This window comes from Leeuwenhoekiella sp. H156 (assembly GCF_052218455.1).
In the GTDB taxonomy this organism is placed as follows: Bacteria; Bacteroidota; Bacteroidia; order Flavobacteriales; family Flavobacteriaceae; genus Leeuwenhoekiella; species Leeuwenhoekiella parthenopeia.
This window is the reverse complement of record NZ_CP197499.1, coordinates 3,268,187-3,325,857: the sequence shown is the minus strand read 5'-3', so window position 1 is coordinate 3,325,857 and position 57,671 is coordinate 3,268,187. Positions and strand designations below refer to the sequence as shown.

The 57,671-nt window shown below is 42.5% G+C and carries 26 protein-coding genes (2 of these 26 running past the window's edge); 7 read left to right on the top strand and 19 right to left on the bottom strand.

Translation table 11 applies throughout. From position 1 onward, the window contains the following. Positions 1-1,656: the 5' portion of a GAF domain-containing protein gene (locus tag ACSSS3_RS14050; RefSeq protein ID WP_442845166.1), read on the bottom strand. 723 nt of this gene lie to the left of the window's left edge; only the first 1,656 of its 2,379 coding nucleotides appear in the window; it begins with the start codon at positions 1,654-1,656; its stop codon lies beyond the left edge, outside the window. A gap of 220 nt (positions 1,657-1,876) precedes the next feature. Between ACSSS3_RS14050 and ACSSS3_RS14045 the strand changes: the two genes are divergently transcribed. Next, positions 1,877-3,019, top strand: a complete 1,143-nt coding sequence (locus ACSSS3_RS14045; RefSeq protein WP_442845165.1) for a redoxin domain-containing protein — start codon at positions 1,877-1,879, stop codon at positions 3,017-3,019. Positions 3,020-3,235: 216 nt separating this feature from the next. Here the strand turns inward: ACSSS3_RS14045 and ACSSS3_RS14040 are convergent, their stop codons facing one another. The 3 genes from ACSSS3_RS14040 to ACSSS3_RS14030 are packed head-to-tail and all read right to left on the bottom strand — an operon-like array spanning position 3,236 to position 10,747. After that, complete coding sequence (locus tag ACSSS3_RS14040) at positions 3,236-6,520, bottom strand: VCBS repeat-containing protein (protein WP_442845164.1); 3,285 nt, start codon at positions 6,518-6,520, stop codon at positions 3,236-3,238. Between the two features lie 29 nt (positions 6,521-6,549). Further along, positions 6,550-8,502 (bottom strand): sialate O-acetylesterase, encoded by a 1,953-nt coding sequence (locus ACSSS3_RS14035; protein WP_442845163.1) that lies wholly within the window; start codon positions 8,500-8,502, stop codon positions 6,550-6,552. A gap of 7 nt (positions 8,503-8,509) precedes the next feature. After that, positions 8,510-10,747, bottom strand: a complete 2,238-nt coding sequence (locus ACSSS3_RS14030; protein ID WP_442845162.1) for a glycoside hydrolase family 3 C-terminal domain-containing protein — start codon at positions 10,745-10,747, stop codon at positions 8,510-8,512. A 649-nt stretch (positions 10,748-11,396) separates the two neighbouring features. Here ACSSS3_RS14030 and ACSSS3_RS14025 point away from each other — a divergent pair. Together ACSSS3_RS14025 and ACSSS3_RS14020 are read left to right on the top strand one after the other, a co-directional pair. Beyond that, positions 11,397-14,519 carry a SusC/RagA family TonB-linked outer membrane protein gene (locus tag ACSSS3_RS14025; RefSeq protein ID WP_442845161.1) on the top strand — a complete coding sequence of 1,041 codons (3,123 nt, stop codon included), beginning with the start codon at positions 11,397-11,399 and terminating at the stop codon, positions 14,517-14,519. Positions 14,520-14,530: 11 nt separating this feature from the next. Beyond that, positions 14,531-16,459 carry a RagB/SusD family nutrient uptake outer membrane protein gene (locus ACSSS3_RS14020; protein ID WP_442845160.1) on the top strand — a complete coding sequence of 643 codons (1,929 nt, stop codon included), beginning with the start codon at positions 14,531-14,533 and terminating at the stop codon, positions 16,457-16,459. 480 nt (positions 16,460-16,939) lie between these two features. Here ACSSS3_RS14020 and ACSSS3_RS14015 read toward each other — a convergent pair whose 3' ends face one another. The 9 genes from ACSSS3_RS14015 to ACSSS3_RS13975 form a co-directional block, all read right to left on the bottom strand. Continuing rightward, on the bottom strand, positions 16,940-18,673 hold the full coding sequence (locus ACSSS3_RS14015; protein ID WP_442845159.1) for a glycoside hydrolase family 43 protein: 1,734 nt from the start codon (positions 18,671-18,673) through the stop codon (positions 16,940-16,942). 47 nt (positions 18,674-18,720) lie between these two features. Next, positions 18,721-20,808: a hypothetical protein gene (locus tag ACSSS3_RS14010; protein WP_442845158.1), complete on the bottom strand. Its 2,088-nt coding sequence runs from the start codon at positions 20,806-20,808 to the stop codon at positions 18,721-18,723. Positions 20,809-20,871: 63 nt separating this feature from the next. Continuing rightward, entirely contained in the window at positions 20,872-23,547 is a 2,676-nt protein-coding gene (locus ACSSS3_RS14005) for an alpha/beta hydrolase-fold protein (protein WP_442845157.1), read from the bottom strand. An 18-nt stretch (positions 23,548-23,565) separates the two neighbouring features. Next, a complete protein-coding gene (locus tag ACSSS3_RS14000) occupies positions 23,566-24,702 on the bottom strand; it encodes an alpha/beta hydrolase-fold protein (protein ID WP_442845156.1) in 1,137 nt (378 codons plus the stop codon). 3 nt (positions 24,703-24,705) lie between these two features. Then, positions 24,706-25,809 (bottom strand): alpha/beta hydrolase-fold protein, encoded by a 1,104-nt coding sequence (locus ACSSS3_RS13995; RefSeq protein WP_442845155.1) that lies wholly within the window; start codon positions 25,807-25,809, stop codon positions 24,706-24,708. Continuing rightward, a complete protein-coding gene (gene xyl3A, locus ACSSS3_RS13990) occupies positions 25,806-28,442 on the bottom strand; it encodes a xylan 1,4-beta-xylosidase (RefSeq protein WP_442845154.1) in 2,637 nt (878 codons plus the stop codon). The genes ACSSS3_RS13995 and xyl3A overlap by 4 nt, the downstream gene beginning before the upstream one ends. A gap of 9 nt (positions 28,443-28,451) precedes the next feature. Next, complete coding sequence (locus ACSSS3_RS13985; protein WP_442845153.1) at positions 28,452-30,893, bottom strand: glycoside hydrolase family 95 protein; 2,442 nt, start codon at positions 30,891-30,893, stop codon at positions 28,452-28,454. 14 nt (positions 30,894-30,907) lie between these two features. Next, complete coding sequence (locus tag ACSSS3_RS13980; RefSeq protein WP_442845152.1) at positions 30,908-32,269, bottom strand: glycoside hydrolase family 43 protein; 1,362 nt, start codon at positions 32,267-32,269, stop codon at positions 30,908-30,910. A gap of 4 nt (positions 32,270-32,273) precedes the next feature. Continuing rightward, positions 32,274-34,208, bottom strand: a complete 1,935-nt coding sequence (locus ACSSS3_RS13975) for a glycoside hydrolase family 97 catalytic domain-containing protein (protein ID WP_442845151.1) — start codon at positions 34,206-34,208, stop codon at positions 32,274-32,276. 395 nt (positions 34,209-34,603) lie between these two features. Here ACSSS3_RS13975 and ACSSS3_RS13970 point away from each other — a divergent pair, with 395 nt between their 5' ends. After that, entirely contained in the window at positions 34,604-38,737 is a 4,134-nt protein-coding gene (locus ACSSS3_RS13970) for a two-component regulator propeller domain-containing protein (protein WP_442845150.1), read from the top strand. Positions 38,738-38,739: 2 nt separating this feature from the next. Here ACSSS3_RS13970 and ACSSS3_RS13965 read toward each other — a convergent pair whose 3' ends face one another. From ACSSS3_RS13965 to ACSSS3_RS13945, 5 genes are all read right to left on the bottom strand, one after another. Further along, the gene (locus ACSSS3_RS13965) at positions 38,740-39,822 is read right to left on the bottom strand and encodes an endo-1,4-beta-xylanase (protein WP_442845149.1); all 1,083 of its coding nucleotides are present in this window, start codon (positions 39,820-39,822) and stop codon (positions 38,740-38,742) included. A gap of 16 nt (positions 39,823-39,838) precedes the next feature. After that, the gene (locus ACSSS3_RS13960; RefSeq protein ID WP_442845148.1) at positions 39,839-41,332 is read right to left on the bottom strand and encodes a vanadium-dependent haloperoxidase; all 1,494 of its coding nucleotides are present in this window, start codon (positions 41,330-41,332) and stop codon (positions 39,839-39,841) included. An 82-nt stretch (positions 41,333-41,414) separates the two neighbouring features. Next, on the bottom strand, positions 41,415-44,744 hold the full coding sequence (locus ACSSS3_RS13955) for a VCBS repeat-containing protein (RefSeq protein WP_442845147.1): 3,330 nt from the start codon (positions 44,742-44,744) through the stop codon (positions 41,415-41,417). Positions 44,745-44,835: 91 nt separating this feature from the next. Continuing rightward, on the bottom strand, positions 44,836-46,320 hold the full coding sequence (locus tag ACSSS3_RS13950; protein WP_442845146.1) for a RagB/SusD family nutrient uptake outer membrane protein: 1,485 nt from the start codon (positions 46,318-46,320) through the stop codon (positions 44,836-44,838). A gap of 11 nt (positions 46,321-46,331) precedes the next feature. Continuing rightward, positions 46,332-49,319 (bottom strand): SusC/RagA family TonB-linked outer membrane protein, encoded by a 2,988-nt coding sequence (locus tag ACSSS3_RS13945; RefSeq protein ID WP_442845145.1) that lies wholly within the window; start codon positions 49,317-49,319, stop codon positions 46,332-46,334. A gap of 299 nt (positions 49,320-49,618) precedes the next feature. Between ACSSS3_RS13945 and ACSSS3_RS13940 the strand changes: the two genes are divergently transcribed. The 3 genes from ACSSS3_RS13940 (at position 49,619) to ACSSS3_RS13930 (ending at position 55,447) form a co-directional block, all read left to right on the top strand. Beyond that, the gene (locus ACSSS3_RS13940; protein WP_442845144.1) at positions 49,619-51,724 is read left to right on the top strand and encodes a thioredoxin domain-containing protein; all 2,106 of its coding nucleotides are present in this window, start codon (positions 49,619-49,621) and stop codon (positions 51,722-51,724) included. Positions 51,725-51,899: 175 nt separating this feature from the next. Continuing rightward, positions 51,900-53,021, top strand: a complete 1,122-nt coding sequence (locus ACSSS3_RS13935; RefSeq protein ID WP_442845143.1) for a DUF4249 domain-containing protein — start codon at positions 51,900-51,902, stop codon at positions 53,019-53,021. Between the two features lie 11 nt (positions 53,022-53,032). Further along, on the top strand, positions 53,033-55,447 hold the full coding sequence (locus tag ACSSS3_RS13930; protein ID WP_442845142.1) for a TonB-dependent receptor: 2,415 nt from the start codon (positions 53,033-53,035) through the stop codon (positions 55,445-55,447). Positions 55,448-55,571: 124 nt separating this feature from the next. Here the strand turns inward: ACSSS3_RS13930 and ACSSS3_RS13925 are convergent, their stop codons facing one another. Beyond that, a protein-coding gene (locus ACSSS3_RS13925; RefSeq protein WP_442845141.1) for an MG2 domain-containing protein crosses the window boundary here: on the bottom strand, positions 55,572-57,671 show its 3' portion. 606 nt of this gene lie beyond the right edge of the window; only the last 2,100 of its 2,706 coding nucleotides appear in the window; its start codon lies beyond the right edge, outside the window; its stop codon occupies positions 55,572-55,574.

Here is a 57,671-nt window from a genome sequence, read left to right as displayed (position 1 = left end):
CGTTTTGTAGTTATCGATAGCTTTTTTCAGCTCAGGAATTTTAGTGTTCAGGTGGTTGAGTAAGGGGTTTACTTCTTCTTTAAGCAAGGCGAAAACCTCACTCTCGCTACTGGCATTAAGCTGATCATTGATTTGATTTGTAAATTCTTCAATACGGAATTTTACCTGCTCATAAATAGGCATTGGTTGGGCCTTAAGAGCTAACTCGAGAATGGTATCTACCATTTTAAGCTGAATGAGAATATCCTTTTGAATGGCGCTATTACGCTCATCTGAAGAACCTACGATGTCAATTTGACCGTAAAGCGGATACACATCTTCAAAGGCAATATCCTTAAAGGCAGCAAACTTGCCGGCATCCTGATTTTTAATAAAGCGTTTGGCTTCCTCCTCAAAAATCCACAAAACGCTGGGATGTATGCTGGTACATTCGCTTTGGATGACCGCTTTTATTCGGTTTTCAAGATCATTCCGTTTGCGCTCTACCGTAGAAACGATAAAAGGCATCACATCATCAAGCTTGGTTGCGTTAAGACTGTGCAGTTTATTACGCGTTTCAGAAACCAGTTCGAGTACTGCAAGGAGCTCATTTCCTTTTGCAATGGGCGCCAGAATACAGCTTTTTACTCCCTGAGTAAGTAAATTTTCAGCCAGAATATTGTGTCCGCTTTTACGCGCATACTCCTCAACATCTGGTATTATAAAATAGTTTTTATCTTTTACCAGTGAGTTATAGGCATTGTCGCACATGCTCTTACGACAATCGTTTCGCGCATCTTTATTTAAGATAAAACTGGTAAGCATTTTCTCGTCAGACATCTGGGCGAAATGATCATTTCCCCCATCAAACTCGGTAAAACCTACCCGTAAATCGGGAATGTTGAAAATAGCGCTAAAAATTTCCTTAAACTGCTGCGAGGTATTTTCGTTCAGGGTTTTCTTGGAAAGTAAAGTGCTTTTTAAATCTGAAATCGAATCGTCAACCGTGACATCGGTAAGATTTAAAATGGTAATTCCTTTTAAAATCCAGCTCTGAGGCGGAAAATACTCTTTCCAAAGTTTATAATCGTAACCGTTTGCAATGAGTTTATCTGCGATATCAGACGTGATTTCAATCGCCTCATCGGTAGGCTCACAATAGGTAAAATCTGCGTTGATCGTGGCCCGGTAACTGCGAATGATTCCGTTTTTATCTGGAATCTCGTAATACAGCGGTCGGCTGATGTCAACCTCATACCCGTAATATGTGTTTAAGATAATCACACAACCTAAAATATAGTAGAACTCGGTATCCAGGTCCCGTATTTTGAGTTTAAAGTCGGGCCCAGCCTCTTCGAGTATCGTAGCAAATCTGCGCGTTGGGTTAAATATTCGGTTTTGAAAGGGAATTGTAGCCGCTTTAATCTCATTTTTAGTGAGCGCTGCAGGGAAAAGATTATCGAGTAAAGTGCTTAACGGCTCTTCGTATTTATGGATGTTTTCAAAATCCTTGATACCTTCAGCCAGCTCAGGATATCCTTCCGCGTAGTCTAGAATAGACTTCATATACTCGCGCGTAATCGGGTTTTGAGATTGCTTCATACGTTTCCTTAGCATCTCAAAAACCTTGGTGAGACTAAGCTCAACCTGTAAGGGAAAATCCTTTAACTCTTCCATCAAACTAAATTTAAATAGAATTTAGTCAAAATTGACTACAAATAATAACAGAGGCTTAGTCTTTAACATAGGTTTAAACTTACGTTTACCCGAAATATATTAAACAAAGATGCGGTATGTCACATGCGTCAATCAGCCTGCAAGAGGTCTTTGAATAATACCTTTGTCTGTTCCTAAAAGCTATAAATCCCGTATATTGCAGCATTATATCTTAAATTTTATGAAACGAATACTTTTAGCAGGTCTTACTCTGGCGCTCGCGATCTCCTGTGCCGAAGAAGCAGACTTTAGAATTTCGGGAACTACACCTGATATTGATAATGATACCAAGGTTTACCTTCAAAAAATAGACGAAAATAACCGTCTCGTAGGCGTAGATACTACGGTTATTAAAGAAGGAGAATTTAGTTTTGATCCTACTGAAGTTAAAAATCCGGAAATGATGGTTTTGGGCTTTGAGGCTGCCCAGGGAACCGTGATTCTTATTGCTGAAAATCAAAACATAAGCGTACGTGCCTATAAAGACAGTCTCTACACTTCAAAAGTGAACGGTGGTAAGGAGAATGACTTTTTCAAGTTGTATTACAATGATGTTGTTGAATCGAACAAGAAGAAAAATAAACTTCAGGAACAGGCAATGAACTTTCAGCGTAACGGTGATACCGCAGGGATAACCGCACTGCGAGCTGAGTTTGAACAAATAAACACAGATGATACCGAGCGACGCATTGAGTTAATTGAAGAAAACACTGATAAATATGTTAGCATCATCGTATTATCTGATCTGGTAGGTACGCGAGCTATTGATGCCAATCGCGCTGAGGCTTTATTTGATAAGCTTGACCAAAACCTTCAGGAAATGGAGAAAGGTGTTAAACTAAAAGAAATGATCGCTCAGGCCAAAGAACGTGAAGCTGCTGCCTCGCTTGCCGAAGTGGGCAATAAAGCCCCAGAGTTTACTGCTCCTACCCCAAATGGCGAACAGTTATCACTGCAAGAAGCCCTGGGATCAAAATACACCATCATAGACTTCTGGGCCAGCTGGTGTAAGCCCTGCCGGGAAGAAAATCCCAATGTGGTTAATGTTTACAATCAATACCACGATAAGGGACTAAACATCATCAGCGTTTCCCTGGATCGCGAGTCTGCACGTGATAAATGGCTGGCCGCTATCGAAAACGACAAGATGACCTGGTATCACGTATCAAACCTAATGGAATGGCAGGATCCCATCGCTCGTAAATATGGTATTACCGCAATACCGGCAACTTACCTTTTAGATTCGGAAGGTGTTATTATCGAAAAAAATCTGCGCGGAGAAGCTTTAGTTTCTAAAATGCAGGAACTTTTAGGAGAAGGTTAAATTTCCTTCTTAAACCCATTAAAAAAGCCCTTTGAAATTTACTTTCAAAGGGCTTTTTTAATTTTCGGATAAAGACTGTTTCTAAAACGTTACTTCAATTGCAGTTCCTGAATAGCCTATTGCCTGTAAAAGGCTGTTATTTTTGAAGAAAACTTTTGGGTGTTTGCTGATTCTCTCAATTTGTCCCATTACTAAAAAATCAATAAATCCAAAAACCTACGTCTTCATTCTGAAGACTGTAAGCGGTCTGTCGTTGTTCGCAATAACCAAATACGTGTCATTTCCTACAACCACCTGCTTCATCTGTTTCGCGTTAAGATCGTTGTAAAAACTGATGTCTTTAAACGGTTTCATCGCGCCATTTGAATCGCCGAGCAAGACATAACCCACGTTAGAGTCGTATTTTACAGTTTCTACTTCCGCTTCATGAATTGCACCTATACCAATTACGTCCAAATGGCCATCCTTATTTACATCAGCAAACGCAAATGACATTGTTGGGCCCAACTGAGCAAGAACAGGCAGGTGTTTGATTTTAAAGTTTCCGTTACCCAGATTTTCAAGGTAAACCGATTCAAATTCATTGGCTTGTTTGTGGTAGGAATTAGCAATCTGCTCGCTGCCGTAAATATCGGTAAGTGTAGATGTTGCGAACTCCTTATAGGTTTTGATTTTCTCACTTACAAACGAATTTTGCATCGTAGAGCACTCTTTACCGCGTACAGGCACTAAACTGCCTTTATACACCTTACTCAAAATCATATCGTAATTGCCGTCGCTGTCGAAGTTGTTTCCGTAAATATGTAAGGGTTTTTCTACGGAAGGATGAAATTTATTGTTTGCGCCCAGATTTCCTACGAAATAATCCAGGTCTCCATCCTGGTCAAAATCAATTTCTGCAAGGGTATTCCACCAGCCGGAGGTTTCTTTTAGCGCTTCAATTTCTGAAGGCTGAAAGCTTCCGTTTTCATTTTTGAAAACTGTAACAGGCATCCACTCCCCTGCTACCAGCAAATCGCGATCGCCGTCGCCGTCGTAGTCTGACAGGATCAGATCATTAATCAAGCCTGCTTCTGCAAAGGCAGGTGCGACTTTTTCAGTTACATCGCTAAATTTTCCACCCTCATTTTTTAAAACATAGGAACGTGGCGACAAGGGATATTTACCGGGAACTATTCTACCTCCCACAATTAAATCCAGATCACCGTCCTGATCGTAATCTAGGGAAACCACGGCTTTAGAACCAGTTAACATTTTTGGCAAAGCCGAAGAAGCGCTAAAACTCCCCTTACCGTCATTCAAATAGAGGCGGTCTTGCAGTTTGCTGTCATTTTCCTGCAACTCATAGCCGCTGCTGGCAACGTATAAATCTAAATCACCATCTCCGTCAGCGTCAAAAAAGTGCGCTCCGTTATCTTCAAAGGCTTTATCAGCCGCAAATGCAGGCTGAGTTGTTTGTGTAAACGTCCCACCGGCCTGTTGAAGATACAATTGTGCTTCCTGGCCGGGGCCTCCACCCAGAAATACGTCTGCGAGACCGTCATTATTTACATCTGCAGTTTCAAATGCGGGGCCTTGCTGCGATTGCTTTTGAGGCAGTAATACCTGTCTTGAAAAATCATTAAAATCATTTTCTTCGTGCGCATAGGTCAGACCAAGTTCCCGCGGATCTACGCGTTCAAAATGTTCAGGACGCTCGTAAGGTGTTTCAACAGCATTACCAGCTTCAGCCTCATTTAAAGTCAGGAATTGGTTAGCCTGAACATCTTCTAAAATTGTAACCTTTCCGGTATTCCAAACCACTTCTATTTTGGAGATTTCCTGCTCTTTACCTACCCCAAAATTTAAAACCGGGGAAACCGAAGATTGATATCCACGCGATAAATACAGCTCCTGATATTGTTGCGTACTGTCTGTAAATACTTTTACCTTTGAGCCTATTGCAAGCGGGTTTTTAGCATCGCCTTTCAACTTAAGGCTGATGAAGTTTGCGGTGGAATTGTTGCGGTAAATACCGGCCTCATCCTCCAGATTGTTTACAACAAGATCCAGATCACCATCGTTATCCAGATCCCCGTAAGCCACTCCATTTGAATTCACGGCCTGGGTAAAGCCCCAGTCTTCAATCACTTTTTTGAAAGACAAATCTCCATTATTCTTAAAGGCATAATTCTGAAGCTTATCTGAAGGCATTTCTTTGAGAATACTGTCGATAGGCATTTGTTCCAAAGAACCTTCGTTGGCATCGAGAAACCTTCCAAAGTCCTGATTGGCGATTTCGCGTTTGATCCCGTTTGTAATAAAAATATCCTTGTAGCCATCACCGTCAAAATCGGCTATAAGTGGCGCCCAACTCCAATCTGTCTTCGATACTCCCGAAACCTGTGCGATATCTGTAAAATAACCGTTACCGTTGTTTAGGTTAAGCACATTAGACATATACGGAAAATGAAAACCGGCTTCAACAATCCACCAGAATCCTTCGGTGTTCATACTGGCCATATTTTGTTTTCCGCGCTGATGATCTTCCGCAGACATATCTAAAACCAGTAAATCGGGTAAAAAGTCGTTGTTGATATCCGCAAAATCAGATCCCATACTACTGTAGGAGATGTGTTTCATTTTGGTATTGATATCGTTAGCAAACGTGCCATTCTTATTGTTGATATAAAGCTTATCGGCCGTGATGAAGTCGTTGGCCACAAAAATATCGGGCCAGCCGTCGTTGTTAAAGTCTCCGATGGAAGCACTAAGACTGAATTCCTTATTAATCAAACCACTACCCGGAGTAACATCGGTAAAACGCGACCCGTCATTACGATACAGGTGATCTGAAGTTTGCGGGTAAAACTGGTCGTCATTGACAATTGCATTAAGGTCGACCGAATTTAAAAAGTCATCCCGGTGATTGATCAAATACATATCGAGATCGCCATCCCGGTCGTAGTCTAAAAAATATGCCTGAATGGAAAAACCGTCGTCTGCAATTCCCCATTTGGCAGCTTCTTCGGTAAATGTGCCGTCCTTTTGGTTGACAAACAGCTTGTTTTTACGTTCGAGGTTATTGCCCATAGAAGCCGATTTGCAAACGTAAATATCCAGATAACCGTCGTTATTAATATCTATCATTGTGACGCCGGTCGTCCAACCTTCGGCATCTGCCACACCTGCTGCATCGGTAATATCTTCAAATTTGAAATCCCCTTTATTCAGGTATAGCTTGTTAGCATTTTGATTTGAAGTGAAATAGACATCCTCGAGTCCGTCGTTATTAACGTCGCCTATAGCCACGCCACCCCCATTATACATATCGTAATAATTAAGGATGTTGAAGGCTGCGGTTTCGGTCACAGTGTTTTTAAAGTGAATCCCGGTATCCTCATTTGATATTTGGGTAAAAAGGGTTTTGGCGGAACTCGTCTTCTTCTCAAAGCCCGAATCATTACAGGAAAATGTCAAAACAGACAAACCAATTACGCTAAAAAAGGATGTGAAACGCATACTATTAAATGCTCAATAAATTCAATTAATTATAATTCTGTTCTAAAAGGCGATGCCGGAAGCCCTTCTTTATTGTATAAATTGGGATTGTCCGGGTTATCTGCCCAGGCATAGCGCAAATACTTTGGCTCTGCCACCTCATCACTCCAGACAATCACACGATCCCCTTCAATTTTGGCGTTTGCCCAAACAAATTTACCGTCTTCACCTGCAAGCGCAAATTCGCTCAGGGGTTCGCCATCATTGCTCACCAGGCCATTGCCTGTATGCTTGAATTTCAAAATTACTTTTCCGGCTTCAACGGTGTGACTTTCGTAAACAGGTCCCGAATACACCAGATCTTCACCGTAGGCCAACTTCAATCCTGCAAGCGCCATACGCTCTCCCACGTCTTTTTTATTATCGGGGTGAATATCATTCCACTCCCCCAAATCAATATTTACGGTCATCGCTGTATTGGGATTATTCAGCGCTTTTAGCTGGGCTTCACGCAACTCGGCCCAATTGCTTTCGGAAGGCAGATAAGACACATCCATAAAATTAGGTAATTGCGCATAAATAAATGGTGCTTCAGGTTGGCCTAAAACACTGCGCAAACCTGAAATCAAAGCTGCCATATAGCCTTCGTAAGCCTTTGGATTGCCGGTATTACTTTCGCCCTGATACCACAAGATACCTTTAACCGGAAGTTGCTTATAAGGTGCGATCATCCCATTGTATAATGCGGTTGGTTCGTTTTGCGGATTGATACGTCGCACAGATTCTCCAAACAAATTATCCCGGGAACGTACAACCGGTTTAAAAACTTCACCCACTTTATACTGCCAATAGCCTTTTAAATCTACCGTATCCTGCTCGGTAAAAATATAATAGGGTTTGTCTGGTACAAAGCCTCCCTTACCGTTGTAATTGGTGACTTTAATTGTAAAATTATTTTTTCCGGCTTTGAGTAAGGTATCAGGTACCTCATATCGGCGTTGCGGATATTGATAGGTTTTATTCCCCACCACAACACCATTGATGTACACCTCATCGGCATCAACGATGCGGCCCATAAAAAGTCGGGCTTTTTTGCCTATCATAGATTCGGGAATCTCAACTTCCCTGCGGTACCAGACTGTGCCATTAAGGTCTCGTACACCCTGGTCTTCCCAATACCCGGGAATATTGATACGGCGCCAGTTTTTAGGCGTAAAATCATTACTATACCACGGCGTACCCATAAGTCCTTTGTCGGTTTCCTCTTCTGCAAATTCTTCCGGTTGAGGACGGTTTTGACGTTGCGCATTTACAAAAGCCGTGTCTTTGTTCTCTTCGATGATTTTTAAGATTTCCGGGTAATCGGTATAGCCTTCCTGCGGAATCCAGGCCTCAATGGGCGTACCACCCACACTGGCATTGATTAAGCCAATGGGAATCTGGTATTTTTCGTAGATTTTTTTGGCAAAGAAATACGCAACAGCCGAAAATGGGCGAATTTCCTCCCCCACTGCTTTTTGCCACTCACCCCCCTCAAGATCTTCCTGAGGTCCTGAGATAGCAGGAGTTGTAGGCACTTTAAAATGTCGGATTGCAGGATTATCTGCATTCGCTATTTCTTCCGCGTAGCGCACATCGTGAATATCCAGCTGATGTACCATGTTAGACTGACCGGTGCACAACCAAACATCACCAATCAAAATATCATCGATTTCAACACTATTCTTACCAGAAATCACCATTTTGAAGGGTCCGCCGGCTTTCATTTTAGGGAGTTCAATACTCCATCTTCCGTCTTTAGCGGTGGTGGTTTTATAGGTTTTTCTTTTAAAGGAAAGCATAATTTGTTCGCCGGGATCTGCCCAGCCCCAAACCGGCACTTTAGCATCCCGTTGCAGCACCATCCCGTCACTTATTAAAACAGGTAATTTAACTTCGGCCTGTACAGAAAAATTCAGGCTGAACATGAAAAGGATGAGTGCGTTTATTCTTTTGAAAATCATGTTGCTTTTAGTTTACTGCAAATTCTATTTCGACCATTTTAGGAGCTCCTAATGCCAAGCTGCGTTTCATAGGGCTTGCACCTCCCACATAAAGCCTAAATGAACCGGGCTCAATAGTTTTAGAACCATCTTCAAGCACAAGCTGAAAGTTTTCGGGCTTGATCTCAAATGTGATTTTTTCGGAGGCTCCGGGTTCTAATGTAACGCGCTTAGTATTTATAAATTGAAAATTAGGCACGCGCACCGAAGCTTCCAAATCAGAAATATACACCTGTACGACTTCGTCTGACTTCACCTTACCGGTGTTAGTCACGGTCACTTCAAGACTCAGACTTTCCTCCTTTGTGACCTCTGTTTTATTTAAAGCGGCGTTACTGTAGTCGAACTGCGTATAATTCAGTCCAAAACCAAACGGATACATAGGCTCCTCGTTCATATACTTATACGTACGCCCTTCCATGGAATAATCTTCGTATGCGGGTAACTGATCTAGCGATTTGGGAAAGGTAATAGGTAATCTTCCGGACGGAGAAACATCGCCAAAAAGCACGTCTGCTATCGCTGTGCCGCCTTCTTCACCGGGATACCATACAAAAAGTACCGCATCAGCCAGCTCCTGCACCCGCGCCAGGTCAACCGGACTGCCTCCTGTGACAATTGCTATTAGCGGTTTACGGTCCTCAGGATTTCTATCGGCCATTTCCCGTAAATCTTCTAAATACTGAATTTGATTGGGTGGTAAACCATAGTCTAAACGATCTCCCGCAGTATCTGAATCTATAGAATCACCCTCCTCGCCCTGAAGCGTGCTGGATAGACCCAAAACGACCAGCGTCACGTCGGTGTTTGCCGCATTACCTGTTGCATAGTTAATAGGGTTTCTGGAGTCTTTGTTCAACATAGCACCCTGACGGTATTGCAACTGACTGGTAGGACTAATCGCTGCGCTGATACCTTCAAGAATGGTTACCATATTCGAGTTAACACCATAATAATTACCCAGAAGAACTTCTGTACTTGTGGCGTTCGGGCCGGTTAGGAAATATTTTGGCAGGTCTTTTTTAAGTGGAAGAATTCCATTATTCTTTAAAAGCACAATACTTTTTTGAGCAGTTTCGCGTGCTAAAGCGCGATGTTTCTCACTATTAACCACATCAAGAGAAAGCGCATCGTATTTATTGCTTCCTTTAGGATCGAATAAGCCCAGCTTGAAACGGGTTTTGAGTAAGAGTGCTAATTGCTCGTCTATTTCGGCTTCTGTAATTAAACCCTGCTCTACTGCTTCCGGTAATGCGCTGTAGGTGTCTCCACAATTCAGGCTTACTCCGCTTTTTACTGCCATTGCAGCAGCACCGGCCTTGGAAGGCGCAGTACCGTGACCACCCTGGCCTTTGGCAACATACAAATCAACAAGAGCTGCACAATCGCTAAGAATATGTCCGTCAAAATTCCATTTTTGTTTTAAAACCTCATCAAGCAAATAGTTGTTAGTACAGCAAGGTTCACCATTAGTACTATTATAAGCGCACATGACGGCTTCGACATTCTCATTGACTAAAGCTTCAAATGCCGGTAGATAGGTCTCATACATATCTTTTAAAGTCGCGGTGGCATTAAACTCGTGTCGTAACTGCTCAGGACCACTATGAACAGCAAAATGCTTGGCGCAGGCTGCTGTTTTTAGATGATCGGGGTCATCACCTTGCAGACCTTTCACAAAAGCGACTCCTATCAATGACATCAGATACGGATCTTCGCCGTAAGTCTCCTGACCTCTACCCCAACGCGGATCCCTAAAAATATTGATATTAGGCGTCCAGAAGGTGAGGCCGTTATAGCGGTTAAAATTTCCCTTTTCGCTGGTGGCATTGTATAAAGCCCGGGCTTCATCAGAAATGGCTTTGGAAATTCGATACGCAAGATCTGCATCAAAGGTTGCACCTATGCCTATCGCCTGCGGAAATACAGTAGCGGCAGAAGCACGCCCAACACCGTGAAGGGCTTCATTCCAGTAATCGTAAGGCGGAATATTCAATCGATCGATTGCCGGAGTACTGTTCATCATCTGAGCTGCTTTTTCTTCAAGCGATAATCGCGAAATCAAATCTGCTACACGCTCATCTACAGATAAAGAAGTGTCATAAAACGGAAATCCCGGATTTTGAGACTGATTTTTTTCAATCGTTTGCGTTGATTTACTTTGATCGGTATTACAGGATACTAAAAAGAAGCAGCTAAACATCATACCAGCCCAAAATTTTGAAACTATTTTCATATAAAATGGAATTTAAAGACACCCCAACAGCTGAGGAAAACGAAATTTAAGGATCACGAATGATTTTACGCAATCGGTTGCAAACTAAAAATAATTTAGCACTCTACCATCATTTTTAAAGACTTAATGGTATTTAGGCAGAAAATACTGAATAAATAAGCTTAAACGCCCTGGAATGAAATCAGTTCATTCCTGAAACATACAAATGAGGGCTTGAAAAAAATAAAAAAGTAACGCTCTAAAAGAAAGACATTTTGAAATAAATGACGTTTTCCAAATTTTTCAATTGAGCAATTTAAAAATAAACAGAGAATACAATCAAGCACTTAAGCTCTGAATATAAGCCCACTACTGCATATTTTTAATCTAAAAAATATCTTAACAAAAAATTACGCAATCGGTTGTTTGGTATAGGAGATTTATATACATTTGAAAACAATACATATAGTACTTAAGACAATAAGAGTCATTTGTACGTTTTAAATCACTAATCGTTGAGCTTTTTACGACGTAGCGAAATCGATTGAGTTTAAAAGTAAAGACTTACTCAAGTTCTATGTGTAGGCATCACCAATTCAAAATAACTCGAATGACTAATTAATTCAAACAACTAAGTTTTATGAAAAGCGTTTTACTTTTTCAGAAGAAAATTCTCAGGTACCTTGGGCTATTCTTCTTAAGTGTATTTTTCTGTTCAGGAATTTATGCACAATCAACAATTACGGGTACAGTAAGCGATGGTAATGGGCCGATACCGGGCGCAAACGTTATCGTCAAAGGAACCAATAACGGAGCTGTAACCGATTTTGATGGCAATTACACACTAAATAATGTACCGGGAGATGCTATTCTGGTATTTAGTTTTGTGGGCTATGAGGCTCAGGAAGTACCCGTTAACAACAGAAGCCAGGTAAACGCTGTACTTGAAAACGACCTACAATCATTAAGTGAAGTGGTTGTAATCGGGTACGGTACTCAAAATCGAGAGTCAGTAACCGGTTCTGTTGTTTCACTTGATGGTGATGAACTTGAAGAGGTACAGGTGGCCAACTTTCAACAGGCCTTACAAGGTCGTGCACCAGGGGTACAAATTACAACAACAAGCACCAGACCGGGATCTAATAATACCTCAATTCGTATCCGTGGTGTACGTTCATTAACAGGAAGCAATGACCCCTTAATTGTACTTAATGGGATCCCATTCTCAGGTGGCCTTAACGATATTAGCATTAACGACATCGAAAGCCTGGATATTCTAAAAGATGCTTCTGCTACAGCTATCTACGGTTCAAGGGGGGCTAACGGGGTTATTTTAATCACAACTAAAACCGGTCAGAAAGGTCAAAAAGCTACTTTTAGTTACAACACCTACTACGCTGCCAAAGAAGTTTTTGCTAAATATCCAATGATGAATGGTCCTCAGTTTCTTGCCCTTAGAGAAGCAACCGCTACCAGTCAAACCAGTGGTGTACCTATCTATCAGAATTTAGGTGCTGACGAAGACCCCAATGTAAATACAGACTGGCAGGACTTAATTTACGGAACAGGTTTGCAAACCAATCACGACTTTAGTGTTTCTGGAGGAACAGAAAATGGAAGCTATAGTTTTGGAGGGGGCTACTTTAAAGAAACTTCTGTATTACCGGTAGAGGATTTTCAAAGATATTCGCTTCGTGCACAGATAGATCAGCAAATAGGAGCTTTCCGATTTGGGATTAACTCCATTATGAACTGGAACGTTACAAATGCAGCCGGTACTGGTCTATATGGAAATTTAAGTGCCACACCCATACTAAACCCATATAATGAGGATGGCTCTTTGAAACGCGTTGTAAGTATGCCTGCAGATGACTTTTGGGTTACAACCCGTAGTACACTTGAGGCTATAGGGGATGGTCGCGTGAATTTGCAAAAAGACTTTGGTACTTATAATAACCTTTACGGCGAAGTAAGCATTCCGGGAATTGATGGCTTAAAATACCGATTAAATGTAGGTTTAAATTTACGCGTTACCCGCGACGGTTTCTTTAATGGACAGGGAGTTGCAAATATTGACCCTCAGGCACCAAACAACGGAGGAAACAGTAGTAGTCTTCTTCAAGATTATGTTGTTGAAAATTTGCTGACGTATGACAAAACTTTTGCTGATAAGCATAAAATCAACTTTGTTGGTCTGTATTCATTTCAAAATACAAAATTTGAAGACTCCTTTCTAAATGTTAGAAATATCCCCAATGAGCAGTTCTTATTCTATAACCTTGATGCTGCTTTATTAGAAGACATTACCGGTTATGGAAGTAATTATGGTGAAAACGGCTTAAAATCTTATATGGCAAGAGCTATTTATCAATACGATAATCGTTACCTATTGACAGCTACAGTTCGTGCTGACGGTTCTTCCAGATTGGCACCCGGTAATAAGTGGGTTACGTATCCTGCAATCTCTTTAGGCTGGAATATTGCGAATGAAAAATTTATGGAAGACGTGCAATGGGTTAACTCTTTAAAACTCCGTGCAGGTTATGGAGAAACTTCAAACCAGGCTGTAGCTAATTATGCAACCCTTGGAAATCTAGGGGTTCGTAATTACAATTTTGGAGACACCTTTGCTACCGGATATTTTGTTAATGAGATTCCAAACGCTGCTTTAGGTTGGGAATTCTCGGAAACCTATAACTACGGTATCGATTTTGGTTTGTTCAACAACCGCCTTTCTGGTACTGTTGAATATTATTTAACCAAAACAAATGACATTTTGTACCGTCTCCCATTTCCTGCAACTTCTGGTGTTAGTTCTTACGTAGCAAATATTGGTGCTACCGAAAACAAAGGTCTTGAAGTGGCTTTAAACGCAACTATTCTAGACAATCCTGATGGTTTTACGTGGGATTTTGGGGTTAACCTGTATACGAATAGAAATGAAATTGTTTCATTGGCTAGCGGTCAGGATAGAAATGAAGGTCAGCTCTGGTTTGTAGGTTCTCCAATAAACGTAATTTTTGACTACAAAAATATTGGTCTTTGGAACGAAGACGATCCGGATTTTCAATATCTTCAAACCTATGAGCCAGGGGGTAACGTGGGTATGATTAAGGTTGAATATACCGGTGAATTTAATGAGGATGGCTCTCCTGTACGTCAAATAAACGCTGAAGATCGCCAAATAATAGATCCAACTCCAGATTTCCAGGGAGGTTTTAATACGCGATTAGCTTATAAAAACTTTGATTTTAATATGGTTGGTGTTTTCCAGAGTGGAGGTACCCTTGTTAGTACCTTATATTCTTCCGGAGGCTATCTAAACCTTTTAACGGGTAGAAGAAATAATATTGATGTAGACTACTGGACACCAACAAATACCGATGCAAAATATCCTGCTCCCGGAGGTATTCAGGCAGGTGACGGACCAAAATACGGAACAACAATGGGATATTTTGATGGTTCCTATTTAAAAGTTCGCGCTATGACCTTAGGATATAACTTTGAATCTAATTTAGTCGAAAAAGTAGGTTTACAAAGTCTACGCTTATATGCTACAGTACAAAATCCATTTGTTCTGTTTTCTCCCTATCACAGAGAATCTGGGATGGATCCCGAGACTAACTCAGGATCTGATAATAATGGAAATGCACAAAACTCAGCAACCGGAACTGCTGGTTATATCTCAAGAGGTATTGCTACTATAGGAACAAACGTTCCTTCTACTCGCAATTTTCTTTTAGGATTAAATTTAAAATTTTAAAAAAAGTGATTATGAAAAGATTACAATTTAAAATAGCCTTTATTGCCTTATTGGCTTTGGGCATCAGTGTAACATCCTGCTCAGATGATATTCTGGAAGAAAATCCAAGGAGTGTTTTCACTCCCGAATTTTTCAAGACACAGGCAGGAGTTGAAGGTGGTATTACAGCTCTCTACACACATTTGCGTTTCTTGTACGGTGCTTGGAATTATTATAACTCAACTGAAACGGGTACGGATGAATATACCTGGGCACAAAGTGCAGACGGTAACTTTAGAGATATGGACCTGTCTGGTGTAGGTTCTATTATATCTACTTCTGCACCCCCTGCAGGACCTTGGGCTAGCTGTTATGGAGCCATCAATACTGCAAGTGGTATTATTCAAAACGCTGAAGCTGTAGGGATTGCCGAATCTCTGATTGCAGAAGCCCGGTTTTTTAGAGGGTTTGATTATTTCCTTCTGGTACAAACCTATGGAGGTGTGCCTTTAGATTTAGGTTCAGGAGATTTAGAATTTAATCAATCAACCTTTCGAGGATCTGTTCGCAATACGGTACCAGAAGTTTATACTCGGGCAATTTTTCCTGATCTGCTACGTGCAGTTGCCGACTTGCCTGAGCAGCCTCGTTTGACAGGAACAGTAACTAAAAACACGGCTCGCTTATATTTAGCTAAAGCATATTTAACCTATGCGTGGTGGTTGCAAAACCCCAATAACATTCCAACTTACCCGGAAACTCCGCGTACAGACCCTGATGGTCGGGATGCTGCATACTATTTTCAACAAGCTTATAATGTAGCTACAACAGCTATAGATAATCCAGGGCCATACTCCTTACTTGAGTATTTTTATGATGTACACTGGGCACCAAATGATCGCCATGCTGAGATGATGCTTTATGCTGATCACACTGAAGAAAGTGAAATATACAATGGGGCCAGTTTAGGTTTTGGTATTTCAGGGGCTCAGGATAACGCCTCAGTTTGGATGGCTACCTGGAACTATACTGCTATACGAAGCAGTAACGGCGTAGCCACAGTTCAGCGTGAAGCGGCTCAAAGTTATGGTCGACCCTGGACACGTATGGCACCTCCGGTTGAAGTTTTCAAGAACACATTTGCTGACAAAGCTAATGACTCCAGATATGACGGTACTTTTGTAACCAGCTATCGCAATAACCGAGACAAACTTTCTCCGCCGGATTTGACCGAACATCCAAATGCAAATAATATTCCGGTAGGCCCTGGTGGTGCTGTTCTTAGCTTTTTAGATCAGGATGATCCAGCTGTAGACTACTCTGGAAATAAAGCCGCTATTGGCGCAGGTTCGCTTCCCGGAAGATCGGATTTTGTAATCAATCCAGGCGGAGTAAGTCGTGTTGTCTATCCGGGATTATGGAAATTGGGAACCTACAGAACCGATAATAATGGTGGTTTAGGCTCGCCTAACGCCGGTTTAACCAGACCGTTCCCAATCGCCAAATTCTCTGAATTCTACTTTATAGCGGCTGAAGCTGCAGTTAAAGGAGCTGCAACACAGGCCGGTAAAACCGCTCGTGATCTTATCAATGTGATTCGCGCCCGCGCGGGTAAATGGAGGTTTGATAACGGCGAACAGGAAGTGCGTATGGAAGATAATAGTGCTACACTGGTAGCCAATACTCCTGCCACGATAACTATTGACTATATCCTTCAGGAGCGTTCACGTGAATACTTTGGAGAAGGTTACCGTTGGTATGATTTGGTTCGCACTCAAAAATGGGCCGAAGTGGCAGCGACCTATAGTATTGCAGGTACTGCTTATGGCGACCATACACCACAAACGTTTACCCGAACTATAGAGCCATACCATTACTTAAGGCCAATACCTCAATTTCAGCTTGATGCTATGGATGTGTCTGATGCAGAAAAAGCGGCTTACCAAAACCCAGGCTATTAATTTCAAAGTAAGAGTTTGAAATAGCAACTGCCCAAAAGCTTTACAACTTTTGGGCAGTTTTTTTATGCCTAATGTGCACTTGAAATTTTACTTGAAAAACTCAAATGGTATTATTTCACTTCAACTAAATAAACGGGTACATTAGCGTTTTCAGGCAAGTAGGTATTTTTCTACTCGAATTTTGAGGATTGCTTTAAAAAATATCCATCCACTTGGAAAACCGGGTTCTTAATAATTTGATTCGGGAATAAGAAGTTTAATGCTACAAGTGACTAACTCTCGCGACGGAAAGGTTCTACTCAAAAGATTTATAATACCCGATCTCAGCAGTTTTAAACCTTTACAATCGAAAGCAAGCTTACTTAAAGCTATAACTAACAAAATGTTTACTCAGTGTTTAAATTATAATCAAACCCTTAAATAGTATCCAATAAAAAAGAGGCCCGAAGGCCTCTTTCATCTTACTTTCATATAAAATATTTATTCTAACGGCTCAATACTATTACCCGAAGTAGCATATAATCCTACCAAAGCTCCGGTAAAACCACCGGCTACATTGGTAGATAGAATATCTCCGCTAACGGTTCCGCCCAGAATTTTATAATTAGCTCCATCTGTAGCATAACTGAATGTATAGTCAGCGTTATCCCCTTCTACTTTCAGTGAGAGTTTACCATCCAGATCAATTTTTTCACTGGCAATAATCGTTGATTCCCCTTTTTCAGTGCGCTGCAATACAACATAATAATCCTTCCCTTTTTTGGTGACTCCAAAAGCATAATTAAAACGCTCATTTTGCAAAGCAGTAATACCTGCAAAATCTTCATCTGACTTTGGCTTATAAGTCAAATCGGTTTTAAAACTGAACGTCTTATGCATTTGGCGGTGAAACAAGGTTGAAGTGGGTTTCAATTCGGTAATTTCAGCTTCAAAAGGCTCAATTTCAAGACCTTTTTTGGTTTGCTTTATAAAAGCCTCGCGAGGACCACGAAGGCCAATCCAACGATAATCCAGTTTATCACCACTAAAATCTTCTTCAAACGTAAAATTCCCGTTAGGAAAATACCCGTCTTTTCCGGTCTTATTCTCCACTCCTTCCGGAAGTTTTAAAGTAGGCTCTATAGGCACCAGACCATTTTCAAAAACCGGATAGGTCCCAGACCAGTCAACCGGCAAAATAAAGGTTTCACGTCCGCTATTTACCTGGCCGGCAGTATTAGGTCTAATAGCCAGAAAAACACCGTACCATTGTCCGTTAGGACCTTCAATGATGTCTGCGTGTCCTGCCCAGTCCACATTGTTTTCGCGATCTTTCGGGAAATAACGTTGTGTCAAAATCGGGTTGCTGGGTGCAGGAACGAAAGGACCTTTAGGGTTATCACTCATAAAGATCACCTCACTGTGCCAGCCTCCGGTTCCTCCTTCGGCACACATCAAATAGTATTTACCATCCTTTTTGTATAGATGTGGTGCTTCAATCCAGATGGGTTTATCAGCTAAATCAACGCCTCCGTTTACGATAATCTTATCGGTCCCTTTAATGATCTGATCTTTTTCAACATCATATTCCCAAACTTTAATCACACGGTGACCCTGATACAATTCCTCTCCTGCATTAGGCGCATCATTGTGAACTACATAGGCTTTCCCGTCATCATCAAAAAATAGGGAAGGATCAATCCCCTGAAAATCCAGTTTGATAGGATCACTCCAGCCCTGCATCGGGTCTTTGGTTTTAACCACGATGTTACCCAAACCACCCGCAAACGCGGTTGTGATCATATAAAAGGTATCGTTGTTTTCATTATAAGTAATTCCCGGTGCGTAAACACCCTGGCTGATCCCGGTATCGTGTACATCCAATTGCGATACCCGATCTAAAACGTGACCGATTTGTTTCCAGTTTACCAAATCTTTAGAGTGAAAAATAGGCACCCCCGGAAACATCGCAAATGATGATACCACAAGGTAGTAATCATCCCCTTTGCGCGTTATTGCAGGGTCGGGATAACATCCCTGAAGAATGGGATTGTAAAATTCATTAGCTTCAAGCGGATTATTAGTATAAACAGCATCATTGCCTTCATAAACCACATTGGAGAATACCGGAGTACCCTTCTTTGGTGGGTCTGGCCGGTCTTTCTTCAAATCAAAGCTGGTAAGGCTTAAGATAAGCGCCAGGGCAGGCGCCAGAATTAGATTTTGCTTTTTCATTATAGGAATATTTAGTTTAAGGTATTTAAAATTTAATTGAGTCCGGATTATTCAAAAACTACAAGATAAGTTTTCACTTTGCCCTTGTAGTCAAACTTCACAACAGCTTTTTCTGAAAGAGAAGATGCCTGCGTGATATCAATTTTTACTTCAGGATTGTCGGATTTCGCAGTTAATACAGGCACAGAAGCAGCATCTCCTGCATTGAAAGTTGCCTCATAAACGTCATAGCCAGTAATACCGTTTTCATTGGTAGATCTCACTGGTGTTTTGGGTAAATCAAGGGCTTTGTCGTTTGCAGAAATGAATACCTCAGGAACAACCGCACGCTCAATCGGCTTATCCCTGGCACTAAAACCAAGACCAACAAGCTCCCCGAGCGATTCTGAATCAGGGCCTTCTATCCTGAGGAATAGCGCGTGTTTTTTATCAAGCTTGTCTACAAATTCGGAGACATCCAGTGTATATTGCGTAATCTTGTTTTCAGCTTGAGCGGGAACCGTTATTTCTCCTATTTGCGTTCCGTTCCAGGTAGCGTTATCCCAGGGACCATCTAACCAAACCTGTACCTTGAATGATTCTTGTGATTGTGGCTTTAGGAAAAGGTTGAACATGGTTTCATTACCTTCTTTGGTGCCTTCAAAGGCAGAAACTCCTTTCTGGTCTTCCGCTAATCCACCAAATCCAAAATATTTATAGCCAATAATGTGACCATTCTTCAAACCGGAAATAGGCATATGGTTATTCCAAATATCCCAGGCGTCTTGCTGAATGCTTATATCAGAAAGGTAACAGGCATAACCGGCAGAATAGTATTGATAGGGATCAAGCCCGTAAATATGAAATCCTTCCGAAGTAACTTCAGCACCTTTGTACTCTAACGCATCTGAAGCTTTTGCTGTCCAAATCTCATCTGATGCATACGGATCGTACCCACGCAGGTAAACGGAACCACCATCTTCTACTGATTCTTCATCCCAGGAAACCGTTATGGGTGCTACCATTGCCTGACGGGCAAAGCCGAAACCTCGCGGAGGACGGTGGTAAAAAACATACCATTGATTGTTTATCTCTTCAATACTTCCGTGGGTGTTGTGACCGGAATATGTGGTCTCAATAGCCGTTCCATCCTCATTAAGCACCGGCGCACGTGAATCCACAAGAACCCCGCCGCTTCTCCAGGGGCCTAAAGGGGAATCGGCCACAGCATAGCGCAAGGTGGAATTCGAACTTCCCACCCCGTAATCAGGTCCTGAATACCCACTGAAAACCGTAACGTATTTATTTCCCACTTTACGTATGGAGGAAGCTTCAAAGAAATTAAAACTACCTAAATCCTCTCCAGGGTATATTTTCGGAAACGTGGTTCCTTCAGGGTCACGAATAACTCCGTATCTGCGGCTAGCCGGCAGTAAGCGCTCAATAATCTCGGTCCCCGGTCTTAAGGAATACATGGTATTTTGATCTAATTGTGCAGCAGAAGATTTCTGAAAACCCCAGTAGCCGTAGGCCCTGAAGCCTATTTCATAATCGGGATCGGCCGGATCGTCAATGTATTCTATGTAAATGGCAGGATCAAAGCCCAGAATACTTCCGGGAAGGGTTCTTTTTCCGTCTTCGGTAAGATTAATGGGCGTAAACGGACCGTCCGGACGGCTTCCTTTGGCCACCATTGCTTCCCGGTTATAACCCCGGCTATGCGGATACAGGTAATAGGTTTTGTTACCCTCTTTATCTTTTACCTCAACCAAATCGGGAGCATACATCACATCCCATTCCCCATCCACCTGATAGGTAAATACGGGACCTTCATCTTTCCACTCCGAAAGGTTTTCAACCGGTGCAGACCAGATCCGGATATCAGGACCACAATAACTGGTGTATCGCACATCATGCGAACCTATGATGTATGCCCTGTATTTTCCGGGATTGTCAGGGTCTTCAAAAACCCGCGGTTCACCATCGGGCAGATGCTCCCAAAGGGGTAGATACGGATTACCTATGCCCTTATGCACAGCAGGTTGATTGGAACCGGTTGTCTCCGCAACATAATCCTGGGCTTTTATTCCCGATGTTACAATTAGAAACACCGCCAAATGCAGGATATTCGAATACGTACATTTTAAGTTCTTCATTTTTATACAGCTATTATTTAATATTCAATTTGATCAATTTATGTCGAATCCTCTGCGTTGGATTTAAAAAAGTAAAGAGGCAAAAGTAAACAGGTTGTTGCGCCATACGGGCCAGGTGTGCCCGCCCGGATATTCCGAATAGGTGTACTCAATGCCCATCTCGTCAAACTTTTGCAGCATCACCTTGCAATTGTTGTAAGCGATATCTTCCTGTCCTCCCATCGCAACCCAGAATTCTTTGAGATTCTCATTGATCTGGTCTGCGTTTTCTTTCATAAACTCGTATTGCTTTCCGGAAATGGAATCATCATTGGCAAACCAACCGGAGCTGAAAACGCCCAGATAATCAAACATATCGGTATTTTGAATACCCGTAAAAAGCGTTTGGATTCCGCCCATACTAAGCCCTGCCAAAGCGCGATTTTGAGAACCTTCTTTAATCCTGTAGTTTTTTTCTACGAAAGGGATTAAACCGTCATTCAGTTCGTTTGTAAACATTTGCAGGCCCATTTCCGTAAAGGCTGAAGCTGGCATATTACCATCGGGCATTATTACGATCATGGGTTTTGCTTTGCCTTCAGCGATTAAATTATCGAGAATCAAATTGGTTTTGCCCTGCATCGCCCAGCCGCTTTCGTCCTCACCTCCACCGTGCATAATGTATAAAACGGGATATTCTTCATCACTGCTTTCGTAACCCGGCGGCGTGTACATATAAAACTGACGCCAGCTGTTCAGCACGGGTGAATAGTATTGTTTTATTCGGATATCTCCGTGTGGAACTTCCTTCAAAGCATAATAATCATCGCCTGTAAACGGAACCTCAATCCCGCTGGCCATTCGACCCATGCCGTAAAACGTCTTGCTGGAAGGATCTGCAACGGCAACCCCATCAATCAACAGGGAATAGTAGTGTAATCCTTCCGTTAGCGAATCGGTACGCACTTCCCAAACGCCTTCGGTATTCTTATCCATATCGTATTTTTTGGCTAAATCAAGCTGCACGCGTTTAGCATCGGGAGCTTTCAGCCTGAAAATCGCACTGCCATCTGGCATCAACTGCGGATATTTTGCATTGCGCATATTGGTGGAAGCCGGTGTACCCAACAGACTATACTTCGTAAAAAGCGATTCATCTACCGGTTTAAAAAGGAGTTTGGCAAACATATAGAGGCCGTTTTTCCAGACCTTGAAATTGTGATCCCCCGGCTCGATGTAGTACACGTGAGGCACATCATTTTCAACCAGGTACTCGTGGGTGCGTTCGCTAAAACGCAACAGACGGTCTGCATCTCCGCAGGAAATCCAAAGCAGGTTCAGTTTTTCGCGGGCTGCTTTTGGATCGGGGACCAAAACTTCAGGGGCTTTGGTATTGGGCGCCGAAGAAAATCCGCCTACATACGAGAAGGTGTCCAGATTACCTAAGCCAAAATTAAGCGACTGTCCGCCACCCATTGATAAACCGGCTATGGCGCGGTGCTCCCGGTCTTTTTTCACCGGATAATTCTTTTCGATATATGGAATCAAATCGTTTAGTAAATCCTGCTCAAATGTGGCAAAAGCCTGCACTTTAGGAAGTGCCATTATATCGCCAACCGCGCGGTCGTCTTTCATCGCGCGTCCGTTTGGCATCACGACGATCATCGGTTCGGCCTCACCGTTTGCATATAAATTATCTAAAATGACTTCAGGATGCCCGCCTTTCAGCCATTCCAAATGATCGCCGCCAATTCCGTGCAGCAAATAAAGCACCGGGTATTTCTTGCCTTTTGTATAACCGGGAGGGGTATATACCAAAGCTTTTCGGTTTGTTCCCACCGTTTTAGAAGGATATTGAATGGTGTCTATAGTTCCGTGTTTGATCTCGCTTTGAAGCACATCAAAACCCTTGGGAGCTTCTTTAACCAGTTTGGGATAGCCTAAAAGCTTGAGCATCTGCTCGCCGTAACGTCTGCCCAGTTTTCTATAGCCTGCGGCGGAAAAATGCAAATGATCTGCAATCGCCTCGCAATCTTCTGAAGAAACCACATAGGAATTCGGTATCACATTCGGCAGCGTCCTGATGATAGGATTCATGCTGGCGCAAGCCCCACCCTGCCCTTCACTCACAAGTTCACCGGCAATAAGCGGAACCTTTTTAGGATCGAGTTTCAGGTCTTTGATCAGGTTATCGTAAACGCCTTTTACTTTTTGAGGCCAAAGACTGTCACCGGTGTTTGACTCTCCCTGATGTAACAAAATACCTTTGATCACGCCATCCTTTTGAGCCAGCTTGGCCATTTCGACCAGGCGCGCATAGGGATTGCCATCGTATTCCTTTACCATATTCTTCAGCCAGTCTGGTGAAGTCTCTACGTAAGACTCAAAGTTGTCTTTGTCGAACAATTCAATCTTACAACCGCCTACCGACACATTGATCACCCCGACATTTACCTTTTCGGGTAAATTTTCAAGAAGTTCGCGGCCAAAATAATCTGTAGGTGTTAAGCCGGTTTTACAACGGCATAAAGGCGGTTTGGCGGTGTACCAGTTGCCTTTTTCACGATCCAGATCGGGGCAATCTACCGCCTGCATCACTTTAAAGCGATCGTTAACAACAGTATCCCGGGCTTCAAAACGGGCGTGACCCTCCATATTAGACTGACCGAAAGCCAGATAGATGTGAAAGTTTTCATCCTGCGACCAACCGGTGCTGCAAGACAGAATGAGTAAACCGAATAGTAAAAAGTATTTTTTCATAATGGAATTGGTTTTCGGTTAGTCTTTAAATAATTGTTGAGCAAATTGATGCAAACAGCGTCTCCAGGTGTGCCACTCGTGTGCGGTTTCCGGTGATTCGTAAAGCGTGTACGTTATTTCCTGAGCCTTGAGCATATCAACAAAAGCATTTATCGTCTTCGGAAAACGTTCCGGTTCTTTGGTACCCAGTCCCAGCCATAACAGGTTAAGCTGCTCATCAACCTGTGCACCATCACTAAACGCACCATTTAAAAAGGTATCTACATCAATAGCGCCTTCAATACCGAAGTTTGCCGTACCGCTAAACCCACCGTAATACGAGAAAGTATCCAGGTTGTTCATTAGGATGCGCATCGTTTGATTAGCTCCCATGGAAAGTCCGGCGATGGCGCGATGCTCGCGGTCTGCAAGGGTTCTAAACTCGGCATCGGTCATCGGGATGATTTCTTTGAGCATTACCTCCTCAAAAACCGATTCGGGTCTGCCTTCTTTGGGTGCATCAGGCTTATACGCGTAGCCGTTATCCATCACGATAATCATCGGCTCGGCCTCACCATCAGCGATCAGGTTGTCCAAAATAAGATTGGCGTGACCCTGTGAAGACCAGCCGGTTTCATCTTCATAGCTTCCGTGCTGCAAATAGAGCACGGGATAATTTTTATCTGAAGTGGTATAACCCGGCGGGAGGTAGATAAAATTGCGTCTCCACTGCTGGGTGATTTCAGAGAAATACAGGTTTTCCACAACTTTTCCGTGAGGGACTTTTCGCATGGCGAAAATAGCATCGTCCGGAGCCGGGATCTCGATACCACTCCCCCAACGGCCTGCACCGTAAAAGTATTTGGTTCCGGGATCAGGTACCGAAGCACCGTCTATATTGAGCTGGTAATAATGGAAGCCCACATCCTGAGGAGCCGACTCGCCCGTCCAGATGCCTTCTGTGTCTTTGGTCATTTCGTATTTGACACCGCCAATATCAAGTTTAACCGAAGTAGCTTCGGGAGCTGAAATTTGTGCGCGCACCCGGCCTTCGGCATTCACCTGCGGAAAGGCTTTCCCCGCCTGATTTACCGAAGAGGGTTTGTATTCCTGAGCCTGAACTAAACTGAGACCGGCAAGCCAAAAAAGACAGGTAATATGTTGTAGTGTTTTCATACGTTATTCGTTGAATAAAAGTGGAGCCATTTGATACAGGCTGCGTCTCCAGGTTAAAAATTCGTGCGCGGTACCCGCAGAAACATAAGAAACTGACTTGATTCCGGCATCGTTTAGGGCTTTTGCTGCCTGCTTTACCCGATCCGGATTTTCCTTGCTTCCGGCACTCAGAAAAACAAGCTTCAAATCTTCGTGCTCTTTTAAATCTTCCGGGCTATACGTTCCGCCGCTTAAGAGACCGTAATACTGAAACAGGCCGGGCTTGTTCATCGTGATCATTCGGGTTTCCATTCCGCCCATTGAAAGGCCGGCCATCGCGCGGTTTTCAGGATTGTCGAGCGTACGGAAGTGTGAGTCTATATAAGGAATCAATTCTTCGGTAAGAACGGTCTGAAAGTATTTGATATCAAAATCGCGAATACCACCCCATTTGATTTCGTTGGTCATTCCGTAGGTATTCACAATGATAAAAGGCTCAATTTTGCCTTCTGCAATCAGATTGTCCATAATTAAATTGGCACGCCCCTGATTCATCCAGGCGGTTTCATCCTCGCCCCAACCGTGTTGCAGGTACAGTACCGGATATTCCTTATCGGTATTCAAGTGATAGCCCGGCGGAGTGTACACAAAAGCGCGACGCGAAGTATTGGTGCTCGGTGAAAGAAAAAAGATCTGTTGTACCGCACCGTGTGGCACATCTTTTAACGCGTAAAATTCCTCGTCGTGTGCGGGAATCTCGATTCCGCTTTCCCAGCGCACCGAACCGTAGTAGTTTTTTGCTCCGGGATCATTAAATGTACCGCCGTCAACGGTAAGGTGGTAATAATGAAAGCCTTCATCCATTGGGCCTTCGGTGGTTCCGGTCCAGAAACCTTCTTCATTTTTAGTGAGTTTAGTACCGCCACGCCCTCCCAAACCTAAGCTTACCGAAATGCTGTCAGCAGCCGGGGCTTTAATTTTAAAACGCACATAGCCCTGGGAGTTGACCATCGGGTATTCCTGACCGGGCTGATTTAATGTGGAAGGTTTAAAATCTTCCTGAATAGCTTCTTGTCCAAAAGACCATAAGAAATTCAGGCACAAAAAAAGTACTGCGAGTTTTTTCATAATTGCGGTTGTTTAAGGTTTATGGAGAATGTTTTTAAGTCGGCCTCATCAGAGCTGTTGCCATAAAAGATCTGGTATTCTCCGGGTTCGGCTGTCATTTCAAGCTTTTCTTCACTATAAAACTGAAACGATTCGGGTTCGATCACGACTGCAATCTGCTGTTGTGCTCCCGGTTGAAGTTCGACTCGTTTAAACTGTTTCAGGGTTTTAATGGGCCCATCGGCATCATCGGTTTTTCTGAGGTACACCTGAAGGATTTCGGTACCACTGCGATCCCCGGTATTTTTAACCGGAACCGTAAATTGCAAAGGCTGCCCTTTTGCGATTTCCGTTTTTGGAACAGAAGCTTCGCCAATTTCAAACGTGGTATAACTTAAGCCGAAACCAAACTTGAATAGCGGCTCTTCCTTCATATACCTATAGGTACGACCATCCATAGCATAATCTTCAAAATCGGCAAGCTGGGTGGTATCGCGGTAAAAGGTAACCGGTAATTTTCCGGAAGGATTGTAATCGCCAAAAAGTACATCGGCTACGGCCTGCCCACCCGATTCGCCGCCGTACCATGACTGCAGAATAGCGTCGCAAGTCTGAGTCTCGGGGACCAAACCAATAGCAGAACCGGAATTGTTTACAAAAATCACAGTTTTACCGGCATCTTTTAAAGCCTTCAGACAGTTGCGCTGCACCGCAGGGAGCTCGATATCGGTACGGTCACCACCTTTAAAACCGGGATAATTTACCGGCATCTCCTCACCTTCCAGTAAGGTGGAGAGTCCGCCTACGAAAATTACCGTTTCAATACCTTCTAATTTGGCAATCAGACCGGTAAAGTCTACCGGGATTTCTTTCCCAAAATTGAACTCCAGATTGGCCTCCCAGTTGTTCAATTGGGCATACTTGATTTCAATGTTATAGGTTTTTCCTTTTTCTACGGGAAACGGAAGTGTTGAAGGAAGCGTTCGCCAATTGTTGGTTGCTCTAAGGGATTTTCCGTTTACAAACAGTTCAAAATGACCGGTTGCGCCAAATTTGAACGCGAGTTCCTCGTCTTTATCTGCTGTATATTCGGTTACGTAACTGGCTGAAAAACCTTCCAGATTTACGCCTGAAGCAAACTCCAGCTGCCCTGCAGTGGTGAGTTTAAGCGGATTGGTAATGTAAGTTTCGGCAATGACCGGTCCGCTGTAATCGGGCGTATTCCAATAGGTCGCTTTAAAGCCTTTTTTACCAGCAATACCAATTTTTGAAAAATAGCTTTCAGTTACTTTATCTTCCACCAGATCACAAGCCTGATCGTATACGATGCGCTCCTCGCCTACTTTAGATTTAATTCCGTCCAGGATAGTAATGGTGCGCACCGGAGTACCGTTGTAATTTCCCCAAAGCATGGGCTCATCATCAGCATTAGGCCCCAGCACGGCGATTTTATCTAGGGTCTTATTAAGCGGAAGAACCTTGTTTTTATTCTGAAGTAAGGTCATCGATTTCCGGGCCATCTCCAGTGCGAGCTGGCGGTGCTTTTCGCTATTGATCACCGAAGCCGGAATCTGCGCCCAGGGCACAATGGAATCGGGATCCATTTCGCCCAACTCAAAACGGCCTTTGAGCACCCGCTTAACGCGGATATCAATTTCTTCTTCCTGCACCAGACCGCGTTTTACAGCTTCGGGCAGGAGTTTGTAATTGTGGTTATTCCACTGGCATTCTACATCTGTCCCGGCCAGTACCCCTTTCGCGGCAGCGTGAACCGCATCGGAAGAGACGTTATGCGAGGTAAAAAAATCCTGAATAGCCCCACAATCGGATACCACCAGATGCTCAAAGCCCCACTGATCGCGAAGGATTTGTTGTAAAAGACGGTCACTGCCGCAGCAGGGTTCATCATCCAATCGCTGATAGGCACACATAACCTGACGCACATCTGCATCCTGTACCAGAGACTTAAACGCAGGCAAATAGGTTTCCCATAAATCCCGCTGTGAAATGTTGTTTAGGTTGAGTTCATGCCGACTCCATTCGGGGCCCGAGTGCACCGCGTAGTGTTTGGCGCAGGCCAGTAGTTTTCGGTATTTGGCATCTTCAGGGCCCTGAAGTCCTTTGACGACCTGTACACCCATTCGCGAAGTGAGGTATGGGTCTTCACCGTAGGTTTCCTGACCACGCCCCCAACGCGGGTCCCGGAAGATATTTACATTAGGCGTCCACACCGAAAGGCTCATAAACCGCCTGTTTTCTTCGCCATTGCGCATCGCCTGATGGTATTTGGCACGGGCCTCATCTGAAGTTGCATCAAAAATCTTAAATACCAGCTCATCATCAAAAGAAGCGGCCATTCCCACCGGTTCGGGGAATACGGTAACATCATTGGTATTTGCAAAGCCATGCAGCGCCTCGCTCCACCAGTTGAATTTCTTGATGCCCAGACGTGGAATCGCGTCAGAAACGTCACACATCAAGGTTGCTTTTTCTTCAATCGTAAGCCTGCTTACCAAATCTTCAGCACGTTCTTCAGGCGAAAGTGCAGGGTTTTGATAGGGATAATCCTGGGCGCTTAGTGCCGTAAAAACAAAGCTAAAAACCAGTATGCTTAACCCTCGTTGGATGGCAATAAGAGATTCAAATTTTTTCATTTTAAAAGTTTAACCTGTGGTCAGTATATAGGTTTGTCCGGGTTTAGTTTGTAATTCGTATTCAAAAACAGGTTTGAGTTCCAGCTTTTTCAATTCCTGTGGATTTGCAATCAGGGGTTCAGGGATTTCAGGAGTTTGGAAAAATCCATTTTCAACTTCTCTAGTAATTTCTGATAAACCCTCGCCTTTTAAAGGCTCGTGCGAACGGATGTGGCAAAGGCCTCCCAATGTGGATGTAATTTTAATTGTTTTGGCCTGGCTATTTTCCCATTCCAGATCTACCTGAAAACCACCACGGGTTTTAAGTCCGTTTATCGAGCCTTTATTCCAGGCATCGGGTAAGGCCGGTAAGATATGAATGGCACCATCGTGACTTTGTACCAGCATTTCAGCAATCCCGGCCGTGCAGCCAAAATTCCCATCAATCTGAAAGGGCGGGTGCGCGTCGAATAAATTGGGATAGGTACCTCCGCGTTGTTTGCCATCAGGCTGAATGGATGGTGTCAATTGATCCTGAATGAGTTTATACGCATGATTGCCGTCGAGCAGGCGTGCCCAGAGATTGACTTTCCAGCCCATAGACCAGCCGGTAGACTCATCACCACGTGCTAACAAAGACGTTTTTGCCGCCTTGAAAAGCTGAGGGGTGCGATAGGGCGAAATTTGATTGGAAGGATACAGGCCGTATAAATGCGATACATGGCGATGATTATCTTCGGGATTATCCCAGTCGTACATCCACTCCTGTAATTGTCCCCATTTGCCAATTTGCATAGGTGGCAAACGCTTCAGGCTGGCTTCAATCTGAGTTAAAAGTTCACTTTCTTTATTTAGAATTTTTGAAGCTCTCAGGGTTTTAGTAAACACATCGTAAACCAACTGATTATCCATAGTAGCTCCGGCAGTAACCGATTCAGGATGATCGCTATAAGGTGCATTTTCAGGTGATATGGAAGGCGCAATCACCAACCAGTTATGCCTGGGTTCTTCAACCAAAAAATCCTGTAAAAAGCGTGCTGAACCTTCCAAAATGGGATAAACCGAATCTAAAAATTGCGTATCGCCTGTGTATTCATACTTATCAAACAAATGCTGCGAAAGCCAGGCGCCGCCCATAGGCCACATTCCCCAGAAAGCCGCATCTACCGGACCGGTAATGCGCCAGATATCAGTATTGTGATGGGCAACCCAGCCTGAAGCTCCGTACATGTCGCTCGCAGTTTGCTTTCCGGTTTCAGACAATTCGCGAATCATTTGAATCAAAGGCTCGTGGAGTTCTGAAAGATTGGTGCTTTCAGACGGCCAATAATTCATTTCAGTATTGATGTTTATGGTGTATTTACTGTCCCAGACCGGTTTTAAGTCATTTGCCCAAATACCCTGTAAATTGGCCGGTTGGCCGCCGGGGCGCGAAGACGAAATGAGCAGATACCGCCCAAACTGAAAATACAAAGGCACCAGGGCCAGATCGGTTCCGTCTTTAAAATTAGCAACGCGCGCATCTGTGGTTTCCGAGTTGAAAGTGATTTCGCCCAGACTGAATTGAACCCGATTGAAATAGGATTGATAATCTGCTATATGTGCACGCTTTAAATCTTCAAATTCCTTTTGAGAAGCGCCCTTTAAAAAAGACATTGCTTTAGCTTCTGCATCCCCACCGATATCGTTATAGCTTTTAAAATTGGTAGCCATCGAGATGTATAAAGTGGCAGCATCTGCGTTGGTGATTTCCAATTTGTTTTCGCTTTGCGAAAGGCTTCCGCCACTGGTTTTTGCTTTTACCTGCGCTTCAAATTGTACGGCACCTACAACACCCTCGTGATCGCTCGAAGTTCCCTGTAAACGAAGTGTATTTTCATCATCAACAAAAGAAGTGGCTCGCTCCTCTCTGGTTAAAGAAGCTGCAAAATTGAGTTTTCCCGATTCACTTGCGGTAAGTTGAACCACAATAACCTGATCGGGGAAAGAAGAAAAAACTTCCATTGTATAAGCGACATCATCTCGCGACCATTGCGTGGTTGCCACAGCCGTTTCCAGGTCTAAGGTGCGCTCGTAATCGGTTACTGCTCCTGTATTTTTAAAGTCCAAATGAAGTTTCCCGAGCGTTTGATAGGGCATTCCGCTTTTACCGCTAAAAAATTTTTGATTGACCAAATCCTCAGCTTCCGCATAGTTTCCGTCAAAAATAAGTTGGCGTACCTGAGGCAGGGCTTCTTTAGCCTGCGGATTATCGTTACGATACGGCTGCCCGGCCCAGAGTGTATTTTCATTCAACTGAAGGATCTCGTGACCCGGATCGCCATAAATCATAGCGCCCAGACGGCCGTTCCCAACCGGAAGCGCTTCCACCCAAAGTTTAGCGGGTTCATCATAACGCAGCGTCATATCAGGCTGTTGGGCAAAAGCCGAAAAGCTCAGAAAAATCAGAAAAATGCTGCTCTTGATGTTCATAGTCTTAATTGAATTTAGTTCTCTGAAAACATATAGTAATCGAAGAACATAATTTTAGTTGCTGCTTTTCCTTTAAAAACGAAATAGAGGTCGTGCACGCCGCTTACTTTTTCAATCTCCTGAGAAACCAAAGCCCAGCGGTCGTCGCCTCCCGTCATCGGTACCTTAAAAGCGGTTACCAGCGGCCCCTCTTTGCTGTCCAGGTGAACTTCCATACTTACATCGCTGTTGTGGGTGGTTCCCACACGGGCGGTAAAACGGGTTGCTCCTTCGGCTCTGAAATCAACATCCTTTACTTTGATGTAAGCATCATTTTTCATTGCGGTCACAAAAACACCAACGTTCTCATTCTTGTGAGCTTTGACGCCCTCAGACCAGGCAATGGTTTCCGCTTCGGTTTTTATAAAAGGATTTAAAACCTGCAAACTTTTCTCAATCCCATCTGTCATTTGAAGCTCCGGGATAGTTCCATCTTTATCAATTTTCAACTCTTCAACTGCCACCGAACGCGTAAAGCCGCTACCCCCGGGAAGTGCTGCATTGTGATAGAACAGATAGGTTTTCCCTTTATAATCTATCACCCCCGGATGGTTTGTAAATGCCCCGCCCTGTCTGGCCATCACTTTGCCCTGGTAGGTATACGGTCCGGTTATGTTTTTGCTTGTAGAATAGCCCAGGTGCTCTGGTAATGGCCCTGCGGCGAAAATAAGATAGTATAACCCGTCGCGTTTATAAACCCAGGGACCTTCTTCATAGGTCGTGGGACGTCGTTCATTAGGTTCCCCTTCCCGCTTCCCAAATGCTTCTATCGTATTGGGAATTTGCTGAATTTCGCTTCCCAGCGTGATCATATCTTCATTAAGCTTTGCGTAATAACACACGGGATTTCCCCAGAACAAATAAGCCTGCCCGTCATCATCTACAAACACCGCGGGATCAATATCTGCCTGACTTTCCTGAACGAGTGGTTTTCCTAATGGGTCTATAAAAGGGCCGTATGGACTATCGCTCACCGCAACACCAATTCCGTTTTGCCCGTTTCGATCTGTGATAGGCACATACATATAAAACTTACCGTCCCGCTCTGTAGTAACCGGAGCCCAGGCATTGCGCTGCGCCCAGTCAAAATCCTTATAGCTCAGCACAGTACCATGATCGGTCCAGTTTACCATATCTTCTGTGGTATACAGGCGCCAGTCATCCATCGTAAACCAGGTAGAATCGTCCTCATCGTGTGAGGTATACAGATAAACCTTACCGTTAGAAACCATAGGAGCAGGATCTGCCGTATAATTGGTTTGTATAATGGGATTCTGGGCGAAAACCGTAGTAAAAGCCAGTAAGCTTAACAGTTGAAAAAGATTTTTTTTCTTCATCGTTTTATTCATTTACAATTACAAAACCACCTCCCGATTGCATCGTCAGGTTTAGTTTTCCGTTTTTAGGAATCTTAATCTTTTGGGTAGAAGTTTCGCCATTTTTATCATCATTGATAAGGCTCACGGTTTTGCCCGCCAAAAAAGGAAGTTCCAAATTCAATTTTTTAGGCTCGGCTTCGGCATTTACCCCCACAACATACCAGGTGTCTGCATTTCGCCTTGCCAGTACCGAAAACTTTCCGGGATAGCCATCCATAAAACGGGTTTCATCCCAGGTGGTAGGTAATTCTTTGAGGAAATCGAGCTGAAACTTCGGTGCATCGTCCAGATTATTTGGCGTAAGCGCAAACATTTGTACCGGGTTTTGAAACAACACGCCCGTCGCCAATTGGAAGGCATCAGTCGTCAGCCGTTTTTGTCCGGATTTGTTTCCTCTATTTAAGTAGTCGTTGAGCACCACGCCACCAAATTCCATACTGGCGACAGCGTTGCGAATGAAGGGATGCAAAGTAGCGTTATAGGCCTCTCTTTTACGTACATCTTCCACAAAAACCAGCATTTCTGAAGCTACAACCGCTTCGCTACCCACAAAATTGGGATACATACGCTCCCATCCGCGGGGCAGGGTGGTACCGTGAAAGATAATCATCAGTCCATAATCATTAGCGTCTGAAAGAATATCTTCATACATGCGCATAGTTTCCTGCTTATCGCCACCAAAAAAGTCTACTTTAAGCCCTTTCACACCGGCTTCCTGAAGCCATTTCATCTCTTTTTTACGCTCAATTGAAGTGTTCATTTTATTTAGCGGAGTCTGGAAGGCGTCGTTTACAATCCCATTGGAGTTGTACCAAAGAAAAACGCCCACATCTTTAGAAGCAGCGTAATCAATAAGTTCTTTCATACGCTCATAACCAATGCGCTCATCCCACCAGGCATCTATGAGAATGTATTTAAAATCCATTGCCGCTGCCAGATCCACATAGGCTTTTTGGTCTTCGTAATTCATACTGGCGTCCTGCCAGATGATCCAGCTCCAGCTGCCTTTACCATATTCGTATTCCTGCGAAGGCTCGTAAAGCGGCTCAACCACATCCCAGGGAATTGTGGTTTCTACCACAGGTTTTAAGCTTTTGCCCACGGTGATTGTACGCCAGGGCGTTATACCCGGAAGGCCCAACTGTGCACCGCTGCTGCCAAAACCGTTGTTCTCTTTTTCATTGGGGTATTCAATATAAAAAGTACCATCCTGATACGCGCTTAAGTGCGAAGCGGGATATAAACTGCGCACGCCGGTTTCGGAAAGCAAAACCCAATATTCATCCTTAATTTTATAGAGTGCGGGAAAAACATAACCACCCGCTGCGGTTTGTTCAGCTATGGGCTTGTCTGCCGTGTAAGCCGACTCATAACTGGGAGCGGTACGTGCAAAACCGGTCATTGGCCGCATCACATTAGATAAAAAAGAAGTGGTTTCCTGCGGAAAGCTAAAGCCGGTAAGTTCTTTTTCTACAACAATAGCACGGGTTTCGCCCCATTTATCAATCTCATACCGGAAAGCGATATCGTTATCGCCTACCTGAACTAAAACAGAAAACCGGCGGTCTTTAGAATCACGTACCGTATACCGAAGGGTGTTTGCGTTATACGTAACTTGAGATTGTTTGATTTTATCCTGCTCGTACGTTTTACTAACAGCATCCTTTACAGCTTCCACAAAAACCAAACCTTTGCTGAAATCCCCTTCGTTTGTAACAAAGCCTAAAGGGGCATTTGTAAATAGCTCTGTGTCATCATAATTTACCGAATAGACCAGATTGCCATCCATTACATCGACGGCAACCTCAAGGGATCCTTCGGGGCTGGTTATCGTTTCTTTTTGGGCATAAAGGCTAAGGCCAAAACCGATTAATAATGCTGTAAAACTTCTCTTCATAATTTTGCTAAAAGATTCCATCTACGGGTTAGACTAAAAAATTTTCAAATGGTTTAAAAGACTATAAGCCTAAAAAGCGTAAATTACAAAAAGTGTTTTGATTACATTTATGCTTAGGTTTCTAAAGTTTGGACACCAATTATTTTTAGCATATACTCATCAAAAGTCATTTTACATAAACAGTATTTCAAAATAATTACATCAAAAGGCCTCATTGATACGAATAGTTGATCCATCCGTTTTTTAGAAAAAGTCTGAACACCCCTAATAATAGCTGATCAAATAGCACTAGCTTCGATTAAATTTAACCGGTCAGACCGTTTTAAAGTGATTTAAAGCAGCTTAAAAACGTCATTGTTCTTATCCTTGAGCATAGCCTGAGTACACGTTTACTTATGATAGTTAACCGCATATTTTTTTCGATTTTACTCTTCTGCGCCATCGGATCTTTAGACCTGAAAGCTCAGGAATTAAAGGAGAAACTTCAATTTACCGAGGTCAAAAACCTTCCGGTGCAGCGTGCAGTAACGGCATTTGCGCAGGACACCAATGGATTTCTGTGGTTTTCAACTTACGGGGCAGGATTATTTAAGTACGACGGCAGTAACTTTACCTCTTATAAAGAGAGCTGGAAGGATGCCCGGTCGCTAAGCAGCTCCCTGGTGCACGCGATTTACACTGATGCTACGGGTACTATCTGGCTGGGTACCGAAAAAGGCTTAAACCGCTACCGGCCCGAAACCGATGATTTTGAGAACACCAGTCTGCTAATCGCGGAAAATGAAAAACCCTTCGCCATTCACTGTGTAAGCAGTCTCAACGACAGCACTTTAATTGTAGGTTCGCATAATAATGGCGTATACCAGGTGAATAAACAAAGTGGAAAAATTGACCCCATTCCCTTTAAAATCCCGATAAATAATGACTGGCTCAGATTTAACAGTATTGAAATAGTTCAGTCTAAAATCTATTTGGGTACCTCATTAGGCTTGTTTGAATACAATGAGCAAACCAGGCAAATCGACCGAAGCGAGTTTATCTTAAACGGAACTAAATCACGTATACCCTATCACATCAGCAAGATACGTGCAGACGCCAACGGCAATCTTTGGATTGGCACATACAGTAACGGCTTATTTCGGCTTGACTTAAATGAAAAACTGTACAACTACCGGGAGCTTCCCATTACTACAAAACGTATTCTTTCAATTACCGAAATCGATTACGGCAAGATCCTGGTTGGTACCGAAAATGACGGCCTCTTTATCCTCAACCAGGAGGGTCGCCCGCTGGACAATTATACCCACAGTAAATTTGGAGACAACCTCATTCAATCAAACTCTATCTGGAGTCTTTTTGTAGATAAAGATGATCGCATCTGGATGGGTTATTACAGCGACGGCATCAGTTTTTATGATCCTGATTTTGATAAATTTAAGGATCTGGAAAGCATTCCATACAAAACTGAATCGCTACAGGACGGCTCGGTTACCGGAATACTTGAAGATGACAATTCGAGGCTTTGGATAGGTATGGACGGGGGTGGTATTGACGTTTACGATAAAAAGAACGGCAGCTTTACCCATTTAATAGATCCTGACAACCCTATCGCAACAGGCCTTACCACCAGCGATATTCAGGCACTTTTTCTTGACAGTAAGGATAATTTGTGGGCCGGATCGTGGAATGCCGGAATATTTTTTCTCAAAAAAGGAACTAAACAATTTACTAATTATACCGGTCAAAATGGTCTGGCATCGCGCAGTACCATTTGCTTTGCCGAAGACTCGCAGGGTACGATTTACATAGGCACATTTAATGCCGGTCTAATCACCTTCGATCCCAAAACAAATCAATTTGAACGCCTGGACGGTGAAGCGTTCAGCAGTGCCGGGATGGCCAACTGTGATGTGCGTAAAGTAGTTATCGATCAAAATGACATGCTTTGGGTTGGCACAACCAAAGGTCTTTTTACAGTTAAAAAGAAGGCTGACGGCTACGAGGTTCAATCACAAAATGCCCGAATGTACGCTGACAGGGATAGCGAGGATTTACAATACTACATTCTGTCTCTGTTTCTAGATGATGATCGCAATTTATGGATTGGTACAGACGGAGGTGGTTTATGTAAATACGATAAGAAAACAGGCTCTTACGTCTGGTTTCAGGATGTTATAGAGAAACAAACTATTGCTTCGATCATAAGTGATTCTCAAAACCGATTGTGGCTTGCCGGGAATAATGGGCTTTCAAACTTCGATCCCAAAAGTGAAGAGGTTATTAATTACACGGTAAATGACGGGCTTCTGGCCAATGACTTTCATAACAATTCGGTTTTAAAAGACGATCAGGGCAGGTTGTATTTTGGCAATTACAAAGGCATCAATTACTTTGACCCTGCTGCGATTAACAGCTCTATGCAACAACCCGATCTGTATTTTGCCGAACTGCGATTGTTTAATGAAAAAGTGGGGCCAAAGACGGAGAATTCGCCATTACACGAGGTCCTGTTTTCAACCCGAAAGCTTACTCTAAAACCGCATCAATCGGTATTTACCATTGAATATGCTGCGATAGATTTTACAAGACCTTCAGACAACAGCTATGCCTATATTCTCGAAGGTTTTGATAATTCCTGGAACTATGTGGGCAATGCCAAAAGCGCAACCTATACCAATATCCCTCCCGGGAATTACACCTTCAAGGTCAAAGCCGCAAATAATGACGGGGTTTGGACCGAGGAGCCCATCGCATTAAGCATAAGCCTCTTACACCCCTGGTATAAGCAAACCTGGGCCATTTTACTTTATATCCTGCTCAGCCTTATTTTGGCCTACATAGCCTATCAATTTACTCAAAGCAGGATTGCGGAAAAGCGACTTATTCAATACGAGCGCGATAAGCGCCGGCAGGAAGAAGAGCTTAACAACAGGAAACTTCAGTTTTTTACAAATATTTCCCACGAGTTTCGCACCCCGTTGACCCTGATCAAAAATCCGATTGAGGATATCATCACCAATAAAGAATACACTTTTCCAAAGGCTATTGCCGAAAAGCACAGGAGCATTTTTAGAAATACCGAAAGATTGATTCGATTGATCAATGAATTGATGGATTTTAGAAAACTTCAGTTTAATAAAACAACGCTAAAAGTTGAAAAAATAGCCATCACCCCCTTTTGCGAACAAATTGTCGCACATTTTAAGGAAGAGGCCTTTCAGCGTAATATCGCGCTTGAAATAGCATCTGAAGAAGAAGATTTGCACGTGTACGCAGACCCGGGAATGCTGGAAAAAATCATTTTTAACCTGCTCTCCAACGCCTTTAAGGCGACACCCGATCATGGTTTGGTTTCAGTAGGGCTAAGACGCACAGACTCCCCGATCATCCTTCCGGAAATCTCCTCTGAAACTCCTGTAGAAGCCTTAGAAATTCAGGTAGAAGACACCGGCTTTGGTATTCCAAAAGAAGAGATTGAGAAAGTTTTCGACCCTTTTTACCAGGTAGAAGGGATGAATAAGCAGTACTATGGGGGCACGGGTATTGGTCTCGAGGTGGTGCGCAGCTTTTTGATTATGAATAAAGGTAAAATTGAAGTGAGCAGCAAGGTTCATAAAGGGACAAGCTTTAGAATTTATCTGGGTCTCGGCAAGGCGCATTTCTCTGCTCAGGAACTCATATCGGTTACCGATCTCGTTCCCGAAGCAGAAATTACGGAAACGCCCGTTCCCGAAGAAATTACCACCTCCCAGAAATCCTTACCTGAAATCAAAAAAGGAGATAAACTAAATACGCTGCTTATTATTGAAGATAATTTTGAATTGCGTAAATACCTTAAAGAACAGCTTAAAACATCGTATAAAATAATCGAAGCCATCAATGGTGAGGAAGGACTTAACCTGGCTCAAAAATTTATACCTGATGTTATTCTTACCGATGTGCTGATGCCGCAAATGGATGGGGTCACCTTTTGTCGCAAGCTGAAAAATGATATTAAAACCAGCCATATACCCGTACTTATGCTTACGGCAAAAGCCCAGACAGACGACTGGCTCGCCGGTCTTGATGCCGGTGCAGATGCCTATATTAATAAGCCGTTTAATATAAAAATTGTGCGCTCCCAGCTTAAACAGCTCATCGCCAACAGGCAAAAACTGTTTACCAAATATTTTCAGGAGCTGAGCACGGCAGATCTGAAGCTTAACAGCAGCTCTTTAGACAAAAAATTTATAGCTAAAGTCATAAACTACATCTACCAGAACATTAGTGATCCCAAGCTCAATGTAGAAAATCTGGCTGATGAACTGTCGCTGAGCCGCAGTCAGCTTTACCGCAAAATCAAGGCGCTTACGGGCCAGACTGCTAATGAATTTATACGAAAAATACGTCTGGAAAAGGCTAAAGAGCTTCTGGAAAACGGCGTAGAATCGGTAAGTGAAGTAGGCTATAAAGTAGGCTTTGCCACGCCCTCCTATTTTACACGTTGCTTTAAAGCCGAATTTGGAAAACTTCCTACAGACATTAAATGAGGTTATTCTGAAAGACCTTTTCTAAAACCGAAATAGGCAGGTTTGGGTTCCAGTTTTTCATCATAAATGGTAGGCCAGTCTTTAAGGTCAAAAAACGGATTGATCCAGGTATCGCGGTCTGTAAAATCCCAGAATGTAATCCCAAACTGCTGCGAAACCGGCACTTCTTCCTTATAAATTTTTGCAACCATCTCATACTTTTGAGCCTGTTGCTCTAACATTTTTGGGGTGACGCTGCTGTACAATTGCTCCCCACCTCCACGGGTATCATCGTGCGTATTGAAGATGATATCCAGTTCCGAAAAATGAATTTTTAATCCGGTTGCAGCCATCTTACGCACACTTTCACGTATTAGACTATCGGGAATATCCATACGCAGATGCATTTGAACCCCAAGGCCGGTAATGGGCACATCATCTGCCTTAAGTTCTTCAATCATTTTAAGCACTCCGTTAAGTTTTGCCGTATCACGCTCCAGATTAAAATCATTGTAGAATAAATCTGCTTCAGGGTCTGCCTCGTGAGCGTATCTAAAGGCATTCGCGATGTATTCCTTTCCTAATTTGTTGTACCAAAGGGTTTTTCTGTACTCGCCACCCTGCGTATCAAAACCTTCATTAACCACATCCCAGGCAGCTACTTTCCCTTTGTAACGGCCCACGTAATCCTGAATGTAGGTCTTAAGAAAATCATCCAGCCAGAGGCTATCTTCTGTACCCTTTTGAAAAACCCAGCGCGGTGTCCCCGAATGCCATACCAAAGTATGGCCAAAAAGACGCAAATCATTTCTTTGGCTAAAAGCTACCAGACTATCTGCGCGATCCCACTTGTAGTTTCCTTCTTCCGGAGCAATAGCGTACATCTTCATATCTGAAGTAGCGGTAATACTGGTGAAGTTCTCGAGAATAATGGCTTCTAATGCGGTATCCTGCAGCACCTGCCGTATTTCAACGGCTCCACCAATGGGAAATGAACTGAAGTCTTTCAGACCTTTTTTTTCTTCAGATTTTTCTGAAACGCATCCGATAAAAAAGATCAGACTTAAAATCATTAATGTGGAGTAAGCTGCTGCTGTTTTTTGCATTAGTTCATTTTTGTAATTAGTAATTGGATTGTCCTGTATGATAGTTGTAAAAATCCCAAACCTGATGCGCCACGGCGCGGCCAAGCTCCAGACCGGCAATATTATCTGCCTGTATGTGATAGCCGCCCATTACCCGGGAAATCCCGGCCATTTCTGCGGCTTGCGTAAAGGTGGGAAAATCAAGAATGATGGGCTCTCCCAATGCCTGAGGCTCTGTTAAAGCACCCGGAACCAATTCTACCTGCACGTCCAGATAGTCACTGCCGGTCCATAATTTTAAAAGTTCGGCGCAGGCACCGCTTATGGTACTGTGACCGGAGGTATAGCTGGGAAAGGGCGGGCAAAGAAAAGCCGAGGGTGAATAAGGTCTCCATTCTTCTCCTTTGATCGTGCCGGTACCCAGGCCGGGGCCTTTCCATCCGGTGATTTCTTTTCCTTTGAAATAGTGATGTACCAATGCAAAAGGTCTGGCAGAGTCGTAAAACATTTTAGAATCCCAGGAAGCAATAAACGCATCCATAGCCGTAACCTGATTGGCAAAAAACATTTTGACATCCTCATCAAGGCTATGATTGTCACGTTTTGAAACCTGCTGGGCAAACTTAAGCCAGTGTCCTGCCTGTTGCACAGATTGCGGACCATCACGCATAAATTCTACAAGTGCACGTTGCTCGTCTGTAAGATTGGCCTGCAGTTCAACCACCTCTTCCACTTCTTTTTGAAGCTGTTCTGATCCTACTTTGGGGGGTGGCCCGGGTCTGAACTGATCGGCACTCTTAAGCGCGATTGGTTTTACCAGTTGCCAATACGGTGTAAGGCAGCTGGGTGCAAATTTTTCGCCGGAATCCCGTGTAAAATACTTGGGTTGCCAGCGGTCGTAATCGTTGAGCTGATCTACCGTATTTACCGGTTTGTAATTTGTATAATCTGAATAAGGTTTAGAAAATCCTTCTACTTCCCCGTATTGATTAGAACCATCATGGTAACGGGCTTTAATGGTTGCCTGCGCCGCCAGATTGCCAATACCTACAGCTGTGGTGGGATCTAAAGAAGTATCATCAGGATCGTACCCCAGGTGCAGCATAAATTTTTTAAACTGAAGGCTGTCGTAGGGATAATATTCTCTTAAGGTATGATAAGCAGCATAGCTTATTGCCTTTTCTTTATTAACCAGAGTTTGTGCTTCAGACGGAAACTTATCGTAGCCCTCCATATAAACCGGGATTGCCGCATCATCAAAAGCAGACCAGGCGTCAAAAACCGCTACAAAAATCAGAGCGAGAAAACGGGAAGTTACTGTTGGCCGGGGAGCGATACGATCGGTATCGTTTGCGGTAGCCAGTATAGCCATTTCAGACCATTGGTAGGCCAGGTTCTGATCATCCATATCATCAAGACGATTTTCTAAAGTCATCACAGGCACATAGTCCTGCGCATTAGCGATAACCGAACTGAAAACCAGCACTAAAACCAGCAGGCTGAAGCGCTTTTTAGAAATGAAAAATTTCATAATAAATTCTTAAAAAATAACATATAAAGAAACAAAATTATATTTAGTGTATAAAAAACACCTGTATTCTTTTTTACAGAAATCAGTTCACTTTTAACGCCTGAAGGTAATCTGAATTTTTAGCCGCTAAAATATAGTCTTCAGAGCCCTTGCGATAAGGCTTAAGAGCTTTTACATCTCCCGGAAGAAAAACACCGCTTTTTGCCGCTCGTATTGCTGCAAAACCACCTTTACCATCACCCGCCAATAGCACCCCTTTAAAAGCATCGTTTCGGGGAGTTTCAATCTCAGACTGGTATAAATTACCGGCCAGAAGAGCATCCAGGTTTCCGTCGTTATTAAAATCCTTAACAACAATACCGGTTACACTAGACAATTGCGCAGCACGAGGCAATTCATGCACAATCATTTTACCCTCATCATTTTCCAGATAGATACTAGCGAAGGATTTTACCTGATAATGCAAGGCGCTGTTCAATAACTTTTCAGGATATACCTCATCTAAAGTAGCTTCAGAAAAACTCGCGTAGTCTTTAAATTTCTGTTTTATGCCCGGAATTTGCTGCGAGGAGCACTGTCTGCCACGCAAGGGATATTGCTTACCGTCATTGTAATAGCCGAGTACAATGTCCTGGTTTTCGTTGCTGTCAAAATCCCCGGCATAGATATCAAATGGTTCTTCTTCTGAAGCTTTGTATTTATAATTAAGTCCGTTATTGCCTAACAGATAATCAACATCTCCATCCCCGTCAAAATCACCTGAAGCAATACTCCACCACCATCCGGTGGTATCTTTAGCCGGTAGGACCTGTTTAGAAACCTCAACAAAACCGTTTTCGGTATTTTCAAATAAACGTATGGGCATCCACTCCCCTACGATGATGATATCAGGTCTGTTATCTCCATTAAAGTCGGAAACAGATGCGGCTGTAGCCATGCCTAAATTTTTAAAAGCTTCGGGTTGCATATCTTTTGCGACTTCAAATTTAGGATTAGCCCTGGTCCCGGTATTTTTCAGCAGGTATGAAGATGCCGGGAACGGATATTTCCCCGGAGTCTGGCGACCCAAAACCAGAAGATCCTGTTTCCCATCACCATCAAAATCTTCCGCATAAACCCTGGCACCACTGGATTTTAAATCAGGCAGGGCACCTTCAGCAAGGCTAAAACCGCCTTTACCGTCATTTAAATACAAGCGGTCATTAAGCAATGGCGAACTTTGATCAAACTCATAACCACCGCTTACCACATACAAATCCTGGTCACCATCCCCATCTGCATCGAAAAATGCAGCATCGATGTCTTCATAGATTTTATCTTTCGTAAAAGCGGCTACAGCTTTGCGGCTTATTCCCGACTGCTCCTGGATAAAGAGCGAGGCTTCCTGATCTTTTGCACCTCCTAGAAAATAATCCTGCAAACCGTCATTATTAACATCGCCAACTGCTAAAGCAGGACCAAATTCAGACATTTTATGAGGTAGTAATACCTGATTTTTAAAATCATCATAGGTATTTTCAGTGTGTAAATAATCTGGAAACATGCCCTCCCCGGCCTGAGCAAACAGCCTTTCATTCTGAGGCTTTAATAGAGACGCATCGGGTTGTACTGCGTTTTTTTCGTCAAAAACCAATTCCTGATTTGCTGTAACATCCCGAAGTACTTCTTCTTTACCACTCGTCCACACCACACGAACTTCATCAATGTTTTCGATCTTGTTCAGCCCAAAATACAATACAGGCGCCACCGAGGATTGAAAACCTCTGGTAAGGGTAAGCTCCTGCATTTGAGTCGTATCGCCTGTCTTCAAATAGATACGATTACCAATACCCATGGCATTGGCACTTTCGCCTTTAAACTTTATCCGCAAAAAATTTGAACGCTCTGAAGACTTATTGTTGAATATCGAAGCGGGATCGTCAATATTGTTTGTGACCAGTTCCAGATCGCCATCGTTATCCAAATCTGCGTAAATACCGCCGTTTGAGAAACCTTTAAAACTGATATTCCAGGAGTCATTGGCCTTTTCAAAAGCATAATCGCCTTTATTCTGAAACATAAAATTGTCGAGCTTTTCTTCAGGGATGTTTTGGCTCCAAAACAGTAAACTATCCTGAGCTATGCCGCCTTTCTCTTCAATACGGTTGAAGTAATCGTTATCATTGATTTCGCGACGTGTTCCGTTTGTGATGAACAAATCTTTGAGACCGTCATTATCAAAATCGGCAAACAAAGGTCCCCAGCTCCAGTCTGTGGAAGATGTTCCGGTTATTCGGGAAATGTTTGAAAAATCGGGTATGCCTTCCGCATTAAAAACCCCGTTATTCATCTGCATGCAATTGTGCATGTATTGATAATGAAACCCAGCATCTACCACACTCCAAAACAAATCGGCATTCATACTCGCCATATTGGCCTTTTTGCGCCGGTTGATTTTAGCATCCATATCGGCCTGAAAGAAATCGAGCAGACCATCGTTATTGAAGTCGGCAATGTCAACCCCCATCCCGTAAAATGCAGTTTGTGCCGTGGCCTCTTTAACCACTTCACTAAAATTGCCGTCGCCTTTATTGAGATACATCATGTCTGGCGAATTGAAATCGCTGGAAACGTAAATATCGGGCCAGCCATCGTTATTTAAGTCGCCTATAGTTGCGCTAAGCGAAAGGCTGTAGGATCGCAAACCGGCTTTATCGGTCACATCTACAAAGCCGTTACTGGTGTTTTCGTAGAGGTGATCGGTTTGCAGGTCTGAAGGATTACGCATATACTGCTCATAGACCCAGGTTGGTGAACTGAATTTGGTAGGAGGATAATTAGCCTGATACATATCGAGGTCGCCGTCTTTATCGTAGTCAAAAAACGTTGCCTGAATACTGTTACCTTCATCAGCCAGTCCATAAGCGCTAGCTTGCTCTGTAAAGGTGTTGTCCTGATTATTGATGAATAACTGATTAGTTCTGGGTTCAAATTTTCCGCTAACCGAGCAATAGATATCGAGGTAACCATCCCCGTTGACATCGGCCATCGTCACCCCGGTGTACCAGCGGCCATCTCCACCCACACCTGCGGGCAAAGTAATGTCTTCAAATTGCAGATTTCCCTTGTTGAGATAGAGTTTATTCTGCACCTGATTTCCGGTAAAATACAAATCTATAAGCCCATCATTGTTGATATCTCCAGCCGCAACACCACCACCCATATAAATATAATTGTAGGTGAAATAGTTAAGCGAATCGTTTTCGGTTAATGTGTTTGTGAACGAAACTCCGGTAGCTTCTGCCTCAAGACTTTCGAAAATTTTAAAATCTTTAGCGTCAGCCTTATCTGCTGCTTCCTCTTCTTTCCCACAGGAAATCAAAAGCTGAAGACAACAGGCAAGTAAAACAATTCGCAAACTAAGGTGTATCATAAAAACAAAGGTTTCAGAAAAAGATAAATGCTGTAAAACACGGAAGCAACACTATAAAAATAGTGTTGCTTCTGTGGTAAACCAATTCAAATTAATAACCGGGATTCTGATCGTCCTGACTAATTGCGTCATTGGCACTTATTTCCCTATCCGGTATAGGCCAAACTTCATGTTTCCCTTGTTGGAAACCGGTACCTGCTAGTTCTGTGCTTGCGATACCCCATCTGATGATATCATCAAAGCGAACCTGCTCACCGGCTAGCTCCACTTTACGTTCGTGTACAATTGCGTCAAAAACCTGTTGCTTACTAAGATTATCATCTATAGGGTCAAGCTCTGCGCGCTCTCTTACACGATTGATGAGAGTAATAGCTTCCGGAGTACGGTTTGTTTCATTGGCAGCCTCAGCTTTCATCAATAACACATCTGCATAACGAATCACTTTAAAATTGATACCAGATTCCTGCTCTTCTGCATTACGACGGTAATAATTCTGATATTTTCTCCATCCTGCAGGACGTATTCCCGCTGTTGTTGATAAATCACTTGCTACAATCACACCCTCTCCATTGTTGTATGTGTCGCCTTCAAAGTAAAAGTTTTCGGCTGAGCGAATATCCCCTTCTTCATATTCATCTAATAAATCCTGTGATGGGTATACATTAAACCAATCTAATACTCCATAATCCTGACCTCTAAAGGTAGACTCATTAAAGCCCTGTGCGCTAACATTTGAATCCCATTTATTAGCTGTACCAATGGCGCGGTCAAATTCAATTTCAAAAAGAGACTCAATTCCGTGTTCTGTTTCTTCCTTGAAGTTGTCAAAATAATTATCCTCTAAATCGTAACCGGTGATATCATCAAAGGCATCATATGCCAGATCATATTGCTTTTGAAACAAAAGTGCTTTACCCAGGTAGGCTAAAGCCGCACCTTTAGTTGCTCGCCCATTCAATTCTTCACCTCTTGCAAGTAAATTATCTGCTGCAAAACGAAAATCTTCAATAATCTGGGCAAAAACTTCGTCACGCGTAGCACGTGGCAAACCTTCTGAACTTTCAGGAAGACCACTAAACAACGGCACACCACCAAAACGTGTGGCTAGTAAGAAATAATAATGACCTCTTAAAAACCGTGCTTCCGCTATATATTTATTTTTCAGTCTTTCTGATAGAATAGATTCCGGAATTTCATTGATACGATCAATGTTTGAAATTACAAAATTAGCTTTGTTCACACCTTTAAAACAACTATCCCAAAAATCAGCAATCTCGGTGTTACTCGAGTCAAACGTAAACCTACTATAGGTTAATTTGTTTGCTTCCTGCTGTGGATTAGGACTGTTATCCTGCCCCATGTTATCATACATGTAAAATAAGAGTCGACTGTAAAGCGCATTAGTTTGATTTTGAGCATAAGAAGCGTTTACTGCAGATCGAACCTGTCCCTCGTTTGTGAAAAATGTTTCAGGACTTAAAGCATTTGGATTAGTAAGTTCCAAATTACTTTCGTCGCAAGACTGTGTCACCACAAAAACCAGGGCAAACAGTGCAAAAATTTTATAGTTTTTCATAATTCTTTTTTTTAAAATGATACATCAAAACCTAGTAATACAGAAACCGGCTGCGGATAATCCCCACGATCAAAACCAACCTCTCCTGCTCTACTTACTACTTCAGGATCTAAACCGGAGTAGTTTGTCAGCGTTATTAAGTTTTGACCGCTCATATATACTCTTAATCGTTTAACAAAATCAATAACCGTATCATCAAAAGTATAACCCACGCTTAGATTTTTAAGACGCATAAATGAACCATCTTCTACAAAACGGTCTGAAGCGACAACGTTCTGTGGTGCTCCATCGTAACGCGGTATAGAATTCGATGGATTTGTCGGAGTCCAGCGATCTAAAACCTCAACTCCGGCATTAAACAATCTGGTCATACCTTGTAAATCATAGATATTCGTGTTGTAAATATCATTACCTGCGACGCCATTAATAAACAAATTGAAGTCAAAGTTCTTATAACGGGCATCAAAATTTAAACCATAGGTTAAATCCGGATATGGATTACCTATAATCTGTCTGTCAGCAGAGTTAATGGTACCATCATTATTGATGTCTACATAACGTATATCACCTGGCTGCACTACATCTTGATCTGGATTTGCTGTAAAAACAGCGTCTACTTCAGCTTGATTTTGATAAATACCATCGGTAACTAAACCATAAAAGTGAAACAGAGGTTCTCCAGGTTCAGCTCTTATAACACGCTCTCCTTCGAAACCATCAAAGAAAAACTGTTCTGTACTTCCACCAAGGTCTAAAACCTCGTTTGTGCTGGTTCCCAGGTTTACATTAACAGACCAGGTAAAATCACCGTCATAATCGTTATATCCTAAAGCTAATTCAACCCCATTGGTTTGAACCGAAGCAGCATTGGAAGCAACAGTTGAACTACTATATCCAAAAGAAAGAGGAAGCTGAATATCTACTAATAACTCATCACTTTGATTTCTATAATACTCTAATGATGCTGTAAACTTATTATTTAGTGCGGCAAAATCAAGACCTACGTTAAGCATGCTGGTCTCTTCCCATTTTAAATCGGGATTTGCCAAGCCGTTAGGAGTGGTACCTATAGCAGCTACACCTGCCACCGGGTAAACAAAGTCACTAAATAAGGTAGTAGAATATCTGTAATCAGCAATTCGGTCACTACCAGTTATACCATAACTCCCTCTGAGTTTAAGGGTACCAATTTCACTATCATTCATAAAATCCTCTCGAGCTATGTTCCAGCCTAATGAAAATGCGGGAAAATTACCCCATCGATTGTTAGCTCCAAATCGAGAAGATGCATCTCTCCTGAATGAGGCTGATACGATGTATTTATCATCATAATCGTAATTTATACGGGCCAGATAACTCAAACGATTGTTCTCAAAAGTTGTACTTCCCGCAGCTTGTTGTTCGCTACCTAATTCTTTGATATCATTAGTAATGGTATTACGCGCCTCTGCACTAAAACTTTCAGTTTTACTTGTGTATTGCTCAACCAAGGCAAGTGCTTCTAAGTTATGAACGTCATTAAACGTTTTTTTATAAGTCAAGCTATTGTCAAATGTAATTGCCTGTCCTCTGGTACTTCCTCTTAGAGCAAATGCAAAGTTTTGGAAGTGGGTAGCCCCTAAATCATCATCATTAAAAGCCGGAGTAAACTGATTAGTCAATCCGTCAAAAAAGTCAAGACCTACCTGAGATCTTACACTTAACCCGTCTAGAATCTCATATTCTGCATAAACGTTTCCTATTACAGCTACGTTTCGGGTTTCAAAATCACTAAGTGTTTGAACCCGCACCGGGTTTTCGGCATCCTGACCATCAGCTGCACTGTTAGGCCCTTGAAAACCACCTAAATTTTCATCGTTATATATATTAAGATAGGGAGCAGCCTTTATAGCGTGTTCAATTAAAGAACGACCACCGCTTTCTAAAATAGGTTTAGTTTTACTAAACGCAACCGACATCGTTTCACCTATTTTGAAGTTACCGGTAGTATATTGAGATGTAGCTCTAAAAGAAAAACGCTCAAAACCAGAATTAATAACAGCTCCTTCCTGATCCTGATAATTGGCTGAAAACCGATACGTACCGTTTTCATTACCTCCTGAATAAGCAGCATTATAATTCTGAATGAGACCAGATTCAAAAATAGCGTCCTGAAAGTTTGTGTAATTATTTAAAAAATCTGCTGGTCGGTCGATATTAGCACCAATTTCATTAGCAAATTGCAAATATTGATCGGTATTTAGTGTATTGTAACGCTTGTAGATCGTTTGAAATCCACTGTAAGCATTAAAAGAAAGTGTTCCTCGTCCCGGTTTTCCACTTTTGGTAGTTACTAAAACAACACCATTAGATCCTAAGGATCCGTAAAGAGCAGTAGTTGATGCATCCTTTAATATGGATACTGATTCGATATCATTTGGACTGATACCGGAAAGGTTCCCTACAATAACACCATCAATAACATATAGTGGATCATTATTACCAAAAGTTCCGAGACCTCTAATACGTACATTGGGTGATGTACCCGGCGCACCTGCATTGGTTACCGTAACACCCGGAGCTCTACCCTGTAAGGCAGACTCTGCGTTGGTTACCGGTAAGGCATCTATAGCTTCAGAATCAACTGTTGAAATAGCACCGGTAACTTTGGTTCTGCTTTGCGAACCATAGGCGACTACCACTACATCTTCCAAAGCCTCTGCAGACTCTGCCAAAGTAATATCGAATGTTGTTTGCGAACCTACAGTAAGTTCCTGGTTTTCAAAACCTACATAACTAATGAGGATTTTATCTGTTGATGCAACTCCATCGATTGAGAACATCCCGTCAAAATCTGTTGATGCGCCTTTATTAGTCCCTATCACAGCTACAGAGGCACCTGGTAGCGGCATTCCTGACGGATCCTTAACGGTACCCGTGATGGTTTTTGTTTGCGCAAGTAAGTCTGCGCCGGTGAGCAGCAGAACAAACGCAAAAATTGCAAGCTTAATTTTGGTCATATTGGTGAATTTTGAGTTTAACTTTTAAAAATTAAAATTCCAGATTAAATAATACATCGATTTCGTAGAACGAACACCTGAACTATTCTTCACAAAAGTATTTGCACCCGTCTGATTGCAATAGAACAAATGATGCAACCTCTTTAAATTTTGTTGCATCATGGCTTCAGAAGTCTTGAATAATGGGGATTTCTTGATTTTTAATGTTCAAAGTAAGTGGAGCATCATTTGTAATTGCCTACTTTGGTAATAGCTGGTAATCCAGCTAATTTTTGATCAAATTCCCTACTTTTAAACTGATGAAAAACATACTTTACAATAGCCTTTTTATACTTTCAATCTGTTTTTGTTTAACAGGTTGTAAAAAGGATAGCAAAGAGCAAAAAGAATACGCGCATACCAATGCACTGATAAACGAAACCAGCCCTTATTTGCTAAAACATGCGCATAACCCGGTGGACTGGAATGCCTGGAGTGATACGTTATTTGATTACGCGCGTAAAGAAAAAAAGCTGGTTTTATTGAGTATTGGCTATGCCTCTTGTCACTGGTGTACGGTTATGGAAGAGGAAACCTTTTCTAATGACAGCGTTGCGGCGTTTATGAATACCCACTTTATAAATGTTAAAGTAGATCGGGAGGAACGCCCGGACGTAGATCACGTTTATATGACCGCGCTTCAACTGATGCGTGGCTCAGGGGGCTGGCCCTTAAATATGATCCTCCTACCCGATGGTAACCCCGTTTATGGAGGCACCTATCACACCCGGGAGGAATGGATGACCAGTATTAAGCTGGTAGATAGTCTCTATAAAAAAGACCCGGAGCGCGCACAGGAATACGCGAGTGAAGTAACGCGTCGCATTCAGGAACTCAACACAGCTACTAATTCAGCCTCCGTTAAAACAATTGACAACGAAACAACTACCAGCTGGGTTAAAAACTGGCAAAAGGATTGGGATTTAAAACAGGGAGGTTTTGGCAACGGCCAAAAATTTATGCTTCCTTCCGGTCTGAGCTATCTTTTAGACTTTGCTTATTTGAATCAGGATGCAGAAACCCTAAAGTTTACCGAACTTACCCTTAATAAAATTGCTCTTGGTGGCGTTTATGATCATCTCGAAGGTGGCTTTTACCGCTACAGTACAGATGCCGAGTGGAAAGTTCCGCATTACGAGAAAATGCTCTACGACAATGCGCAGTTGATAAGCCTGTATTCTAAAGCCTATAAAATTTTTAAAAATCCGCTTTACAAACAACGCATTACTGAAACGATTGACTTTCTAAACGCCCGGTTTAAAACTTCAGGCGGAGAATACATCGCTGCTCTGGATGCCGATCTGGATGGTGAGGAAGGTGCCTATTATGTATTTACTCAGGAAGAACTGGCTAAAGTTTCGGAACAACCCCTACTTTTTAAAAAATACTACAACCTCGATTCTCAAAGATCAAATACTGAAGAAGCTTATAATTTGTATAAAACCAAAACCGATTCGCTTTTCGCTAAGGAAAACAACCTGAGTACAGCCGAATTGAAAAGACTCACTTCTTCCTGGAAAAAAGACCTTAATACCCTAAAAGCCAAACGAAAATTTCCGCTTAAAGATGATAAAATCATAATCTCGTGGAATGCGTTGATGATCGAATCGCTGGCAGATGCCTTCAGCGCCACGGGTACTTTCGATTACTTGAAGCAGGCAGAAGAAACGTATAAGGTTTTGACGGAAAAAGCCCTGAAAAACGGACAACTTGTACATTCGTATAAATCGGGTAGTAAACCTGTAGCAGGTTTTTTAGATGATTATACCTATCTGAGTTCTGCCGGGCTAAAACTGTATACCCTCACCGGCAACCTCCAATACCTTGAGGATGCTAAAGAACTTACGGTTGAAGCCCTATCCAAATTTCGGATTAACGATTCGTCGTTTTATAAATACAACAGTCAGGATAATCTCATTGCTCCCATCGTAATTACAAATGACGGAGTTATGCCCTCGGCTAATGCGGTAATGGCTAATAACCTCCTGTTACTCGCCAACATCTACTACGATGATGATTTAGCAGCCAAATCAAACGCGATGCTCAACGCTATGATACCCGAAATTGAGATAGCCCCTGATGCTTATGCACACTGGCAGTCTGTTAGCTTAAAACGCGTATTTCCATTCTATGATGTAGCGCTAACGGGACCTCAGAGTCAAAATTTTAGCCGGGATCTCAACAGCCGTTACCTTCCTAATACACTGATCGTTTTTGAGGAAACCGAAACGGACATTCCTATATTTGAAAGCCGGTATGTTGCAGGAAAAACCCTGATTTATATTTGCGAGCAACGCACTTGTAAATATCCTGTAAGCACAGTTTCTGAGGCTTTGGGATTGATGAATCATCAGTTCTTTCCTTAAAATTTTATGCGTTAACAACTAATAATCCATTTTAGAATCGGTTTAATCAATTTGAGATCGTAAACTATCTATCTTACTTGTAAAATTTAACTTAAAACGAAATCAATCGATTGCGTATAAAATTAAATAAGTACCTTATGCCTGAAAACGAATAAGTTAATTACATTTTTCAGGTATGATTTTTCCATCTAAAGCTAAATTTCGCCTATTCCTATTTTTAGGATTCTTAAACTTCTTAGCCTGTACAAATCCGCTTACACCAACCTACGAATTTAAAGAGGGAATCATATATATTGATGGATTTGTAGGTACCACTGAGGGTTCTTCATACGTCAATATAACCGAATCAGATGTTGCTCTTTATTACAGGAATATTTTTGTAAGTGGCGCCACTGTTTTTTTCGTCAATGAAGTCACAGGCGAGAGAGTAGCCTTGTTTGAAGAGGATTTTCAATATATCCCTGAAGATTTAAGCTTTAAGGGAACTGTTGGTGAAAAATGGTATTTGGAAGCCAGTCTGCCCAATGGAAAAACCTATTTCTCTGAGGTTGAGACAATCAATCCTTCTGTCCCTATCAAAAGCATAAGTGCTGTATTTGATGATGAACTGGAGTTTAGTGAAGACTACGATGACTATATCCCGGGGCACGAGATTTTGATAAGTTTTGATGATCCGCCCAATCAGGATAATTATTATTACTGGCGTCATAAAACCTACGACAAGGCTCGCATTTGTCAGGTTTGCGTCGAAAGTAAATTTAGAGACGGAGCCTGCGTACCCGATGAGAACGTAGAGTATTATACCTATTGGTGTGAATCGGACTGCTGGCAAATAGATTATGGAGACAAAATCAATATCTTTTCAGATAGTTTTTCTAATGGAACCACGACCTCTGCACTATCAATAGCTCAGGTTCCCTTAACCAGAAAAACCAGGATCCTTGTTGAAATACAGCAATTTTCTTTGACACCAAAGGCTTATGAGTATTACCGGGCTATCAAGGATCTGGTAGATAATAACGGGGGGTTCAATGCGCCTTTGCCTGCAGCATTAATAGGAAACATGTATAATCCGGAAGACCCGGATGAATTTGTATTGGGAAGGTTTACGGCCGCTTCGGCATTTACCCAATCTATTATGATAGATCGTACCACAGTTGAAGCGTCTCCCATAGAAAACCAGATAATGCCCAGACCAGAGCCACCACCTACGGGCCCAGGCCCCAGTTACTTGTACGCCCCTTGTGATGAAAGCAGACACAGAACAGCAATACAACCGGAGGGATGGATCGACTAGTAAAAATACAGATGAGACAAGGACTGCCTTTGCTGCTAATTTGTGTCTTATGGGCCTGTGTAACAAACACTATCGCAGCACAAGAATATACCCTATCCTTCAAAATACTGAATGATCTTACAAATAAACCCATTGAGAATGTTCAGATCAGTTTAAGACCTTGTTCCTGTGGAGGCGTTACCGATGTCGATGGAGAATTTGAACTAAAACTGCAGCAAGACACCTACACCGCAGCGATCTCCTACATCGGTTTTAGAACTTTGGAAACGGAGATCTTCCTTAATGAGAACAAAACCTTACAATTAAGACTCCGGGAAGAACAACAGCAACTTTCGGAAATTGTGCTCAACGCAAAACGCATCAGTGAACGCTTGGAAACAGCGCAGATGGGAGCCCTGAAACTGGCTCCTGCCGAACTTAAAAAAATGCCGGCTGTTTTGGGAGAGGTCGACGTTTTAAGAAGTATGACCCTACTGCCCGGTATCAATAATGCTGGTGAAGTAAGCAATGGGCTTTCCGTTAGAGGCGGTTCTCTGGACCAAAACCTGCTCTTGTACGATTACGCCCCTGTTTTCAATCCTACCCACTTATTTGGTTTATTCTCTGTATTTACGCCCGAAGCTCTTGGGTCTATAGATCTCTATCGGGCCAATATTCCTGCACGTTACGGAGGAAGAACAACTTCGGTACTGGACGTGAAAGTTAGAAATCCTTATGTAGACAAGTTGAAGCTAAGCGGCGGTATCGGATTGGTTTCCAGCAGGCTTTCCCTGGAAACTCCCATTATTAAGGACAAACTATTTCTATATGCCGGTACCAGAGCCGGATTTACCGATTTTTTATTGCCCATCTTTTCTAAAAGGCTGAAGAACACCAAAGCCCGGTTTTACGACCACACCATCAAATTACTCTATCTGCCCACCGATAAAGACCAAATTTCGTTTACGAATTTTTACAGCACAGATTTTTACCAACTTGATCTGATTGCCAAAATTGAAAATGTGAATGCCGAAAGTAATCAATATGATTTTAAAACCTTCAACAACACCCTTCAATGGACGCATTCGTTTAAGGACGATTCCAGCTTAAGAACCGTTTTTCTGCTTAGTAAATACACTCCAAAAACCCTGTTTCCCGAAAAGGACAGAGACAACGTTATTGAATATGAATCCCAGATCAATTTTGCCAGTATCTTTTCAGAATATGGAAAAAAAGTAAATGAAAACCTGAATTATTATGCCGGAATACAGGGCAATCAATACAGAATAAAGCCTGGTAAGCTAGACCCTGGAACGTCTGAAGGTATTCTCCCGGTTGCTCTGGATGAGGAAACAAGTTATGAAGTTTCGGCATATACAAATTTTACGTGGAAACCCTTTGAACCATTAACGTTGTCTGGGGGATTACGGTTTACCAACTTTACATTTGTTGGTCCCTATACCGCTGCGACATTTAATGAGAGTACCGGAGAAATCACTAACGTTACAGAATTTGACCAGGGAGAAAAGGTGAAAAGCTACAATGCTTTGGAACCACGTTTAGGGCTCAATTTAAAATTAGGTCAAAACACCTCGCTTAAAGCCAGCTATGCGCGATTGAATCAATATTTACAGAACATCTATAACGCCACTACCCCGCTTCCTACCTCCAGATGGAAAACATCAGATGCCAATATAGCTCCGCAAACAAGTGACAGCTATAGCATTGGCCTTTACCGGAATATTCTGGATAACAGTATAGAACTTGGCATAGAAACCTACTATAGAAACAGCGAAAACAATTTAACCTATAAGCCGGGAGCCGATTTCTTTTTGGAGGAATTTGTAGAACGCGACCTGGTTCAGGCTAAGGGTAAAGCCTATGGTGTAGAATTCAGCCTTACAAAGCCAAAAGGCAAAATCAACGGCTGGGTAAATTATACGTGGGCAAGAAGTTTTTTAAAGACAGAAAGCGAACGATTGGCAGACCGGGTTAATAACAATGAGTGGTATCCATCAGATTTTGACAGGCCTCATGTTTTTAATAGTACCATCAATTTAGAAGGAAGTAAATACAACACCCTAAGCTTTAACTTCACAGCCCAGACCGGGCGACCCTATACTACTGCTAACGGGTATTTTGATCTTGAAGGTATTGATGTACCCATTTTTTTAGAACGTAATAATGTGCGTTTAAAAACCTACCACCGCCTGGATCTTTCCTGGAAGGTTAACTACAGTAAAAAACTGAATCGAAGATGGGCTGGCGACTGGACTTTCACAATTTATAACGTCTACGCCAGAAAGAACCAATACAACATATTTTATACGCAACGAAGTGGAGATGCCAATGCCAATATATTTCGTGGGAGCCCTTTGGGTTCATACGAGCTCACGATTATGAACAGCCCCATATTTTCACTAACCTACAATTTTGTATTTGATTGACTCCCTATCCTTCTGTATTAAGACCATTCCAAATAAATTAACGACGACAGGAGAAGGCAAACATTCCAATTACCTGCTGTATCGAATAGAGGTTCATTTAAAACCAACATTCTAAAAAATAAGTTTAATCTGAATGTTGCGTCACTTCATACGTAATCTCCTGGTAACCAATTTCACCTTCATCTGAAAGCGCCTCGACTACTACCATCATTTCCCCTTCAACATCTGCATTATAAAACGAAGTCATCAGTTCTCCCGATTCATTGGTTTGAAGTGTAGGTTTCCAGTTTATAACCGTTCGTAAATCAAGACTTTTCCAGGTATCGTTCTGCTTATTGTCATACTTTGGGACATAGAATTCGCGAGGAGAGGCAAAGACATCGACAATGTTTGGTGTTAATCCATCCGGTTTACGCGCCCCGTGAATTCCAATTTGAGCTTTTGTATAAATGGCAATGACGTGGCCCCATATTGGTGGCGCCATTCTGCATTCAAGTATTTCGGGGTGTACGAAGCAATATAAATCCTGAAAATCACGGGCGAAATAAATGATTTCCATACTGGTGATTTCTTCAGGAGGAATATTTGGAATAAGCGAAAAATCTACATATTGAACGGGGATGCCGTCTACAACGAAGAGTGTGGAGTCATTATTAATATTTGCCTGTAAATACCCTTCATTGCCTGGCCGAATATTCACAATACCCGGATATTCGTGCATTAATATGCTGAACAAACCGTAGGACCAGGTTTGCTTTTTAGAAAGAATCTCTTTGCCATCAATTACCACTTCGGGCTTCCCAAATCGTTCCATCACTTTTTTTCGGTTGGGGGTCATTTTATAAGCCGATAAATTGACCTCATCTAAAAGCACGCTACCATTTTGCATTTCAAATTCCTGTTCCATTTTCCGTTGCTTTTTACTTTCCTCTACGAAGACAGTTACGATACTGTCCAGTTCATAAACAGAATTATCGTGCTCAAAAGTTACTGGAGGTGATTCTCTTTTAAAAAATGAAACCGGATTGTTTTTTTTGGCGCCTGATTTTCCGGTAGTTTGAACGATTACTTCCATTTTACCCCCATATTCATCTTTTAACCTGAAATCAAAATTACCCAGACTATCACTTACCTGGGTGTAGATGGATTTCGTTTTGCCCGAAGTAATCATCGTAAGCTCTATATTTTCCTTCCCTTTCTTATTGGAAAAAAGGGTATTCACTTTCCCGGATACAGACAATACCGTTTCCGGCTTATTAATGAAAGATTCGTAAGCTTGAGCATACGTATAATTACTCCATCCCTGAGTCAGCATCAAGGCTTCTAAATCGAAATATTTGCTGCTGTCTGGGTTGAAATAATAACCGGGATTTTCCACGGTTCCTTTTAGTTCAGAATCTACTAAGAAATAGGATAAGATGTTTTGACGTAAGGTTTGTGCGCTTCCTAATTTCTTTTTGTCTATTACAAGAAGTGACAGGTTTGTCTTCAGTGCTTTTTCGTCCTTTTTGGTTTTGATGGTAAGCGATGTCAGTTCCCGTTTGTTGTACACCTGTTTATCTGCGGAAAGGTCAATTTGCAGTCTGTTGTTTCGTTTTTCGTTAAAATACAAACGTTCGGCAATGGGTTTCTTCTGCTTATCCAAAAGCTTAATGACAATGATCCCTTCCGGAAGAGGGTTGACAGCCATCAACATTTGATGAGCTCCCTGTTCTAAATGAGCCTCCTGTTCATACAAATTGACACCACGCATAGAAACCTGAAGAAAGATCTTTTCATTTTTCAGGAAATTAGATGCTGTTTTTATCAATACATTTTCACCTTGTTTAATTACCGATAAGGATGTGCCCTTAGAAGCCACTTTAGGTAATGGATGTAGTACTGCCTCGCCTTTTAGCGCAGAAGTGTTTAACCGCGCAAAATAATTTTTAGTGCTGTCTGCTTCGTTAATGAAGAAGTAGCCCATACCAAGACTATTGCTCTTGAAAGGAGTTATAAAGTTTTGTTTTTCATCTAAAATAACTCCCTCAACAGGTTTTCCATTTCCGTTAGCATCTACTGCTTTAAATCCTACTTTACCTGATAAACCGTGTATTAATTTTCCGCTTTCAGGGAAAAATTGAAGATCAATGTATTCCTTATTCAGAATGACTGTTTTTTCACGTATTATATTGTTGTCGGTTTGAATTTTGAAGGTTGCAAATTGAGTCTTTTCATCCACGCT

Excerpts from the sequence above, each read along its gene's own strand:
- ACSSS3_RS14045 (WP_442845165.1), top strand. The coding sequence starts at position 1,877 with ATGAAACGAATACTTTTAGCAGGTCTTACTCTGGCGCTCGCGATCTCC.
- ACSSS3_RS14040 (WP_442845164.1), bottom strand. The coding sequence starts at position 6,520 with ATGCGTTTCACATCCTTTTTTAGCGTAATTGGTTTGTCTGTTTTGACA.
- ACSSS3_RS14035 (WP_442845163.1), bottom strand. The coding sequence starts at position 8,502 with ATGATTTTCAAAAGAATAAACGCACTCATCCTTTTCATGTTCAGCCTG.
- ACSSS3_RS14030 (WP_442845162.1), bottom strand. The coding sequence starts at position 10,747 with ATGATGTTTAGCTGCTTCTTTTTAGTATCCTGTAATACCGATCAAAGT.
- ACSSS3_RS14025 (WP_442845161.1), top strand. The coding sequence starts at position 11,397 with ATGAAAAGCGTTTTACTTTTTCAGAAGAAAATTCTCAGGTACCTTGGG.
- ACSSS3_RS14020 (WP_442845160.1), top strand. The coding sequence starts at position 14,531 with ATGAAAAGATTACAATTTAAAATAGCCTTTATTGCCTTATTGGCTTTG.
- ACSSS3_RS14015 (WP_442845159.1), bottom strand. The coding sequence starts at position 18,673 with ATGAAAAAGCAAAATCTAATTCTGGCGCCTGCCCTGGCGCTTATCTTA.
- ACSSS3_RS14010 (WP_442845158.1), bottom strand. The coding sequence starts at position 20,808 with ATGAAGAACTTAAAATGTACGTATTCGAATATCCTGCATTTGGCGGTG.
- ACSSS3_RS14005 (WP_442845157.1), bottom strand. The coding sequence starts at position 23,547 with ATGAAAAAATACTTTTTACTATTCGGTTTACTCATTCTGTCTTGCAGC.
- ACSSS3_RS14000 (WP_442845156.1), bottom strand. The coding sequence starts at position 24,702 with ATGAAAACACTACAACATATTACCTGTCTTTTTTGGCTTGCCGGTCTC.
- ACSSS3_RS13995 (WP_442845155.1), bottom strand. The coding sequence starts at position 25,809 with ATGAAAAAACTCGCAGTACTTTTTTTGTGCCTGAATTTCTTATGGTCT.
- xyl3A (WP_442845154.1), bottom strand. The coding sequence starts at position 28,442 with ATGAAAAAATTTGAATCTCTTATTGCCATCCAACGAGGGTTAAGCATA.
- ACSSS3_RS13985 (WP_442845153.1), bottom strand. The coding sequence starts at position 30,893 with ATGAACATCAAGAGCAGCATTTTTCTGATTTTTCTGAGCTTTTCGGCT.
- ACSSS3_RS13980 (WP_442845152.1), bottom strand. The coding sequence starts at position 32,269 with ATGAAGAAAAAAAATCTTTTTCAACTGTTAAGCTTACTGGCTTTTACT.
- ACSSS3_RS13975 (WP_442845151.1), bottom strand. The coding sequence starts at position 34,208 with ATGAAGAGAAGTTTTACAGCATTATTAATCGGTTTTGGCCTTAGCCTT.
- ACSSS3_RS13970 (WP_442845150.1), top strand. The coding sequence starts at position 34,604 with ATGATAGTTAACCGCATATTTTTTTCGATTTTACTCTTCTGCGCCATC.
- ACSSS3_RS13965 (WP_442845149.1), bottom strand. The coding sequence starts at position 39,822 with ATGCAAAAAACAGCAGCAGCTTACTCCACATTAATGATTTTAAGTCTG.
- ACSSS3_RS13960 (WP_442845148.1), bottom strand. The coding sequence starts at position 41,332 with ATGAAATTTTTCATTTCTAAAAAGCGCTTCAGCCTGCTGGTTTTAGTG.
- ACSSS3_RS13955 (WP_442845147.1), bottom strand. The coding sequence starts at position 44,744 with ATGATACACCTTAGTTTGCGAATTGTTTTACTTGCCTGTTGTCTTCAG.
- ACSSS3_RS13950 (WP_442845146.1), bottom strand. The coding sequence starts at position 46,320 with ATGAAAAACTATAAAATTTTTGCACTGTTTGCCCTGGTTTTTGTGGTG.
- ACSSS3_RS13945 (WP_442845145.1), bottom strand. The coding sequence starts at position 49,319 with ATGACCAAAATTAAGCTTGCAATTTTTGCGTTTGTTCTGCTGCTCACC.
- ACSSS3_RS13940 (WP_442845144.1), top strand. The coding sequence starts at position 49,619 with ATGAAAAACATACTTTACAATAGCCTTTTTATACTTTCAATCTGTTTT.
- ACSSS3_RS13935 (WP_442845143.1), top strand. The coding sequence starts at position 51,900 with ATGATTTTTCCATCTAAAGCTAAATTTCGCCTATTCCTATTTTTAGGA.
- ACSSS3_RS13930 (WP_442845142.1), top strand. The coding sequence starts at position 53,033 with ATGAGACAAGGACTGCCTTTGCTGCTAATTTGTGTCTTATGGGCCTGT.